This is a genomic window from Neoroseomonas oryzicola (genome assembly GCF_012163135.1).
GTDB lineage: Bacteria > Pseudomonadota > Alphaproteobacteria > Acetobacterales > Acetobacteraceae > Neoroseomonas > Neoroseomonas oryzicola.
On sequence record NZ_JAAVUP010000002.1, the window covers coordinates 940,390 to 993,789 of the forward strand.

At 71.6% G+C, this 53,400-nt stretch carries 56 protein-coding genes (2 of these 56 cut by a window edge); 24 read left to right on the forward strand and 32 right to left on the reverse strand.

The genetic code is table 11. The features are described from left to right. Positions 1 to 195: the end of a BTAD domain-containing putative transcriptional regulator gene (locus GWK15_RS11020; protein ID WP_168041325.1), read on the forward strand. The gene continues 1,713 nt to the left of window position 1, outside the view; 195 of the gene's 1,908 nt are visible here — the last part of the coding sequence; the start codon falls outside the window, past its left edge; the stop codon is at positions 193 to 195. A gap of 2 nt (positions 196 to 197) precedes the next feature. On the opposite strand, the gene GWK15_RS11025 is transcribed toward GWK15_RS11020, so the two are convergent. The 5 genes from GWK15_RS11025 to GWK15_RS11045 form a co-directional block, all read right to left on the reverse strand. Next, a complete protein-coding gene (locus GWK15_RS11025; protein ID WP_168041326.1) occupies positions 198 to 671 on the reverse strand; it encodes an MOSC domain-containing protein in 474 nt (157 codons plus the stop codon). Then, a complete protein-coding gene (locus tag GWK15_RS11030; protein ID WP_168041327.1) occupies positions 668 to 1,507 on the reverse strand; it encodes an alpha/beta hydrolase in 840 nt (279 codons plus the stop codon). The genes GWK15_RS11025 and GWK15_RS11030 overlap by 4 nt, the downstream gene beginning before the upstream one ends. Beyond that, positions 1,504 to 2,475 (reverse strand): D-2-hydroxyacid dehydrogenase family protein, encoded by a 972-nt coding sequence (locus GWK15_RS11035; RefSeq protein ID WP_168041328.1) that lies wholly within the window; start codon positions 2,473 to 2,475, stop codon positions 1,504 to 1,506. The genes GWK15_RS11030 and GWK15_RS11035 overlap by 4 nt, the downstream gene beginning before the upstream one ends. Before the next feature lie 66 nt (positions 2,476 to 2,541). Then, on the reverse strand, positions 2,542 to 2,988 hold the full coding sequence (locus tag GWK15_RS11040; RefSeq protein WP_168041329.1) for an acyl-CoA thioesterase: 447 nt from the start codon (positions 2,986 to 2,988) through the stop codon (positions 2,542 to 2,544). Between the two features lie 2 nt (positions 2,989 to 2,990). Continuing rightward, positions 2,991 to 3,896 (reverse strand): ABC transporter substrate-binding protein, encoded by a 906-nt coding sequence (locus GWK15_RS11045; RefSeq protein ID WP_168041330.1) that lies wholly within the window; start codon positions 3,894 to 3,896, stop codon positions 2,991 to 2,993. 235 nt (positions 3,897 to 4,131) lie between these two features. On the opposite strand from GWK15_RS11045, the gene minC reads away from it, so the two are divergent. The 3 genes from minC to minE are packed head-to-tail and all read left to right on the forward strand — an operon-like array spanning position 4,132 to position 6,047. Then, positions 4,132 to 4,905, forward strand: coding sequence for a septum site-determining protein MinC (gene minC, locus GWK15_RS11050; RefSeq protein ID WP_168041331.1), 774 nt, complete (start codon positions 4,132 to 4,134; stop codon positions 4,903 to 4,905). Positions 4,906 to 4,941: 36 nt separating this feature from the next. Continuing rightward, on the forward strand, positions 4,942 to 5,760 hold the full coding sequence (minD, locus tag GWK15_RS11055) for a septum site-determining protein MinD (protein WP_168041332.1): 819 nt from the start codon (positions 4,942 to 4,944) through the stop codon (positions 5,758 to 5,760). After that, a complete protein-coding gene (gene minE / locus GWK15_RS11060) occupies positions 5,760 to 6,047 on the forward strand; it encodes a cell division topological specificity factor MinE (RefSeq protein WP_168041333.1) in 288 nt (95 codons plus the stop codon). Before minD ends, minE begins: the two co-directional genes overlap by 1 nt. A 16-nt stretch (positions 6,048 to 6,063) precedes the next feature. Here the strand turns inward: minE and GWK15_RS11065 are convergent, their stop codons facing one another. Continuing rightward, positions 6,064 to 7,464 carry a phospholipase D-like domain-containing protein gene (locus GWK15_RS11065; protein ID WP_168041334.1) on the reverse strand — a complete coding sequence of 467 codons (1,401 nt, stop codon included), beginning with the start codon at positions 7,462 to 7,464 and terminating at the stop codon, positions 6,064 to 6,066. Between the two features lie 13 nt (positions 7,465 to 7,477). Next, positions 7,478 to 8,320, reverse strand: a complete 843-nt coding sequence (locus GWK15_RS11070) for an endonuclease/exonuclease/phosphatase family protein (RefSeq protein WP_168041335.1) — start codon at positions 8,318 to 8,320, stop codon at positions 7,478 to 7,480. Between the two features lie 148 nt (positions 8,321 to 8,468). Here GWK15_RS11070 and ggt point away from each other — a divergent pair, with 148 nt between their 5' ends. From ggt to GWK15_RS11095, 5 genes are read left to right on the forward strand one after another with little or no spacing between them, the layout of a single operon-like run. After that, on the forward strand, positions 8,469 to 10,037 hold the full coding sequence (gene ggt / locus GWK15_RS11075) for a gamma-glutamyltransferase (protein WP_168041336.1): 1,569 nt from the start codon (positions 8,469 to 8,471) through the stop codon (positions 10,035 to 10,037). Between the two features lie 47 nt (positions 10,038 to 10,084). Continuing rightward, positions 10,085 to 11,002, forward strand: a complete 918-nt coding sequence (locus tag GWK15_RS11080) for an ABC transporter permease (RefSeq protein WP_168041337.1) — start codon at positions 10,085 to 10,087, stop codon at positions 11,000 to 11,002. After that, the gene (locus GWK15_RS11085; protein ID WP_168041338.1) at positions 10,999 to 11,865 is read left to right on the forward strand and encodes an ABC transporter permease; all 867 of its coding nucleotides are present in this window, start codon (positions 10,999 to 11,001) and stop codon (positions 11,863 to 11,865) included. Before GWK15_RS11080 ends, GWK15_RS11085 begins: the two co-directional genes overlap by 4 nt. Continuing rightward, the gene (locus GWK15_RS11090) at positions 11,862 to 12,839 is read left to right on the forward strand and encodes an ABC transporter ATP-binding protein (RefSeq protein WP_168041339.1); all 978 of its coding nucleotides are present in this window, start codon (positions 11,862 to 11,864) and stop codon (positions 12,837 to 12,839) included. Before GWK15_RS11085 ends, GWK15_RS11090 begins: the two co-directional genes overlap by 4 nt. Further along, positions 12,836 to 13,786, forward strand: coding sequence for an ABC transporter ATP-binding protein (locus GWK15_RS11095; RefSeq protein ID WP_168041340.1), 951 nt, complete (start codon positions 12,836 to 12,838; stop codon positions 13,784 to 13,786). Before GWK15_RS11090 ends, GWK15_RS11095 begins: the two co-directional genes overlap by 4 nt. A gap of 4 nt (positions 13,787 to 13,790) precedes the next feature. On the opposite strand, the gene GWK15_RS11100 is transcribed toward GWK15_RS11095, so the two are convergent. Continuing rightward, complete coding sequence (locus GWK15_RS11100; protein WP_168041341.1) at positions 13,791 to 15,338, reverse strand: ABC transporter substrate-binding protein; 1,548 nt, start codon at positions 15,336 to 15,338, stop codon at positions 13,791 to 13,793. A gap of 120 nt (positions 15,339 to 15,458) precedes the next feature. Between GWK15_RS11100 and pobA the strand changes: the two genes are divergently transcribed. Beyond that, entirely contained in the window at positions 15,459 to 16,634 is a 1,176-nt protein-coding gene (gene pobA / locus GWK15_RS11105; protein WP_168041342.1) for a 4-hydroxybenzoate 3-monooxygenase, read from the forward strand. On the opposite strand, the gene GWK15_RS11110 is transcribed toward pobA, so the two are convergent. Then, positions 16,622 to 17,599 carry a Gfo/Idh/MocA family oxidoreductase gene (locus GWK15_RS11110; RefSeq protein WP_168041343.1) on the reverse strand — a complete coding sequence of 326 codons (978 nt, stop codon included), beginning with the start codon at positions 17,597 to 17,599 and terminating at the stop codon, positions 16,622 to 16,624. The genes pobA and GWK15_RS11110 overlap by 13 nt on opposite strands. Positions 17,600 to 17,665: 66 nt before the next feature. After that, positions 17,666 to 18,880, reverse strand: coding sequence for an MFS transporter (locus GWK15_RS11115; protein ID WP_168041344.1), 1,215 nt, complete (start codon positions 18,878 to 18,880; stop codon positions 17,666 to 17,668). A gap of 122 nt (positions 18,881 to 19,002) precedes the next feature. On the opposite strand from GWK15_RS11115, the gene GWK15_RS11120 reads away from it, so the two are divergent. Together GWK15_RS11120 and GWK15_RS11125 are read left to right on the forward strand one after the other, a co-directional pair. After that, positions 19,003 to 19,905 carry an NAD(P)-dependent oxidoreductase gene (locus tag GWK15_RS11120; RefSeq protein WP_168041345.1) on the forward strand — a complete coding sequence of 301 codons (903 nt, stop codon included), beginning with the start codon at positions 19,003 to 19,005 and terminating at the stop codon, positions 19,903 to 19,905. Positions 19,906 to 19,915: 10 nt separating this feature from the next. After that, complete coding sequence (locus tag GWK15_RS11125; RefSeq protein ID WP_168041346.1) at positions 19,916 to 20,881, forward strand: Bug family tripartite tricarboxylate transporter substrate binding protein; 966 nt, start codon at positions 19,916 to 19,918, stop codon at positions 20,879 to 20,881. Positions 20,882 to 20,884: 3 nt separating this feature from the next. Here GWK15_RS11125 and GWK15_RS11130 read toward each other — a convergent pair whose 3' ends face one another. Genes GWK15_RS11130 through GWK15_RS11140 form a run of 3 tightly spaced genes read right to left on the reverse strand, consistent with a single transcriptional unit; the run spans position 20,885 to position 24,257 of the window. Then, positions 20,885 to 22,393, reverse strand: a complete 1,509-nt coding sequence (locus tag GWK15_RS11130) for an amidohydrolase family protein (protein WP_168041347.1) — start codon at positions 22,391 to 22,393, stop codon at positions 20,885 to 20,887. Positions 22,394 to 22,403: 10 nt separating this feature from the next. Next, entirely contained in the window at positions 22,404 to 23,480 is a 1,077-nt protein-coding gene (locus tag GWK15_RS11135) for a tartrate dehydrogenase (RefSeq protein WP_168041348.1), read from the reverse strand. A gap of 57 nt (positions 23,481 to 23,537) precedes the next feature. Then, complete coding sequence (locus GWK15_RS11140; RefSeq protein ID WP_168041349.1) at positions 23,538 to 24,257, reverse strand: DUF1028 domain-containing protein; 720 nt, start codon at positions 24,255 to 24,257, stop codon at positions 23,538 to 23,540. A gap of 104 nt (positions 24,258 to 24,361) precedes the next feature. Between GWK15_RS11140 and GWK15_RS11145 the strand changes: the two genes are divergently transcribed. Next, entirely contained in the window at positions 24,362 to 25,345 is a 984-nt protein-coding gene (locus GWK15_RS11145) for a Bug family tripartite tricarboxylate transporter substrate binding protein (protein ID WP_168041350.1), read from the forward strand. Here GWK15_RS11145 and GWK15_RS11150 read toward each other — a convergent pair whose 3' ends face one another. The 3 genes from GWK15_RS11150 to GWK15_RS11160 are packed head-to-tail and all read right to left on the reverse strand — an operon-like array spanning position 25,346 to position 27,928. After that, entirely contained in the window at positions 25,346 to 26,071 is a 726-nt protein-coding gene (locus GWK15_RS11150; protein ID WP_168041351.1) for a haloacid dehalogenase type II, read from the reverse strand. It abuts the gene before it with no gap. Next, positions 26,068 to 26,946: an isocitrate lyase/PEP mutase family protein gene (locus tag GWK15_RS11155; RefSeq protein ID WP_168041352.1), complete on the reverse strand. Its 879-nt coding sequence runs from the start codon at positions 26,944 to 26,946 to the stop codon at positions 26,068 to 26,070. Before GWK15_RS11155 ends, GWK15_RS11150 begins: the two co-directional genes overlap by 4 nt. A gap of 10 nt (positions 26,947 to 26,956) precedes the next feature. Beyond that, positions 26,957 to 27,928 carry a Bug family tripartite tricarboxylate transporter substrate binding protein gene (locus GWK15_RS11160; protein ID WP_168041353.1) on the reverse strand — a complete coding sequence of 324 codons (972 nt, stop codon included), beginning with the start codon at positions 27,926 to 27,928 and terminating at the stop codon, positions 26,957 to 26,959. A 107-nt stretch (positions 27,929 to 28,035) separates the two neighbouring features. On the opposite strand from GWK15_RS11160, the gene GWK15_RS11165 reads away from it, so the two are divergent. Next, positions 28,036 to 28,413, forward strand: a complete 378-nt coding sequence (locus GWK15_RS11165) for a nuclear transport factor 2 family protein (RefSeq protein WP_168041354.1) — start codon at positions 28,036 to 28,038, stop codon at positions 28,411 to 28,413. Between the two features lie 22 nt (positions 28,414 to 28,435). Here the strand turns inward: GWK15_RS11165 and GWK15_RS11170 are convergent, their stop codons facing one another. From GWK15_RS11170 to GWK15_RS11185, 4 genes are all read right to left on the reverse strand, one after another. Continuing rightward, on the reverse strand, positions 28,436 to 28,849 hold the full coding sequence (locus tag GWK15_RS11170) for a nuclear transport factor 2 family protein (protein WP_168041355.1): 414 nt from the start codon (positions 28,847 to 28,849) through the stop codon (positions 28,436 to 28,438). A gap of 79 nt (positions 28,850 to 28,928) precedes the next feature. Beyond that, the gene (locus GWK15_RS11175) at positions 28,929 to 29,915 is read right to left on the reverse strand and encodes a Bug family tripartite tricarboxylate transporter substrate binding protein (RefSeq protein ID WP_168041356.1); all 987 of its coding nucleotides are present in this window, start codon (positions 29,913 to 29,915) and stop codon (positions 28,929 to 28,931) included. Positions 29,916 to 29,936: 21 nt separating this feature from the next. Continuing rightward, entirely contained in the window at positions 29,937 to 30,845 is a 909-nt protein-coding gene (locus GWK15_RS11180; RefSeq protein WP_209442113.1) for a fumarylacetoacetate hydrolase family protein, read from the reverse strand. Next, a complete protein-coding gene (locus GWK15_RS11185; protein ID WP_168041357.1) occupies positions 30,842 to 31,723 on the reverse strand; it encodes a TauD/TfdA dioxygenase family protein in 882 nt (293 codons plus the stop codon). The genes GWK15_RS11180 and GWK15_RS11185 overlap by 4 nt, the downstream gene beginning before the upstream one ends. A gap of 106 nt (positions 31,724 to 31,829) precedes the next feature. On the opposite strand from GWK15_RS11185, the gene GWK15_RS11190 reads away from it, so the two are divergent. Continuing rightward, positions 31,830 to 33,083 carry an NAD(P)/FAD-dependent oxidoreductase gene (locus GWK15_RS11190; protein WP_168041358.1) on the forward strand — a complete coding sequence of 418 codons (1,254 nt, stop codon included), beginning with the start codon at positions 31,830 to 31,832 and terminating at the stop codon, positions 33,081 to 33,083. Here the strand turns inward: GWK15_RS11190 and GWK15_RS11195 are convergent. The 7 genes from GWK15_RS11195 to GWK15_RS11225 all read right to left on the reverse strand — a co-directional run bounded on the left by GWK15_RS11195 (position 33,080) and on the right by GWK15_RS11225 (position 40,608). After that, entirely contained in the window at positions 33,080 to 33,955 is an 876-nt protein-coding gene (locus GWK15_RS11195; protein ID WP_168041359.1) for a hypothetical protein, read from the reverse strand. The two genes, GWK15_RS11190 and GWK15_RS11195, sit on opposite strands and share 4 nt — an antisense overlap. A gap of 4 nt (positions 33,956 to 33,959) precedes the next feature. Beyond that, positions 33,960 to 35,108, reverse strand: a complete 1,149-nt coding sequence (locus GWK15_RS11200) for an iron-containing alcohol dehydrogenase (RefSeq protein WP_168041360.1) — start codon at positions 35,106 to 35,108, stop codon at positions 33,960 to 33,962. 58 nt (positions 35,109 to 35,166) lie between these two features. Continuing rightward, a complete protein-coding gene (locus tag GWK15_RS11205; protein WP_168041361.1) occupies positions 35,167 to 36,279 on the reverse strand; it encodes an LLM class flavin-dependent oxidoreductase in 1,113 nt (370 codons plus the stop codon). Between the two features lie 164 nt (positions 36,280 to 36,443). After that, positions 36,444 to 37,469, reverse strand: coding sequence for an amino acid ABC transporter substrate-binding protein (locus tag GWK15_RS11210; RefSeq protein WP_209442114.1), 1,026 nt, complete (start codon positions 37,467 to 37,469; stop codon positions 36,444 to 36,446). Between the two features lie 50 nt (positions 37,470 to 37,519). Beyond that, entirely contained in the window at positions 37,520 to 38,392 is an 873-nt protein-coding gene (locus GWK15_RS11215; RefSeq protein WP_168041362.1) for an SDR family oxidoreductase, read from the reverse strand. 5 nt (positions 38,393 to 38,397) lie between these two features. After that, complete coding sequence (locus GWK15_RS11220) at positions 38,398 to 39,180, reverse strand: enoyl-CoA hydratase (protein ID WP_168041363.1); 783 nt, start codon at positions 39,178 to 39,180, stop codon at positions 38,398 to 38,400. 18 nt (positions 39,181 to 39,198) lie between these two features. Then, positions 39,199 to 40,608 carry an amidase gene (locus GWK15_RS11225; protein ID WP_168041364.1) on the reverse strand — a complete coding sequence of 470 codons (1,410 nt, stop codon included), beginning with the start codon at positions 40,606 to 40,608 and terminating at the stop codon, positions 39,199 to 39,201. A gap of 116 nt (positions 40,609 to 40,724) precedes the next feature. Here GWK15_RS11225 and GWK15_RS11230 point away from each other — a divergent pair, with 116 nt between their 5' ends. Beyond that, positions 40,725 to 41,474, forward strand: coding sequence for an SDR family oxidoreductase (locus GWK15_RS11230; RefSeq protein WP_168041365.1), 750 nt, complete (start codon positions 40,725 to 40,727; stop codon positions 41,472 to 41,474). Here the strand turns inward: GWK15_RS11230 and GWK15_RS11235 are convergent, their stop codons facing one another. Next, complete coding sequence (locus GWK15_RS11235; protein WP_168041366.1) at positions 41,475 to 42,812, reverse strand: aspartate aminotransferase family protein; 1,338 nt, start codon at positions 42,810 to 42,812, stop codon at positions 41,475 to 41,477. Positions 42,813 to 42,861: 49 nt separating this feature from the next. Further along, positions 42,862 to 43,518, reverse strand: a complete 657-nt coding sequence (locus GWK15_RS11240; RefSeq protein WP_168041367.1) for a DUF1194 domain-containing protein — start codon at positions 43,516 to 43,518, stop codon at positions 42,862 to 42,864. Between the two features lie 92 nt (positions 43,519 to 43,610). Here GWK15_RS11240 and GWK15_RS11245 point away from each other — a divergent pair, with 92 nt between their 5' ends. The 5 genes from GWK15_RS11245 to GWK15_RS11265 are packed head-to-tail and all read left to right on the forward strand — an operon-like array spanning position 43,611 to position 48,645. Continuing rightward, positions 43,611 to 44,792, forward strand: a complete 1,182-nt coding sequence (locus GWK15_RS11245) for an NAD(P)/FAD-dependent oxidoreductase (RefSeq protein WP_245211521.1) — start codon at positions 43,611 to 43,613, stop codon at positions 44,790 to 44,792. Beyond that, positions 44,773 to 45,069: a (2Fe-2S)-binding protein gene (locus tag GWK15_RS11250; RefSeq protein WP_209442115.1), complete on the forward strand. Its 297-nt coding sequence runs from the start codon at positions 44,773 to 44,775 to the stop codon at positions 45,067 to 45,069. The genes GWK15_RS11245 and GWK15_RS11250 overlap by 20 nt, the downstream gene beginning before the upstream one ends. Beyond that, positions 45,066 to 46,445, forward strand: a complete 1,380-nt coding sequence (locus GWK15_RS11255) for an FAD/NAD(P)-dependent oxidoreductase (protein WP_338147234.1) — start codon at positions 45,066 to 45,068, stop codon at positions 46,443 to 46,445. Before GWK15_RS11250 ends, GWK15_RS11255 begins: the two co-directional genes overlap by 4 nt. Before the next feature lie 58 nt (positions 46,446 to 46,503). After that, positions 46,504 to 48,060 carry a L,D-transpeptidase family protein gene (locus GWK15_RS11260; RefSeq protein WP_168041369.1) on the forward strand — a complete coding sequence of 519 codons (1,557 nt, stop codon included), beginning with the start codon at positions 46,504 to 46,506 and terminating at the stop codon, positions 48,058 to 48,060. A 3-nt stretch (positions 48,061 to 48,063) separates the two neighbouring features. Further along, a complete protein-coding gene (locus GWK15_RS11265) occupies positions 48,064 to 48,645 on the forward strand; it encodes a DUF882 domain-containing protein (RefSeq protein WP_168041370.1) in 582 nt (193 codons plus the stop codon). 4 nt (positions 48,646 to 48,649) lie between these two features. On the opposite strand, the gene mepA is transcribed toward GWK15_RS11265, so the two are convergent. Next, on the reverse strand, positions 48,650 to 49,489 hold the full coding sequence (gene mepA, locus GWK15_RS11270; RefSeq protein ID WP_168041371.1) for a penicillin-insensitive murein endopeptidase: 840 nt from the start codon (positions 49,487 to 49,489) through the stop codon (positions 48,650 to 48,652). Positions 49,490 to 49,561: 72 nt separating this feature from the next. Here mepA and galE point away from each other — a divergent pair, with 72 nt between their 5' ends. Next, complete coding sequence (galE, locus tag GWK15_RS11275) at positions 49,562 to 50,557, forward strand: UDP-glucose 4-epimerase GalE (protein WP_168041372.1); 996 nt, start codon at positions 49,562 to 49,564, stop codon at positions 50,555 to 50,557. Here the strand turns inward: galE and GWK15_RS11280 are convergent. Beyond that, positions 50,539 to 51,180 carry a DapH/DapD/GlmU-related protein gene (locus GWK15_RS11280; protein WP_168041373.1) on the reverse strand — a complete coding sequence of 214 codons (642 nt, stop codon included), beginning with the start codon at positions 51,178 to 51,180 and terminating at the stop codon, positions 50,539 to 50,541. The two genes, galE and GWK15_RS11280, sit on opposite strands and share 19 nt — an antisense overlap. A 154-nt stretch (positions 51,181 to 51,334) precedes the next feature. Between GWK15_RS11280 and GWK15_RS11285 the strand changes: the two genes are divergently transcribed. Then, positions 51,335 to 52,042: a glutathione S-transferase N-terminal domain-containing protein gene (locus tag GWK15_RS11285; protein WP_168041374.1), complete on the forward strand. Its 708-nt coding sequence runs from the start codon at positions 51,335 to 51,337 to the stop codon at positions 52,040 to 52,042. A 35-nt stretch (positions 52,043 to 52,077) separates the two neighbouring features. Continuing rightward, the gene (locus GWK15_RS11290; RefSeq protein ID WP_168041375.1) at positions 52,078 to 52,719 is read left to right on the forward strand and encodes a VOC family protein; all 642 of its coding nucleotides are present in this window, start codon (positions 52,078 to 52,080) and stop codon (positions 52,717 to 52,719) included. A gap of 105 nt (positions 52,720 to 52,824) precedes the next feature. Here the strand turns inward: GWK15_RS11290 and GWK15_RS11295 are convergent, their stop codons facing one another. Beyond that, a protein-coding gene (locus GWK15_RS11295; protein ID WP_168041376.1) for a class I SAM-dependent methyltransferase crosses the window boundary here: on the reverse strand, positions 52,825 to 53,400 show its 3' portion. 24 nt of this gene lie beyond the right edge of the window; 576 of the gene's 600 nt are visible here — the last part of the coding sequence; its start codon lies beyond the right edge, outside the window — the gene reads right to left on this strand; the stop codon is at positions 52,825 to 52,827.

Below are 53,400 nucleotides of genomic sequence, written 5' to 3' on the forward strand. Positions count from 1 at the left end.
TGGCTTTCCGCGCTCGGACACATGGGGCGCATGGAGGACGCGGCGAAGGTCCGCGGCAAGCTGCTCGCGATGGAGCCCGACTTCACCCTGGCCAAGGCGCGCGAGCGCGCCCCGTTCAACACCGTCCCCAAGGATGGCCGGCCGGCCGACATCGAGCACTACATCGCCGGGCTGCGGAAGGCCGGCCTGGCCTGAGGTCACGCCGGCCGGATGGTATCCCCCGGCCGGATCGTCCCGCCCCTGCGGATGATGCAGTTCAGGCCGCTGCGGTTGATCAGCGGCTTGAACACCTTCTTGCCGAGCAGGTCCTCGAGATACTGGCAGGGCACGTTCAGCCGCCCGCCATAGAGCACGACCTCGCCCACCTGGAACTCGCGCCCGACCAGGTGGTTCAGCGGCACGCCCGCGGTGGTCAGGTTGCGCCGCGTCTCGTGCAACGGCAGGTCGATGCCGTGGTCGCGGGCGAGCGCGTCGAGGGTCTCCATCTCGATCAGCGTCACCTGGCGATCGGCCGCGGGCTTGTGGCTGTAGGTGCCCTTGGCCGTGGCGTAGCGGTCGCCCTCGATGCCGACGCCCTCGACGAGGCGCGCGGCATCGAGCTCGACCATCGGCGCGGAGGCCTCCGGCGCGATGTGGATGGCGAGCAGGACGCCGGTGAAGTCGTGGCTCATCGCAGCAGCTCCGCCGCGGCGCGGGTCAGCGCGCCGTCGATGTTCCAGAGGGATTCCAGCACACGGAAATGGTCCGCGCCCGGGATCGGGATCAGCGGCCCCGGCGCCTGCGCCTCGGCGCGGATGCGGTGGAAGACCCGGGACTGGCGGCGGAGTTCCGGCAGTTCGGATCCGCCATAGACGACGGCGATCGGCTTCTGCACCACCGGGCGGCGGATGGGGGAGAGGTCGGCGACCTCCTGCTCGGTCAGCCGCAGCTTCTCGTCGAGGTAGGTGTCGCGGATCGGGCCGAGTTCGTAGATGCCCGACATGGCGACGGCCGCCGTCACAGCCGGATGCTCGGCGGCGAGCGCTGCGAGATGCCCGCCCGCCGACCAGCCCGAGACGACGATCGGCCCCGCGATGCCATGCGCCGGCCCGTTCGTGGCCAGCCAGTCGAGCGCGCGGCTGACCTGCCAGGTGATGGTGGTCAGCGAGGCATCCGGCGCGAGAGTGTAGCCCGGCAGCGCCGCCGACCAGCCCATCGCGAGCGCCCCCTGCGCGAGGATCGCGAAATCCTCCCGCCGGTTCCGCTGCCAGTAGCCGCCATGGATGAAGACCAGGCAGGGCGCGGCGGGATCGGCGCCGGGATAGAGGTCCCACTTCTCCCGTTCCGCCTCGCCATAGGGCAGGTCGAGGTGGCCGGCATGGGCGGCACGGAATTCCGCCGACAGGGCGGTGCGCGCGGCGATCTGCTGCGCGCTGTCGGGCACCATGTCGGTGTTGTTGTAGGCGTCGTCCCGTTCCTTCTGGGCCCAGTAGCGCCAGCCCTCGGCGAAGGCGTAGGGGGTGCTCATGGCGCGATCACCCGCACGGGCGCGCCGGCGTTGAAGGCCTCGATCGCCTCGACGGCGCCCTGGTAGTAGGCGCGGTAGTTCTGCTGCGTGACGTAGCCGAGATGCGGCGTGAGGAAGGTGTTGGGCGCGGCGAGGATCGGGTGGTCCGGCGGCAGCGGCTCGCTGTCGTAGACGTCGAGGCCGGCGCCGGCGATGCGCCCTTCCTTCAGCGCGGCGATCAGCGCGTCCTGGTCGATCAGCGGCCCGCGCGAGGTGTTCACGATGTAGGCCGAGCGCTTCATTCGGCCGAGATCCTCCGCACCCACGATGCCGCGGGAACGGTCCGAGAGGATCAGGTGCAGGGTGACGACGTCGGCCTCGGCAAACAGCGTCGCCTTGTCCACGCGCGTCGCGCCGATCTCGGCGGCGCGTTCCTCGGTCAGGTTCTGGCTCCACGCGATGACCTTCATGCCGAAGGCCTGGCCGACCTTGGCCACCCGCGCGCCGAGCTTGCCGAGGCCGACCACGCCGAGCGTCCGCCCCTCGAGCCCCCAGCCCACCGAGGTCTGCCACTGCCCCGCGCGCAGCGCTTCCTGCTGGCGCGGCAGATCGCGCATCAGCCCGGTGATCAGGCCCCAGGTGATGTCGACCGTCGGATCGCCGAAGGAGGGCGTGCCGCAGAAGACGATGCCCTTCTCGGCGCAGGCGGTGGCGTCGATGGAACGGTTGCGCGCGGCGGTGGTGATGAGCAGGCGCAGGTTCGGCAGGCGCTCGATCAGGGCGCGCGGGAAGGGGGTGCGCTCGCGCATCGCAAGGATCGCGTCGAAGGGGGCCAGGCGCTGCACCAGGGCCTCGCGGTCGGTGATGGTGTCGCGGAAGACGGTGACCTCGACACCCTTCAGCCGGTCCCACGGCCCGAGCGACAGCGCGACGCCCTGGTAGTCGTCGAGGATGGCGAGGCGCTTCAGCGGCGCGGTGGCCTGGCTCATGGGGATGCTCTCCTGGATCGTCCTGGCGGCTAGATCGCGCCGGGCCGCGGGTTCCGCAAGCCGGTCTCAGCCGGCGGTGGGAAGGGTGATGCCGGCCAGCGCTTCCCGCAGCACCGGTGGCAGCGGCGTCGGCTGCTTCTGCGTCGCGCGATCGACATAGACATGGACGAAATGGCCTTCCGCGGCGGCGACGTCCTCGTCGTTGCGGAAGATCGCGATCTCGTAGCGAACGGAGGTGTTGCCGGCGCGGCCGCAGCGCAGCGCGGCGGTGATCTCGTCGGGGAAGGCGATGGGGGCGAAGTAGCGGCACTGGGTCTCGACCACCAGGCCGATCACCGGCGCGGTCGGGATGTGCAGGAAACCGCTGTCGATCAGGAAGCGCGCCACCACCGTGTCGAACCACGAATAGTAGGTGACGTTGTTCACGTGCCCGTAGACGTCGTTGTCCATCCAGCGCGTCGGGATGGGCAGGAAGAAGCGGTAGTCGGCGCGCGTGCCGCGGGTCTTGGACATGCTCAGGCTCCGAGGGCGCGGGCGACGATGGCTTCGTCGACGCAGACGTCGAATTCGGGCGATCCCCGCAGGATGCCGGCTGTCTGCATCGCGCCGCGCAACTGCTCGAAGGCCGCGCGCGGGAAATGCGGCGTGGGGGACCAGAGTGCGAGGCCCTGGTAGCGGGCGAGGGCGGTGGTCAGCGCGGGCAGCGGCACCTCGGGGAAGAGGGGGGCGACGGTCGTCGCGATCTCCTCCGGCGGCGCGGCGGCGATCCAGGCGAGCGCCGCGGCCATGGCACGAATCATCGCCTCGAACTCGGCGGAGCGTTCGGCGATGCGCTGCTCGGTCGCGTAGAAGGCGGTGTAGGCGGACGGGCCGCGATCGGCGGCGCGGTGCCAGACGGCGGCGCCCTGCGCCTCGGCCAGCGCGGCGTGCGGTTCGAAGACCTGCGCGACGTCGAGATCCCCGGCCAGCACTGCGGCGGCGTTCTCCGCCATCGAGCGATCCGTCACGCGGTTCAGCGTCGCGGGATCGATCCCCTCCCGCCGCAGATCGTCCTGCAGGCACCACCAGGGCGTCGGCACCTCGCTGACCGTCCCGAAGCGCAGCCGCGGCAGGTCGGCCAGCCGGAAGCCGGGGTTCGGGCCGCGGCCCACCAGCAGGAAGGGGTCCTTCATCACCACCGCGCAGAAGGACCGCAGCGGGCAGGACGGGTCCCGGTCCCGCAGCATCATCGGCCGCATCGGGCCGGACCAGGCGATGTCGGCGCGGCCGGCGATCAGGTTCTCCGCCGCCTTGGTCGGGTCGCCGGCGGTCATCCGACGCACCTCCACGCCCTGGGCGGCAAAGAGGCCGCGGGCCTCGGCCACGTAGAAGGGCGCGTAGAAGACCGCGCGGAACGGTTCATTGAGGATGATGGGCTGCACGAAGGTCCCCCCGTCAGGCGCGGCATCCTGCGCAACGCATGGCGGACGCACCAGCCCCGCCGATTCGCCGCTGGCGTGGTCTGCGAACTTCGCGGCATAACCCCCTGCCCGGAAAGGACCCCGCCTCGGCGGCCTTCGCTGGGACTCGGCATAACGCTATATCTGGTGTGCGTCGGCGCCTTGGGCCACAATCCCTATGGTTCCGGCCCCTTCAGATCGACCCTTCGGGAGCCCCATGTCCGCCGCGCCTCGGCCCGAATCCTCTCCCCGTCTGGAGCCGTTCCGCCTGCGCGGCGCGAACTTCAACCTGCTCGTCCTGCGGCTCCTTGACCCGCGGCCCGAGGTGGTGGTCCCCGCGATCGGCGACCAGTTCCGCCGCGCCCCCGGCTTCCTGCGCTTCGCCCCGGTCGTGCTCGGCCTCGGCGACCTCGACGTGCCGGCCAATGCGGTGGATTTCGAAGGGCTGGTGAAGGGGCTGCGGGAGCTGACCATCGTGCCGATCGGCACGACCGGCGGCACGCCGGAACTGCGCAACGCCGCCATGGCCTTCGGCCTGCCGCCCATCCGCGGCGCGGGCGGGCGGGAGAGCGACGAGCCGCTGCCCGAGGCCGCGCCGGCCCCGGCCGCCGTCGCGCCTGCCGAACCCGCCGCCCCGCCCCCGCCGCCGCCGGGCATGCAGCGCCCGACCATGATCATCGAGCAGCCGGTCCGCGCCGGGCAGCGCATCTGGGCGCAGGGCGGCGACCTGATCGTGACCTCGACCGTGAATGCGGGCGCCGAGGTGATCGCGGACGGCAACATCCACGTCTACGGCGCGCTGCGCGGCCGCGCGATCGCGGGCGGCGGCAACAACACCGAGGCGCGGGTCTTCGCACAGAACTTCGACCCCGAGCTCATCTCCATCGCGGGCTACTACGCGGTGCGGGAAGGGCTCACGGGGGCGCCGATCGGCAAGGCGGTGCAGGTGCGGCTGACGGGCGAGCGCATGCGCTTCGACCCGATCGGCTGAACGCATCGCGCAGGGGATTACGAGGAGGCAGGGGACATGGCACAGGTCGTCGTCGTCACTTCGGGCAAGGGGGGCGTGGGCAAGACCACGTCGTCCGCCGCCTTCGCCACGGGCCTCGCGCAGCGGGGCAAGAAGACCGTCGTCATCGACTTCGACGTCGGTCTGCGCAACCTCGACCTCATCATGGGCGTCGAGCGGCGCGTGGTGTTCGACATCGTCAACGTCATCAGCGGCGAGGCGCGGCTCAACCAGGCGCTGATCCGCGACAAGCGCGTCGACACCCTCTCGATCCTCCCCGCCTCCCAGACGCGCGACAAGGACGCGCTGACCAAGGAAGGCGTGCAGAAGATCATCGAGGAGCTGTCGGCCGAGTTCGACTACATCCTCTGCGACAGCCCCGCCGGCATCGAGAAGGGCGCGCTGCTCGCGCTCTATTTCGCCGACCAGGCGATCGTGGTGACGAACCCGGAAGTGTCCTCGGTCCGTGACTCCGACCGCATCCTGGGCGTGCTGCAGTCGCGCTCAAAGCGTGCCGAGGAGAAGAAGGACCCGGTGAAGGAGCACCTGCTCGTCACCCGCTTCGATCCCGCCCGCGTCGAGCGCGGCGAGATGCTGAAGCTCGAGGACATCCAGGAGATCCTCTCGATCCCGCTGCTCGGCGTGATCCCGGAAAGCGAGAGCGTGCTCAAGGCGTCCAACACCGGCACGCCGGTGATCATGGATTCCGAGAGCGCCGCGGGGCAGGCCTATGCCGATGCCGTCGCGCGCTTCCTCGGCGAGGAGAAGCCGCACCGCTTCCTCGAACCCGAGAAGAAGGGCCTGTTCAAGCGCCTGTTCGGCGGGAGGGCCGCGTGATGTCCTGGATCGACTTCTTCCGCGGCAAGCGCAAGGAGGAGAGCAGCGCCTCCGCCGCCAAGGAACGCCTGCAGATCGTCCTCGCTCATGAGCGCATCGGCCGCACGCGGGAGGATTTCCTGCCCAAGCTGCAGCAGGAACTCGTCGCCGTCGTCGCGCGCTACGTCGCGATCGACCCGGGCAAGGTGAACGTGAACCTCGACCGCGGCGGGGACATGTCCACGCTCGCGATCGAGATCGAGCTGCCTGCGCCTGCGGCCATGCGCATGGCGGCGAACGCGCGCTGAGGCGCCAGGCTGCCGGTCAGAGCTTCGATTCGATCGGCAGCCAGCGCAGCAGGCGGGCGAGGGCGCGCAGCCCAGCCGGAGCGAGCGGCTCGCGTCGCAGCGCGACCCCGCCCTCATCCGTCCATTGCAGCCCGCCGCCGGGCGCGAGGCCGACGCGCCAGCTGCAGGACGGGCTCGTCAGCCGGTCATGCTCGTCGCGGATATGCCCCGCGACGCGGGCATCCTCGATGAAGGTGCCCATCTCGGTGTTCAGGGCGATGGATCGCTGGTCGAGGTTGAAGGACCCGACGAAGCAGGTCCGTCCGTCCACCACGAAAGCCTTGGTGTGCAGGCTCGCCCCGCGGGAGCCGAAGACGCTGATGCCCTCCTCCTCCCCGCCCGGCTTCAGTTCGTGCAATTCGACCCCCGCGGCGAGCAGGCGTTCGCGGTAGCGCGCATAGCCGCCATGGACCGCGACGACATCCGTCGCGGCGAGAGAATTGGTCACGACCGAGACGCGCACGCCGCGCCGCGCCATGGCCTCGATCTGGGCCGCGCCCTCGGCGCCCGGGACGAAGTAGGGGGAGATGATCAGCGCCTCCCGCGCCGCGCCGTGCAGGGCGCCATGCACCGCGCGGGCGAGGCAGTCTTCCACCGGGGCGGCGCCGACCGCCTTGCCCGGCGGGTCGGCGGCGACGCGGATCGCCGCGGGCGGCAGGGGCAGGAAGCCGCCGTCCTCGGACCCTTCGACGAGGCGCGTGACCAGCGGCGCGCCGGCGAGCCGGTCGAAATAGGGCCGTGCCTCGGGCGAGATCCAGGCCCGTTCCAGCCGGCGCGAGAGCTTGCGCAGCGCCCGCCGGCGATAGGCCGCGCGGCTGATCCGCCGCAGCGGCTGCGACAGGCGGTGTGACCAATAGGCCTCGAAGACCTCCCGCATCGCCTGCACCGGCGGGCCGCGCAGGGCGAGGTCGAGGTCACGGAAGTTGAACTGGCCGGAGGCGTCGAAATACGGGTCGCCGATATTCCGCCCTCCGGCGATGGCGCAGTCCCCGTCCACGATCCACGCCTTGTTGTGCATCCGCCGGTCGAGGTGCCAGCCGCCGAACAGCATCTCGAGGATCAGGCCGGGCGGGCCGAAGCGCCGCCAGGAGGTCGCGTTGAACAGCCGCACCTGGATGCGCGGATGGGAGTCCATGGCGGCGAGCACGCGCTCGGCGCCGATCGCGTACATGTCGTCGAGCAGCAGCCGCACCGTGACGCCGCGATCGGCGGCCTGGACGACCTCGCGCGCCAGCAGCGTGCCGGTCAGGTCGCCGTGCCAGACATAGTATTGCAGGTCGGCGGTCTTCGTGGCGGCGCGCAGCGCTGCGACGCGTGCCGCGAAAGCGGTCAGCCCGTCGGCGACGAGCGCGACACCGGCCTGCGACGGATCCGACACGGCACGGCCCGGCTCAGGCCGCCGCGGCCATGGCCGAGGCGGCGCGGCCTGACAGGTCGAGCCGCGCCGTCAGCGGCAGGTGGTCCGACGCGATCCGCGCGAGCGGCGAGGCATGCGCGACGAGCCCGCTCAGCAACCCGTGCGGGCGGCAGAGGATGCGGTCGAGGCTGAGGATCGGCAGCCGCGCGGGGAAGGTGGCCGGCGTCACGTCCACCGGGCCGAAATCCCGATCCAGCGCCCGCAGCGAGGACCGCGGCCCGGGCCGCCATTCGTTCAGGTCGCCGAGCAGCAGCGTCGGCATCTCGTCGACCTCCGCCAGGCGTTCGAGCAGGGCGGCGACCTGCTGCGCCCGGTGCCGGCGCAGCAGCCCCAGATGGGCGTTCACCACGCGCAGCCGGCCGTCGGGCAACTGGAGGTCGACCATCGCCGCGCCGCGGGGCTCCCCGCCGGGCAGGCGGAGGCGATGCGCCTCGATCATGCGGCCGTTGCGGACGAGCAGGGCATTGCCGTGCCAGCCATGGCCGCCGGCCGCCATGCCGAGCGGCACCAGCCGCAGCCCGGTCTCCCGTTCCAGCCCGATCAGGTCGAGCAGACCTTCGCGCCGGCCGAAGCGGCGGTCGGCCTCCTGCAGGGCGAGGACGTCGGCGTCGAGCTCGCGGATCACCGCGGCAATGCGGCCGGGGTCGAAACGGCCATCCGTGCCGACGCACTTATGAATGTTGTAGGTCGCGATCCGCAGGGCGCCGGGGGGCGGTTCGGCCGGCGGCACGGGCCCGGCGGGCATGCGCATCAGGCGCGCGGCGAGCAGGTCCGTGAAGGATCGGGCGCGGTCCAGGGCAATCTGCCGGCGGGTCATGCGAATCGACCAGGGTTGGCGCCGGCGGAACGCACGGCATTATGCCTCTACATGGGGGCTGCGCGGCCCGTGGTCCAGCAATTCCCGCGCATGAGGGAAGGAGCGACCTTTGGCATATGACGGCATCCGGGCCCATCGCCCGCTGATCATGGGCCGCCGTGGTGCGGTCGCGACCAACCATCCGGTGGCCACGGCCGCGGGGCTCGACGTGCTGCGGGCCGGCGGGACGGCGGCCGATGCCGCGGTCGCGGTCTCCCTCGCGCTCGGCGTGGTGGAACCGCACATGAGCGGCCTCGGCGGGGATGGCTTCTACCATCACTGGTCGGCTTCGACCGGGCGGGCCGAGACCTATGCCGGCACCGGCCAGGCGCCCCGCGCCGCCACCGTCGATCGCTACCGCGCCGAAGGGGGCGTGCCGAACCGCGGCCCGCTGTCGGTCCAGACGCCGGGCAAGGTCGCCGGGCTCGCCGCGCTGCACGCCGCCCATGGCGGCCGCCCCTGGGGCAGCCTGTTAGGTGCGGCCATCGAGGCCGCGAGCGAGGGCTTCGCCGCGACCCACGCGCTGCGCCATTTCGTGGGCGAGAACCGCGCGCACCTCGCCGCCGACCCCACCAGCCGGGCCATCTGGCTGCCGGGCGGGCAGCCGCCCGCGGTCGGGGACCTCGTGGTGCAGCCGGCGCTGGCGGCGACGCTGCGGCGCCTCGCCGCCGCGGGGCCGGAGGAGATCTTCGCCGGCGCCGTCGCGCGCGACCTCGCCGCCGACCTGAGCGATGTCGGGTCGATCGTGGCCGGAGAGGACCTCGCCGCCGTCGAGGCGCGCATCGCCCCGCCGATCGGCATCGCCTGGCGGGGCTTCGAGGTCCGGCAGACGCCGCAGCCCTCGATGGGCTTCGCCATGCTGCAGATGCTGCGGATCATCGAGGGCTTCGACCTCGCCGCGCTCGGCTGGGGCAGCGCCGCGCTGGTGCATCTGATGGTGGAAGCGAAGAAGCGCGCCTTCCTCGACCGGGAGGCCGAGGCCGGGCGCGACCAGCCGGACTTCGCCGCGCTGCTGTCCGATGCCCGCGCCAAGGCCCATGCCGCGGCGATCGGCGATCGCGCCGCGCACCTGCCCGTCCGCGCCATGGCCGAGGCCGACACGACGTATTTCTGCGTCGTCGATGCCGAGGGCAATGCCGTCTCGGCCATCCAGTCGATCAACGGGGCCTTCGGGTCGGGCGTGACGGCGCCGCGCACCGGCATCCTGCTCAACAACCGCATGTCCTACTGGCATCTCGAGGAGGGGCACGCGAACCGCCTCGCCCCCGGCCGGCGGGTGCGCCACACCATGAACGCGCCGATGGTGATGAAGGACGGCAAGCCCTGGATGGTCTTCGGCACGCCCGGTGCGGACAACCAGGTGCAGGTGAACTTCCAGGTGCTCGTCGCCGCGGCCGTCTTCGGGATGGACCCGCAGCAGGCGCTCGAGGCACCGCGCTGGACCTCCTCCCAGCCCGGCCAGGAATCCAACTACCCGCATGGTGGCGGCGAGGTGCTGACCATCGAGCGCGGCGCGGGCGAGGGCACCATCGCCGGGCTGCGCGAACGCGGCCATGAGGTGAAGGTCGTTCCGGACCTCGAGGGCGCCTGCAGCGTCGAGGCGATCCGCGTGCTGGACAACGGCGTGCGCATGGCCGGGTCGGATCCGCGGCGGGACGGCTGGGCGGCGGCGTATTGAGGCGGGGCTTGCGGGGCGTGCGACGGCCTGCCTAGGCTGACCGCGGGATGCTTCGCTTCTTTCTCCGCCGCTTCGCGGTTGCGGTGCTCGTCGCGCTGACGGTGCTGACGCTCGCCTTCCTGCTGACGCGGGTGTCGGGCGACCTTGCGATCTCGATCGCGGGGCCGAACGCGACGCAGGCGGATGTCGATGCGATCCGCGAGGCCTATGGCCTCAACCGGCCGCTCGTGGTGCAGTATTTCGACTGGCTCGGCCGCGCGGTGCAGGGCGATTTCGGGCAGAGCTACTTCTTCCGCGACCGCGTCGCCAACCTTATCGCCGCGCGCATGCCGGTGACGGTGACGCTGGGGCTGGTCGGGCTCGCCATCGCGCTGGTGGTGTCGCTGCCGCTCGGCATCCTCGCCGCGGTGCGGGAAGGGACCTGGGTCGATCGGCTGGTCGGGCTGGTGGCGATGATCGGGCAGGCCATGCCGTCCTTCTGGCTCGGCCTGGTGCTCATGATCGTCTTCGGGCTGCAGCTCGGCTGGGTGCCGATCTCGGGTGTCGAGACCTGGGACGGCTACATCCTGCCCGGCATCGTGCTTGCCTTCTCGGCCATCCCGTCGCTGACGCGGCTGACGCGGTCGGGGATGATCGAGGCGCTGGCCTCGGACTACATCCGCACCGCGCGGGCGAAGGGGCTGACGCGCCTGTCCATCCTGGTGAAGCACGGCTTCCGCAACGCGGCGATCCCGGTCGTGTCCATCGCGGCGGTGCAACTCGGCTTCATGCTCGGCGGGTCGATCGTCATCGAGACGGTCTTCGCCCTGCACGGCGTCGGCTTCCTCGCCTGGGAGAGCATCAGCAAGAACGATTTCCCGGTGGTGCAGGCGGTCGTGCTGGTCTTGGCACTGATCTACATCGCGCTGACGCTGCTGGCGGACCTGCTGAACGCCGTGCTCGACCCGCGGCTGAGGACCGCATGAGCGCTGCCGTGATGCCCGCCGGGCGCGGCGCACGGCTGCTGCGCAATCCCGGCTTCGTGGTGGGGGCGGCGATCGTCGGGCTCTGCGCCGTCATCGCGATCCTCGCCCCCTGGATCGTGCCCTACGATCCCTTCGCCATCGACCTCGATCGGCGACTGGTCCCGCCCTCCTTCATGGAAGGGGGCGATCCGCGGAACTTCCTCGGCACCGACCAGCTGGGGCGGGACTATTTCTCGCGGCTGATCTACGGCGCGCGCATCTCGATGGTGATCGGGGTGCTGACGGTGATCACCTCCGGACTGATCGGTATCACCATGGGGGTGCTGGGCGGCTTCTATGGCGGCAAGATCGACGACGCGGTCGTCTTCGCCATCACCACGCGGCTGTCGATCCCGGCGGTGCTGGTGGCCCTCGCGGTCGCGGCGCTGCGCGGCAGTTCCTTCATCCTGGTGGTGCTGGTGCTCGGGCTGCTGCTGTGGGACCGCTTCGCGGTGGTGGCGCGGTCGACCACGATGCAGATCCGCAACCTCGACTACGTCTCGGCCGCCTGGTGCGCCGGCGCGTCGCGCTGGTGGGTGCTGACGCGGGAAGTGCTGCCGAACATCGCGACGCACCTCGCCGTGGTCGCGACGCTGGAGATGGCGCTCGCCATTCTGCTCGAGGCCGCGCTGTCCTTCCTCGGCCTGGGCGTGCCGGCCCCGCTGCCCTCCTGGGGGCTGATGATCAGCGAGGCCAAGGAATACATGTTCTTCAGCCCCTGGGTGATCATGATCCCCGGCGCTGCGCTGTTCGTCCTGGTGATGGGCGTGAACCTGCTGGGCGATGCGCTGCGCGACATGATGGGCACGGACCTGTCGCGATGAGCGCGCTGCTCGAGGTTGCGGACCTGCGCGTGACGATCGGCAGCACCGCCGCGGTGCGCGGCGCCTCGCTGACCGTCAACAAGGGCGAGACGCATTGCCTGGTGGGCGAGAGCGGCTGCGGCAAGTCGATCACCGCGCTGTCGGTGATGGGCCTGCTGCCGCGCGGCGCGGTGCGGGAGACGACGGCGCTGCGCTTCGCCGGCGAGGAGATCGGCCGCTACGGCGAACGCCAGATGGAACGCCTGCGCGGCGACCGCATGGCGATGATCTTCCAGGAACCGATGACCAGCCTGAATCCGGCCTATACGGTCGGGTCCCAGATGACGGAGGTGCTGCGCCGGCACCGCGGCACGCCGCGCGCCCAGGCGGTGGACCGGGCGGCGGAACTGCTCGCGCGCGTCGGCATCACCGCGCCGGGGCTGCGGCTGGGGCAGTATCCGCACCAGCTCTCGGGCGGCCTGCGACAGCGCGTGATGATCGCCATGGCGCTGATGTGCGACCCGGAACTGCTGATCGCGGACGAGCCGACCACCGCGCTCGACGTCACCGTGCAGGCGCAGATCCTGCGGCTGCTGGCGGGGCTGCAGAAGGATCTCGGCCTCGGCATCCTGCTCATCACCCATGACCTCGGCATCGTCGCGCGCGTCGCGGACCGCGTCTCGGTCATGTATGCGGGGGAGGTGGTCGAGAGCGCGCCGACCGCCGCGCTGTTCGCCGCCCCCGAGCATCCCTACACGCGTGGGCTGCTGACCTGCGTCCCGGTGCCCGGCAAGGCGAAGCGCGACGAGCCGCTCGGCAGCATTCCCGGCGTCGTCCCGCGCATCCAGCCGGGCTTCGCGGGCTGCGGCTTCCGCGACCGCTGCGCCCAGGCGAGCGCGGCCTGCGCGGGGACCATCCCGCGGCGGGAGGCCAGCGTGGGCCACGAGGTGCTCTGCACGCTGCCGCCGCGTTGGGGCGGGGCGGCGGCGGCATGAGCGCACCGGCGATCGAGGTCCGCGGCCTGCGGCGCGTCTTCCGCGTGCGGCAAGGCCTGTTCGCGCCGCCGCGCGAGGTCGTCGCGGTGGACGACGTCTCCTTTTCCGTGCCCGCGGGCAGCGTGCTCGGTGTGGTGGGGGAAAGCGGCTGCGGCAAGTCCACCCTGGCGCGGCTGATCCTCGGCCTGCTCGAACCCAGCGCCGGCGACGTGCTGGTGGACGGGCAGCGCCTGGGTGGGATGGACCGCCGCGCGCGGGCCAGGCTGATCCAGCCGGTCTTCCAGGACCCCTTCGCCTCGCTGAACCCCAAGCGGCGCATCCGCGACATCGTCGCCATGCCCCTGGTCGCCCAGGGCGACGTGTCGCGGGCGGAGGTCGAACGCCGCGTGGCCGAGGCGCTCGACCGCGTCGGCCTGTCGCGCGAGCAGGGCACGCGCTTCCCGGCGCAACTGTCGGGCGGGCAGCGGCAACGCGTCGCGATCGCCCGCGCGCTGGTGCTGCGCCCGCGCATCGTGGTGTGTGACGAACCGACCAGCGCGCTCGATGTCTCGGTGCAGGCGCAGATCCTGAACCTGCTCGCGGAACTGCGGCGCGACCTTGGGCTCACTTACCTGTTCATCAGTCACAACCTCGCGGTGGTCGAGCACATCGCGAGCGAGGTGGCGGTGATGTATCTCGGCCGCATCGTGGAGCGGTCGGAGAGCGAGCGGCTGTTTGCCGCGCCGCGGCATCCCTATACCCGCGCGCTGCTGGCCTCGGTGCTGACGCCCGAACCGGGGCTCGGCGTGCCGGATGTCGGGCTGGGGGATACCATGCCGGACCCGGCGAACATCCCGCCGGGCTGCCGCTTCCATCCGCGCTGCCCGGTCGCGATCACGAAATGCTCGACGGAAGCGCCGAGGCCCACGGCGGATGCCGCGGGCCTCGTCGAATGTCACCTCGCCTGACGGATCACTTCCACTTGGCGAGGTAGAAGCGCGGCAGCTCGTCCGGGAAGGTCGGGAATTCCAGTTCCTTCCGGAAGCCGAAGACCGAGACGTAGGTGTGCAGCGGCAGCCAGTAGGCCTGTTCGGTGGCGCGGCGGATCGCCGCGTCATAGGCGCGCTTGCGCACCGCCTCGTCGGCCGTCGAGCCGCCTTCCTCGAGGAGGCGGATCATCTCGGGATCGCGGGCATAGTCCTGCGCCCCGCCCGAGAAATAGTTGGGCAGGATCGCCGAGACGTCGTTGATCGAGTAGGAGCCCCAGGACCCCATTTCCATCGCGAGCTCGCCGCGCATCGACCGCTGGATCTGCGCGGCCACCTGCATGAGGTTGAGGTTGGCGCGGATGCCGACGGCGCGCAGGTAGTTCTGCACGGCCTCCGACCATTGCCGCGGCTGGACATAGGAGGTCAGCTCGATGTCGAAGCCGTTGGCGAAGCCGGCCTCGGCGAGCAGCGCGCGCGCCTTGGCCGGGTCGTAGTCGTACTTCACCGCGGCATCGGCGTTGCAGCCGAACTGGGAGGGGAAGCAGGGCGCGTCCGGCACGCGCGACCCGCCACCGACCAGGCGCTCGGCGATCGACTTGCGGTCGATGGCATGCCAGACGGCCTGGCGCACCTTGAGGTTCGTCATCGGGTTGCCCGCCCCGCTGCGACCCGACGCATCGAGGTTGAGGTAGCCGACGCGCATCGATTCCTGCCGCGTCGACTGCAGGTAGGGCATGCGGTTCACGTTGGCGACCTGGTCCGGGTTCATGTTCCAGATCCAGTCGACGCGCTGGCCGAGCAACTCGGTCAGTTCCGTCGCCGCATCGCCGATGTAGCGCGCCGTCAGCTTCTGGATGGCCGGCCGTCCCTTGGGACCGCCCTGGTAGTAGCCGTCGAAGCGCTCCCACTCGACCCCGGTGGCGACGTCGACCTTGGTGAAGCGGTAGGGCCCGGTGCCGATCGGGGCGCGGGAGAAACCGTCGGGTCCGACGCGCTCGCGATAGGCCTTGGGCCAGATCGGCATGACCAGCGCGGCGTATTCCAGCGCCGCGGGCGTCGGCCGCTTCATGTGCAGCCGCACGGTCCAGTCGCCGGTCTTCTCCGCGCCCTGGATCCAGGCGTAGTTGGACGGCGTCGCGACGCGCGTGTTCGGGTCGGCGATGGTGTTGATGGTGTAGACGACGTCGTCCGGGCCGAAATCGCTGCCGTCGTGGAACTTCACGCCCTGGCGCAGCGTGAAGTCGAGCGTCTTGGTGTCCACCCAGCGCCATTCGGTCGCGAGTGCGGGGACGATGCGGAAGGTCTCCGGGTCGCGATGGACGAGGCCGTCCATCGCCTGGTGCGCGATGATCAGCCCCGTGCGCTGGCTGTTGAAGTAGGGATCGACGTTGGGCACTGCGTCGCGGAAGGCGATCCGCAGCGTGTTGGCGCTGCGCTGTGCCGCGGCCGGCTGCACCAGGATGGTGGGAAGGGCGAGGGCCCCGGCCGCGCCGGCAATGCCCTGACCCAGAAGGCGACGCCCGATCGTCATTGTCCGGTCTCCCTGCTGGTTGGGAGGAGCCTAGGGACAGGCAGGGGGACCCGGCAAGCCTGCGTGCTTGCGCCCCGCGCGGCTTCGCCCGCATATCGGCGGCAGGGGGAGGATACGGCCATGCGGACACAGGTCGGCATCATCGGGGCCGGGCCGGCCGGGCTGCTGCTGGCGCAGATGCTGCACCAGCGCGGCATCGACAGCGTGGTTCTCGAAGCCCGCTCCCGCGACTACGTCGAAGGCCGCATCCGGGCCGGGCTGCTCGAACAGGGCGCGGTCGACACGCTGACCGAGGCCGGCGTCGCCGATCGCCTGCACCGCGAAGGCCTGGTCCATCACGGCCTCGCCCTGCGCTTCGCTGGGCGGGAGGAGCGCATCGACCTCACCGGCCTGACCGGCGGCAAGGTGGTGACGATCTACGGCCAGCAGGAAGCGGTGAAGGACATGATCGCGCGGCGTCTGGCCGACGGCCTACCGCTGCATTTCGAGGCCGCGGACGTCGCCGTGCACGACATCGCCTCGCACCGCCCGCGCATCACCTGGCGGCAGGACGGGCGGGAGCATGCGCTCGACTGCGACGTGATCGCCGGCTGCGACGGCTTCCACGGCATCTGCCGCGAAGCCATCCCGCCGGCCGACCTGACGATCTACGACCGCATCTACCCCTTCGCCTGGCTTGGCATCCTGTCGCGCTCGCGGCCGATGTCGGAGGAACTGATCTACGCCCGCCACGCGCGCGGCTTCGCCCTCGCGACCATGCGCAGCACGACCGTCAGCCGGCTCTATCTGCAATGCGCGCCGGAGGAGGACCTGTCGCAATGGTCCGACGAGCGCATCTGGGTCGAACTCGCCACGCGCCTCGGCGCGCGGGACGGGGAGCTCGAGGTCGGGCCGATCCTGCAGAAGGGGGTGACCGCCATGCGCTCCTTCGTCGCGGAGCCGATGCGCCACGGGCGGCTGTTCCTCGCCGGCGATGCCGCGCACATCGTGCCGCCGACAGGGGCGAAGGGGATGAACCTCGCCATCGCGGATGTGCGCGTGCTGGTCCGCGCGCTGGAAGCCTTCTTCGCCGGGCGCGGGGAGGCGCTGATGGATGCCTACTCCGCGACCTGCCTCGACCGCGTGTGGAAGGTGCAGCGCTTCTCCTGGTGGATGACGCAGTTGCTGCACCGCTACGATGGCGAGGACGCCTTCGAGGAACGCGTCCGCATGGCGGAGCTCGACTACCTCGCCGGCTCCGTCGCCGCGCGGACCACGCTCGCCGAGAACTACGTCGGACTGCCCTACATGGACTGAGCGAGGATCGCCTCGACGACCTCCTGCACCTCGAGCGCCTCGCGCAGCGTGGCCAGGTGATGCGTCTCCCCGCGCGTCATCGCGGCGACGCCGTCGAGCTGCTTCTTCAGCACCATCGGGCGCATGCGCTCATTCGGCAGGGCGTCGGGGGCGGCCGACCAGATGCCGTCGGCGCCGCGGCGTTCGGCGAAGGACCAGTCGCGCAGGCGGATCGCGCCGGCAGGGCCTTCCAGCACCCAGGCGTTATGGTCGTCGGCGAGGGTGGTGCCGACGCCGCCCGAGAGCGCGACCGGCACGCCGCCCGCGGTCAGCCGCGCCGCGATTGCGGTTTCCGAGCGGCCCGGCGCGGCGAAGGTCGCGCGCGCCGCCTCGAGCACGATCGGGCCGAGTTGCCGGCGGGTGAGGAAGAGGAAGTGGGAGACGACCTCCCGCGTGAAGCCGCCCTGCTGCGGCTTGTCGAGCCATGTCACCGCATCGCGCTGCCAGGACCGCGGCCAGGCGGCGAAGGCGGTGGTGATGGACAGTTCGCGCGGCGCGCCGACCGCGCCCTCGGCCCGCCAGGCGTTCAGCTGCGCGACGGCGGGGGAGGAGGCCATCGGGAAGTTCACCGCGCCGCGCGCGCCGGAAGCCTCGGCGGCCGCGACGAAGGCGCGCGCTTCCTCGGTGCTGACCGAAAGCGGCTTCTCCAGGAAGGCCGCCTTGCCGGCCGCGAAGGCCGCCTTGGCATGGGCCAGGTGGAAGGCGGGCGGGGAGGCGACGTAGAGGCAGTCGCAGGCCGCGATCACCGCCTCGGCCGAGGCGAGCATGGGCACGCCCGGCACCGCCGCCGCGAGCCGCGCCGCGGCCTCGGGCGCCGGATCCCACACGCCGACGATGCGGACCTGTTCATGCCCCGCGGCGAAGCGCGCGAGGCGTTCGCCCATGATGCCGAAGCCGACGATGCCGAGGCCGATACGTTCCGCCATCTTCCCGATCCTTCCGCGCTGCGCGGCGCCTGTATCGCCGCCCGCGCGCCCGCGGTCCATCCTCCGTCAGCGGCGCAGCGATACGCCCACCAGTGCGGCCACGACCGCCAGCAGCAGCGCGACCAGCACCATCGGCAGCGACCAGGATCCGCTGAGCGTGACCAGCGCCGAGAAGGCCGAGGGCCCCGCGACGTAGCCGAGGAAGACGAAGAGCGTCGTCCCCGAGGTCACGTCGCTGACCCGGTCGGGCGGCGCGACGCGCGCCACCTCGGCGAGCGAGATCCCGTTCCAGGAGGCACCCACGAAGCCCGCCAGCGCGCAAACCGCCCCCAGCAGCCAGCCCGGCGCCCCCGCCGGCAGCAGCGCCAGCGCGATGACGGACCCCGCCGCGACGAAGGCCTGCACCACCAGGTTGCGCGTCGCCCGGCCCGTCCGGTCGGCGAGCCAGCCGAGCAGGATGCGCGCCACCACCCCCGCGACCTGCATCGCCGCGAAGGTGCCGCCGGCTTCCACCAGGGACATGCCGCGCGTCTCGACCAGCCAGGTGACAGTGAAGGAGAACAGGCAGCCCTGGCAGATCGCGAAGGCGACCGACAGCGCGGTCAGCCGCGGCAGCAGCGGATCGATCCGAAGTGCCGCCACCGGCGCGGCGATGGTGTGCGGGGAGAGCACGTCCCGCAGCCCGATGCGGCGGGCGGGATCGCGCTCGACGTCGAGCCCCGCGCGCAGCGGCTGGATGGCGGCCGCGGCGACGACCGCGGTCGCGACCGCGACCAGCAGCGCGGCGCCCCAACCTGCATAGGCCGCCACGGGTGCTGCGATCAGCCCTGCCAGCGCCCCGCCCAGCGGCGCGCCGGCCTGCTTGACCGAGAAGATCAGCGTTCGGTGGTCCTTCGGCGCCGTCGCCGCGAGGATGCGGCTGCCCGCCGGAGGCGTCGGTCCGTAGCCGATGCCCAGCATCAGCGAGGCCAGCATCAGCGCCGGCAGCGCGCCCATCGCGGCGACCAGCAGCGCCGCCGCGGCGATCCCGGTGCCGAGCTGCAGCGTCCGCACCGGGCCGAGCCGCGCGAGGAACGGCCCGCCGAGCAGCAGGAACAGCACCGTCCCGAAGGCGACCAGGGAGGAAAGGTTGCCGATGCGCTCCGGCGCGAGCCCCGCGCTCGCCATGATCAGCGGTGCGACGACCGGCAGCGTCTGGGTCAGGAAGGAGGCGACCGACTGCATCAGCAGCGTCGCGCCGAGGGCGGCGACCCAGGATGCAGTGGCGGCGGGATTCGGCATGCGGCTCTCCGTCCGCCAGCATGACGCAGGCGCCGGTGGCATGGGAGATGCGATCCGGCGCGTCTTGCCATCCCCCGCGCCGCGACCGAGCATCGCGCCGTCATTGAAGGGGGAAACGCCCGATGTCCCAGGGTGGAACGCAGGTCGGCTTCATCGGCCTCGGCATGATGGGCCTGCCCATGGCCCGCAGCATGATCGAGCGCGGCTTCCGCGTGCTCGGCTGCGATACGTCCGAGGCCGCGCGCGCTGCCCTGGCCGAGGTCATGCCGGCCGGTGCTGTGGCCTTCGCGCCGGACCCGGCCGCGGTCGCAGCGGCGACCGACATCGTGGTGCTGATGCTGCCCAACAGCCGCATCGTCGCGCAGGTGATGGAAGGCCCGAACGGCCTGCTGCCCGCGCTGCGCCCGGGGATGCTGGTGATCGACATGAGCTCCTCCGAGCCCGGCGAGACGCGTCGGCTCGCGGCGCTTGTCGCCGAGCGCGGCGCGATGATGGTCGATGCGCCGGTCTCGGGCAGCGTGGCCAAGGCCAAGACCGGCACGCTCGCGATCATGGTCGGCGGCGACGACGCCGCCTTCGCCAAGGCCGAGCCGGTGCTGAAGGGCATGGGCGAGGCGATCATCCGCACCGGCGCGGTCGGCTCCGCCCATGCGATGAAGGCGCTGAACAACTTCGTCTACGCGGCGGGCCTGCTCGCGACCGCCGAGGCGCTGCGGATGGGCGAGGCGCTTGGCCTCGACCTCGGCATCCTGACCGACGTGATGAACGCCTCCTCCGGCCGCAACATCGCGACCGAGACCAAGTCGAAGCAGGAGATCATCACCGGCCGCTATGCCGGCGGCTTCATGCTCGGGCTGATGCGCAAGGACCTCGACACGGCGGGCAGCATCTCGGAAGCGACGGGCGTCGCCTCGCCGTCGCTGCAGCTCTGCCGGCAGCTGTGGGCGGAGGCCGTGCAGATGCTCGGCCCCAACGTCGACAACACGCAGATCCACCTCTTCCTGAACCGCTGGGCACCGCGCTGAGGACATGCCGATGACCACGATCCATCGCCGCGCCCTGATCGCCGGGGGCAGCGCGCTCCTCGCCGCCCCGGCCTTCGCCCAGGGCGCCTGGCCCGACCGGCCGATCCGCCTCGTCGTAGCCTTTCCGGCCGGCAGCGTGACGGACACGCTGATGCGCCATCTCTCGGAGCCGCTGTCGCGCGAGCTCGGCCAGCCGGTGATCGTCGACAACCGCCCCGGCGGCAGCGGCGTGGTCGGCACCGAGAGCGCGGCGCGCTCGGCACCCGACGGGCACACTTGGTGCGTGCTGTCGGTGACCAACGGGGCGCTCAACACCTACACGATCCGGCGCCTGTCCTACGATCCGATCCGCGACTTCGCGCCGATCGGCTTCGTGGCGGAGACGGCCTATATCCTGGTCGTGCCGGCGTCCTCCCCGGCGCGGGACCTGCGCGGCTTCATCGAACACGCCAAGGCCGCGCGTACGCCGCTGACCTTCAGCCATGGCAATTCCTCGGCGCTGATCGCCTCGGCGACGCTGGCGCGGCTGGCGGGCGTCGAGATGACCGCGGTGCCCTATCGCGGCGGTCCGGAGGCGCTGACGGACGTCATCGCCGGGCGCATCGACAGCACCTTCACCGACTTCGCCGCGGGCATGCCGCAGATCCGCGAGGGCAAGATCCGCGCGCTGGCGGTGACGCTGCCGCAGCCCTTCTCGCTGGCGCCGGAGATCCCGACCGTCGCTTCGGTGCTGCCGGACTTCGCCTTCGATGTCTGGTTCGGCATCTCAGTGCCGGCGGCCACGCCCGCGCCGATCATCGCGCGCGCCAATGCGGCGCTGAACAAGGTGTTGGGGGATGCGGAGCTCAAGGAACGCCTCGCGCGGCTCGGCTACGCGCCGCGCGGCAGCAGCCCGCAGGAATTCCAGGACTTCCTGCGCAACCAGATCACCGTGCTGACCCAGCGCGCGCGGGAAGCGGGCCTCGAGCAGCAGTAGCGATCAGTCCGGCGCGTCGCAGAGATAGCGCCGGACGTGATAGCGCTGCGCGGCGAAGGCCGGGCAGAAGGAGGCGACGACGGGCGCGAGGCGCTCGAAGAGGCCCTTCCGCTCGGCGTTCAGCGCCTCGAGCCGCTCGACGGCGGCCTCGGCCTCCAGCGCCAGTTTCGCGAGGTCGATGGTCAGCAGCCGGCGGTCCTTCACCACGAAGCGGCCGCCGATCATGACGTGGCGCAGGCTGCTGCCGTCCTCGACATGCACCATCTGGTTCACCGACCAATGGTGCGGGATCCAGTTGATGGAGCCGAGGTCGAGGAAGACGATGTCCGCCTTCATCCCCGGCGCGATGGCGCCGATGTCCTTGAAGCCGAGCGCCCTGGCGGACCCTCGCGTCGCGGCGGCGTAGACCTCCTCGACCGAGGCCCAGGCGCGCGGGTCGGGCGTGCGGACCTTCGACATCACGGAAGCGGCGCGCATCGCCTCGTACATGTTCTGGTGGTCCGAGGATGACGCGCCATCCGTCCCGATGCCGACCGTCACGCCGAGGTCGAGCGCCCGGCGCAGCGGGAACATCCCGTTGCCGAGCTTCATGTTGCTGCCCGGATTGTGCGCCACCGCGCCGCCGGCATCGCGCAGGCGCTTGAGGTCGTCGTCGTCCAGCCAGATGCCGTGCGCCGCCGTGAACTCCGCCCCCACCAGGCCGAGCGCATCCATGTGCGCGAGCAGCGTCTTGCCGTAGCGGCGGATGCCTGTCAGCGCCTGCACCTTGCTCTCGCCGACATGGGAATGCAGCCCGACGCCGAAGTCGCGCGCGAGATCGCGACAGCCGCAGAGGAAGGCGTCCGAGCAATGGTGCGGGATGGTCGGCGCCACCGCGGCGCGGATGTCCTTCGACGCCCAGCGCCAGCTCGCCAGCGCGCCGCGCATGGCATCGAGCGTCTTCTGGTAGTGCGGCAGCCGCATCCCGTCGACCGTGGCGCGCAGGTCTTCCGGCAGCGCGTCACGCAGGCCGGGGATGGCATCGTAGACGGTTGTGTCGGCGACCATCGGGGCGATGACCGCGCGCATGCCGATGCCGGCATAGGCCTCGGCCACCGCGTCGAGGCCCTCGGCGGTCGGCAGCGGCACTTCGGCATAGAGGTCATAGGCCGCGGTGCAGCCCTTCATCAGCATCTCGGCGGCGTTGATCTGCGCCGAAAGCTTCTTGTCCTGCAGCGCCCGTCCGCCGCCGATCCAGGGCGCCGCGGCGAGGAGCAATTCCAGGGTCCAGCGGTCACCCATCCCGCGCGCGAGCGCGCCATGGCCATGGGTGTGGGCATTGACCAGGCCGGGGTGCAGCAGGAAGCCACCGGCATCCACGATGCGCGCGCCCTCCGGCGCGGCGAGGCCGGCGCCGACCGCGCGGATGACGCCGTCCTCGATGAGGATGTCGGTCGGTTCGGCACGGCGCTTGGCCGGATCGGCCAGGCGCCCGCCGCGGATCAGGGTGACGCCAGGCTCGATCTCGGCCATGCCGGTCTCCTCAGATGTTCGCGCCCTTGAGCGCGGCGATCACCGCATCCGTCACCTGGGCCGTCGTCGCCGTGCCGCCAAGGTCGGGTGTCAGCACGTCGCCGCGCGCGGTCACGGCTTCCACCGCGCGCATCAGGCGCTGGGCGGCGGGGGCTTCGCCGAGGTGCTCGAGCATCATCGACGCCGTCCAGAAGGACCCCAGCGGATTGGCGATACCCTTGCCGGTGATGTCGAAGGCCGAGCCGTGGATTGGCTCGAACATCGACGGCCGGCGCCGCTGCGGGTCGATGTTGCCGGTCGCGCCGATGCCGAGCGAACCCGCGAGCGCCGAGGCGAGGTCCGACAGGATGTCGGCATGCAGGTTGGTCGCGACGATGGTGTCGACCGTGCCGGGCTTCATCACCATGCGCGCGGTCATGGCGTCGACCAGCATCTTCTCGACCGTCAGGGCGGGGTATTGCGCGGTGACCTCGGCGCAGACCTCGTCCCACATCACCATGCCATGGCGCTGGGCATTGGACTTCGTCACCACCGTGAGATGCTTGCGCGGGCGGGACATCGCGATCTCGCAGGCATGGCGGCAGATGCGCGCCACGCCGTCGCGGGTGAAGACGGCGACGTCCATCGCGACCTCGAGCGGCAGGCCGCGATGGGCGCGGCCGCCGACGCCGGCATATTCGCCTTCCGAGTTCTCGCGCACGATCACCCAGTCGATCTGCTTGCCAAGATCCTCGCGCAGCGGGCCGCGCACGCCGGGCAGAAGGCGGGTCGGGCGGACATTCGCGTACTGGTCGAAGCCCTGGCAGATGGCCAGGCGCAGTTCCCACAGGGTGATGTGGTCGGGGATATCCGGCGCGCCGACGGCACCGAAGAAGATCGCGTCGAAGCCCTCGAGCTGCTTCAGGCCATCATCCGGCATCATCTTGCCGGTGCTGCGGTACATCGCGCTGCCCCAGTCGAAGGTCTGGAACGCGAAGGAGAAGCCGCCCTGGGCCTCGGCCACGGCTTCCAGCACGCGGCAGCCCGCGGCGATGACCTCGGGCCCGATCCCGTCGCCCCCGATGGCGGCGATCCTGTGCTGGCGCATGGCGTATCCTCCTGTGCTCGCGCCTGACTGCCGCCGCGGCGGCGCCGGCGCAAGCCCTCAGCGGCGGAAGCGGATGTCGAGCCCTCGGGCCCGCCAGCCGGCCTCGATCGCGTCCATGTCGGTCAGCCCCGCCGGATTGGCCTTGGACGGGCGGGTGTGCTGGCTGGGCTCGGCCTGGACGCGCCACAGCGCCAGCAGGCGGGAGAGCTCCGTCAGGGGCTCGGCGTGGTCGTCTACGCGCAGGTTGATATCGGGGAAGTCCTCGGTCGTGGTGATCACCAGCGCGGCGGATTGCTTGCCACGGCGGTCGCCGCCCTCGGCCTGGCCGGCATGGAGCGCGGTCATCAGGCGTTCGGGAAGCGGCAGGTCGCCGCGCCGCGCGAAGACCTCGGCGGTCGCCGCGATGACGGCCTCGCCCGCCAGCATGTTGCCCGCGACGCTGAAGCCGTCGCCTGCGACGCTGCCGCACCAGTCGACGCAATTCGCCCCGGTATGCGCGGCGGTGCGGCCGAAGCGGTCGACCACATGGATCTGCCGCAGCCCGCGCCCCTCGTCGCCGGCCAGCGCGCTGTCCAGCGCCAGCTGCGGCGTCAGCCCCCGCGCCAGCCCGTCCAGCACCACCGGGCCGAGGTAGCGGTTGCTCATCGACTGGGTCGAGACCGCGCCCAGGCCCGAGCGGAGGAAGGGGCAGGCGGCGCCCACCGCGAGGTTGCAGGTGGTGACCGCGACGGCGAAGGCGCCGCTGGCGGCGTCATGGGCGACGATGGACCAGGTCATGGGGGCTCCGGCTTCGTGTGCCCCGCATCCTGCACCAGCGCGACGTGGTTGACAGCCGGGGCCTGCCGCGCAGATGTGGGGCAAAGCCACGGGAGGACCTCACCATGACCATTCAGCTCCACCGCCGCGCGCTCGGCGGCCTCGCCCTCGCCGCCGGCCTGCCGGCCATGGCACGCGCGCAGGGCGCCTGGCCGAATGCGCCGGTCCGGATCGTGGTGCCGTTCGGCGCCGGCGGCGCGGTGGACACGCTGTCCCGCGCAGTGGCGAACGGCTTCGGCCCGCGCGCCAACGGCCAGGCCATCGTGGTGGAGAACCGGTCCGGCGCGGGCGGCACGATCGCCGGGCAGTTCGTCGCTCAGTCGCGTCCCGATGGGGCGACGATCATGATGGCCGACCTCGGGGCCAATGCCATCGGCAAGATCCTGCAGCCGAGCCTCGCCTATGATCCTGCGACGGCCTTCGCGCCGATCATCCACCTGGTGAACCTGCCGATCGTCGTCATCGTGCGCACGGAGTCCTCTGTCCGCACGCTGGACGACCTGGTGGCCGCCGCCCGCGGCAAGCCGGATGGCCTCACCTATGCTTCCCCGGGCGTCGGGCATGTCTCGCACCTCGCGGCCGAACTTCTCGCACGCCGCGCCGGCGTGCGCTTCACGGCGGTGCACTACCGCAGCGGCGCGGATGTGCTGCGCAGCCTGCTTGCTGGCGAGACCGACTTCACCTTCCCCTCGGTTTCCACCGCGCTGCCCTTCATCCGCGAAGGCAAGGCGCGCGCCATCGCGATCGGCACGCCGCGGCCCGTGCCGGCGCTGCCGGGGGTGCCCGCGGTTGCGGCGACGTATGCTGGCTTCGAGGCGATGACCTGGCACGGCATCGTCGGCCCGGCGGGGATGGACCCGGCGCTGGCGCAGCAGATCAACGGCGTCTTCCGCGCCATCATCACCAGCCCCGACGTGAAGACCTTCGTCGAGGAGCGGCAGGCGGCGGAGGTGGTGGCCGGCACCCCCGCCGAGTTCGCCGCGCTGATCGCCGGCGACATCCAGAAATGGACGCCGGTGATCCGCGAAGGGAATATCCGCGCCGAGTGATCAGCAGCCGAGGCGGTCGGCGAGGTCCTCGAAGGAGTTCGCCACCACTTCCCATTCCTGCTCGGCACGGGTGTCGGTCGCCTGATGGGGGCCGTGCTCGGTCGGGCGCAGCACGAAGGCGGTCTTGAGCCCGGTCCTGCGCGCCGCCGCGAGGTCGCCGTTATGCGCGGCCACCAGCGCGACCTGCTCCGGCTTCAGGCCGAGGATCTCGGCCGTCCGGAGATAGGCCTCGGGCTGCGGCTTGTAGGCCTGGGCGGCCTCGGCCCCGAGCACGGCATCCCAGGGCAGGCCCGCGCGCTTGGCCATGTTGGCCAGCAGCAGGATGTTCCCGTTCGACAGCGGCGCGAGGAAGTGGCGCGCCTTCAGCCGGATCAGGCCCGGGATGGTGTCGGGCCAGGGATCGAGGCGGTGCCAGGCGCGGTTGAGCCAGTCGAGCTCCTCCGCCGCGATGCCCGCCGGGTCGATGCCGTGGTCGCGCAGCACGCCGTCCAGGTTCTCCCGGTGCAGCACGTCGAGCCTGGTGAAGGGACGGCGGCCCGAGCGGACCTCCTCCATCGCCGGCTGGTAGCGCTTGCGCCAGGCATCGGCGAAGGCGTGCGGGTCCGCATCCGCCTTGCCGTGGCGCGCGAGGAAGGTCCTCGCGTCGCGTGCGATGCCGCTGCGCCAGTCGACGACCGTCCCGAAGACGTCGAAGACCAGCGCCTTCACGCCCGGAAGCGCGCTCATTCCGCGGCCTTCGGGGGCTGCTGGGCCCAGCGCGTCTCGAAGTCCCACACCTCGGGGAAGCCCATCAGTTCGGTCATGCGCTTGAAGCCGTAGGATTCGCCGATGGCGAGGCTGTCGCCGGTCTGCTTCAGGTGCCCATAGGCGCGCTCCAGCGCCGCGGCGACGGCGAGGAAGCCGATCGCGGGGTAGATCGCGATGGCGTAGCCGATCTCCTTCAGCCGCTCTGCCGGCAGGATCGGCGTGCGCCCGCCTTCCACCATGTTCGCGAGCAGCGGCTTGTCGATCGCCTTGCCGATCGCGCGCATCTCCTCCTCGCTCTCGGGGCTTTCGATGAAGACGATGTCGGCGCCGGCCTCGCCCATCATCCGCCCGCGGCGGATCGCTTCCTCGAGCCCGAGGGTGGTGCGGGCATCGGTGCGGGCGACGATCAGGAAGTCGGGGCTCTTGCGGGCCTCCGCAGCGACCTTGATCTTTAGCACCATCTCCTCGGCGGGGATGACGCGGCGGCCGGGCGTGTGGCCGCACTTCTTCGGCATCTCCTGGTCCTCGAGCTGGATGCCCGAGATGCCGGCGGCCTCGTAGCCCATCACGGTGTGACGGACATTGAGCAGCCCGCCATAGCCGGTATCGGCATCGGCGATCATCGGCGTCTTCACGCCGCGGGCCATCTGGCCCATGCGGGTGACCATGTCGGTGTAGGTCGCGATGCCGGCATCGGCGACGCCGAGATGCGAGGCGACCGTGCCGAAGCCGGTGCCGTAGAGGCAGTCGAAGCCCATGCCGTCGGCCACCTTGGCCGAGATCATGTCGAAGATGCCGGGTGCGACGATGAACTTCTTCTGCGCGAAGGCCTGTCGAAGGGCGGGGTTTGCCATGGTCGGGATCCTATTGCTGCGGACGGATGTGGCCGGCCTGCGCGGCGGCGGCCCAGATGCGGTCATCGCGCTGCATCGCTTCGAGCAGCGCGGGGCCGGGGCGGAAATCACGCTCGACGCCCATGCCGACCAGGCGCTGGCGGAAGGCGGCGTCGTCGAAGACGCGCTGCATCGTCTCGGTGATGCGGGCGGCGAGCGCGGGGTCCATGCGCGGCGGGGCGAGCATCGCGACCCAGCCCGACAGGTCGAAATTGGCGATGCCCTGTTCCTGCGTGGTCGGTGCATCCGGGAAGGCGGCGGTGCGTTCGGCCGTCGAGACGGCGAGAATGCGGACCTTGCCGGTCTGCATGTGCGGCGCGGCGCTGACCGTGCTGGTCCAGCCGGTCGGCAGGTGGCCCGCCACGATGTCGTTCATCAGCTGCCCGCCGGAGCGGTAGGCGACGTCGGGCATCTCCACCCCCGCGCGGCGGGCGAGTTCCTGGCCGATGAAGGAGGACAGCGCTTCGGTGCTGCCGGTGCCGACGCGGCCCGGATTGCGCTTCGCGTGCTCGATCATGCCGCGCAGGCTGTCGAAGGGCTGGTTGGTGCCGGAGACCAGCACCATGGTGTTGCGCGACAGCATGGCGATCGGCGTGAAGTCGCGGATCGGGTCATAGGGCAGGGAGGGCAGGTGGTAGCGGTTCATCACATGGGTCGAGACCACCACCAGCAGCGTGTAGCCGTCCGGTTCCGCCCGCGCGACCACCTCGGACCCGACGACGCCGGCGGCACCGGCGCGGTTCTCCACCACGAAGGGCTGCGGGAATACCGGGCGCAGCGCCTCGGCGATGGCGCGCGAGAGCAGGTCCGTCCCGCCGGCGGCGGCATAGGGGACGATCACGCGCACCGGGCGCGACGGCCAGGCCGCGGTCTGCGCCGACACCGTGGCCGGCGCCGCCAGCGCGGCGGCGGTAAGCAGGAGCGGTCGGCGTCCGAGCATCATGGCGTTTCGTCCCTTCGTTGTGCCGTTCACATGCCCCGCCACGCCGGCTCTGTAAACCGGCGCCGCGGCGCGCAATGATCGGTCGGACGACCACCCGGGAGGATCCCATGCCAGCCAGCGACATCGCCGCCATCGAAGCGGTGCTCCAGACCTATTTCGACGGATTGCATGAAGGCGACACCGCCAAGCTCGACGCCGCCTTCCATCCCTGCGCGCATCTCTATTCCGACAAGGACGGCGTGGTGCAGGACCTGCCGCGCGAACAGTGGTTCGAATGGGTAAAGAGCCGCCCGAACCCCAAGGCCAAGGGCCTGGCGCGGGAGGACCGCATCCTGATGCTCGACCAGTCGGGGCCGGAGACGGCGCTGGCCAAGGTCGCGTGCCAGATCCCGCCGCGCTACTTCACGGACTACCTGGTCTTCCTCAAGACGCAGCAGGGCTGGAAGATCGTCAGCAAGGTATTCCGCACCGACGTGCGGGAGTAGGCGCGGCCGCGGCTCAGGCGGCTCAGGCGGCGCAGGCGGCCGCGATGGCCGTGGTGTCGTAGAACTCGCGGAACTCCACCACCTGGCCGTCGCGCAGGCGCAACACGTCGACCTTGTCGACCTGCTGCTCCTCGCCGGTCTGGTGGAACCGCGCGCGCACCGTCGCGGTGACGGCGACCCAGTCGCCGTCCGCGATGATGCGCCCGACGCGGTAGTCCACGATGCGGCAGGCGGCGGCGAGGGCGGCGAAGTAGGCTTCGACGCCCGCGCGGCCGAGGCGTTCGCCGCACCACGGTGCGCCGGAGGTCGCCTCGCCGGACACCCAGCGGACGTCGGGGGCCATGGCATCCAGCACCGCGGGCAGGTCGCCCGCGAGATAGGCGGCGTAGATCGCCTCGACCCGCGCGCGGTTCCGCGCCGTCGCATCCTCGGCCATCGCATGAACCTCCCGTCGTTCTGGCGCCGGAAGGTCGCGCGCGGCAGTGGCCGGGATCAAGGGAATTCGGGGGACGGGATCAGTCCACCCGCGCCCCGGTCGCGCGGACCACGGGCACCCATTTCTCGATCTCGGAGGCGATGAAGGCGCGGGTCGCATCCGGCGTCATGCCCTCGGGGATGGTGTTCCCGAGGGCGATCAGGCGGTCGCGGACGTCGGGCTGCTTCAGCACCTCGGCGATCTGTTCATAGAGGAACTGGCGGATGACCATCGGCGTGCCGAGCGTGGTCGACCAGGGCGTCCAGGTCGTCGCCTGGAAGGCGGGCAGCCCGGCCTCGGCGGCGGTCGGCACGTCGGGGATCATCGGGGACCGTTCGGGCGTCGCGATCACCAGGCCGCGTACCTGGCCGGTGCGGATCGGTTCCGTGACGAAGGAGATCGTGTCCGCCTGGAACGCGGTGCGCCCGGCGAGCAGGTCCTGGAAGGCGGCGGCCGAACCGCGATAGGGCACGTGCTGCGCCTGCACGCCCATCAGGTGCAGCATCAGCGCCGCCGCGATGTGCCCCGTGGTGCCGTTGCCCGAGGAGCCATAGTCGAAGCGGCCCGGATTGGCCGCGACCTGCTGGCGGAACTCGGCCAGGGTGCGCGCCGGGAAGTTGTTGTTCACCACCAGCACGATCGCCGAATGGCTGCTGATCGTGATGTGGTCGACGCCGGTCAGCGGATGCACCCGCAGACGGTCGCCGTAGAGCCCGACATTCAGCGTGTGCGACCCCAGCGCGCCGACCAGCAGCGTGTAGCCGTCGGGCGGCGTCTGCGCGACCGTCTCGAAGGCGACGGTGCCGCCGCCGGAGGGACGGTTCTCGACAACGAATTGCTGGCCGAGCCGCTGCGACAGCGCGGTCGCGACCAGGCGCGCATTGATGTCGGCGTTGCCGCCGGGGGCAAGTGCGACGACGATGCGGACCGGCCGGTTCGGGTAGTCGGTGCCCGGCGCGCGCGGCTGGGCGAGGGCGGGCAGTGCCGCCAGCGCCAGGGCGGCGCCGAGGATCATCCTCCGGATCATGACGAATTCCTCCCGTGGTTCTTATGCGATCGAGTGTTCGAGGATGCCGACGCGCTCGACTTCCATCCGCAGCCGGTCGCCCGGCTTCAGGTAGCGCGGCGGATCGCGGAAATGCCCCACGCCGGAGGGCGTGCCGGTCGCGATCACGTCGCCGGGCTCGAGCGTCATGTAGCGGCTGAGGAAGGCGATCAGCGCGGGCACCGGGAAGATCAGGTCACGGGTATTGCCGTGCTGCACTTCCTCCCCGTTCAGCCAGCAGCGCAGGTCGAGCGCCCAGGGCTCCCCTACCTCGTCCGCCGTCGCGATGCAGGGGCCGATGGGGCAGAAGCCGTCCATGCCCTTGGCGAAGGATGTCATGGCGAGCGGCACGTCGAACTGGAATTCCCGCGCGCTGACGTCGTCGAGCACCGTGTAGCCGGCGACGTAGTCGAGCGCGGTGCCCTCGCTGACGTCCTTCGCAGTCCGGCCGATGACGACGCCGAGCTCGATCTCCCAGTCCGGCTTCTTCACCGATGGCGGGATGCGCACGGCGGCACCGGGCCCGACCACCGAGGAGGCCGGCTTCATGAAGATGCGCGGCAGTTCCAGCTTCGGCCCGCCGACCTCCTTCGCATGGTCGCCGTAGTTGCGCCCGATGCCGAGGATCTTGCCTGGCCGCAGCGGCGCCAGCAGCCGCACGGACCCGACCGGGCGGCGCAGCGACGCGTTCTCCGCCCGCGCGGCGAAGGCGAGCGCACGGCCGGCGGCGACCATTGCGGCCTCGTCGGCGATCAGCGCGACCATCTCGGCGGGGATCGCGGCCGCGGCGGTATCGGCCTCTCCCGCCGCGCGCATCGCCGCGGCGAGCGCCGGGCGCAGTTCCACCACGCTATCGCCGATCATTCCGCCGAGCACCGGGCCGGCGGGGCCCTCGAAAGTGACGAGCCTCATGCCGCCAGCGCCGCGTAGTCGAGGTTCGCCATGACCTGCACCCGCAGGATGAAGCGGTGCTCGTCCGGGCCGTAATCCGCGACGGCGTTGTGGGTGGTGCCGATGTTGTCCCACATCAGCACGTCGCCCTCGTCCCACTCATGCGTGTAGAGGTATTTCTCCTGCGCCTGGTGGCGGAACAGGTAGTCGAGCAGCGCGTCGCTTTCCGCGCGCTCCATCCCCTCCACGTACATGGCGTAGCCGGAATTGGCGTAGAGCACGCGCCGCCCGGTGATCGGGTGGATGCGCACCATCGGCTGGGAGACCGGCGGCTTCTTCGCCCGCTGTTCCGGCGTCAGCGGCCCGCGGATCGACCCCGGGCGGATGCGCATCATGTCCCAGAACTTCTGGAAGTCGTGGATCGCGGTGCGGCCCTCGATGCGCGCCTTCACCTCGGCCGGCAGGTCGTCATAGGCGGCGTGGACGTTGCGGAACTGCGTGCAGCCCAGGACGCGGCCGTCGCGGCGCGGCACGCGCTTGGCGTGCAGCACGTTCGCGAGCGCGATCTCCTTCGAATAGGACATGTCCGTGTGCCAGCCCTGCCCGGCGTCGGACAGGCCGATCGGCTTGCCGTCCGCGTCCTTCATGTTGGACAGGTGCATCACCTCGGGATGCCCCGCGGCGTGGAACAGGTTGGCGACGTTCACCTCGAGCTCGCCGAAGCGACTGCCGAAGGCCGACAGCGCCGGCGCATCGAGGTCCTGCTTCGGGAAGCACACCACGCCATACTGGCCGAGCGCGCGCAGCACCGTCTTGAAGTCGGCGGGCGAGAGGGATTGCGAGAGGTCGATGCCCTCCACGCGCGCGCCCAGCCCGGCATTGTTCGGGGTGATCCGCATCGGACGTTCCTCGTCTTGGTTGCAGGAAGGGTGCGCTGGCCCCGGCGGGCCGTCAACGCGCCGCCCGGTCTTCCGCGGCGCCGCGTGCTGCGCCAGCATGGCGGCCATGGACAGCACTCCGGAACAGCCGCGGATCATCGTCATCGGCGGCGGCATCGTCGGCCTCTGCGTCGCCTGGCACCTGGCCCGGCGCGGCCTCGCCCCGCTTGTGATCGAGGCCCGCAAGGCCAATGCCGCCTATACCGGCAATGCCGGGGCGATCAGCCACGGCTCGGTGGCGCCGCTCGCCATGCCGGGCGTGCTGCGCCAGGTGCCGAAGATGCTGACCGATCCGGCCGGGGCGTTGCACATCCCGCTGCGCTACTGGCTGAAGGCGGCGCCATGGCTGGCGCGCTTCGTCGCCTCGGCCCGCGCGCCGAAGGTCGAGGCCTCGGCGAGCGCGCTCGCCTCCCTGCTGTTCAGCGCGCCGGAACGCCACCAGGAGATCCTCGCCGCGGAGGGTGCGCTCGACCTCATCCGCCAGGAAGGCCAGATGTACCTCTACCGGGACGAGGCGCAGATGGCGAAGGACGCCGCCGGGCTGGAACTGCGGCGGCGCCACGGCCTGCGGATGGAGGTGCTGGACCGCGCCGCGCTCGCCGCGCTGGAGCCCGAGATCTCCCCCGCCTACACCCGCGCGGTCTTCCTGCCGGACCACGGATCCTGCGTGAACCCGGCGCGCATGGCCTCGGTCATCGCCAGCGGCATCCGCCGCATGGGCGGCGAGATCCGCGAGGCCGAGGTGCGCGCGATCAAGCTCGAAGGCCGCCGTGCCGCCGGCGTCGTGACCGATGCCGGGCTGGTGCCGGCGTCCCAGGTGGTGCTCTCGGCGGGCGCCTGGTCGGCGCGGCTGCTCGCGCCGCTCGGCATCAAGGTGCCGCTCGAGACGCAGCGCGGCTACCACGTCATGTTGCCGGATGCGGGCGTGCGGCCGGGCCGCATCCTCTCGCCCGCCGACCGCAAGGTCTTCATCACGCCGATGGAAGACGGCCTGCGCGTTGCCGGGTCGGTGGAGTTCGGCGGGCTCGAGGCGCCGCCGACCGAGGCGCGGGCGCGGCTGCTGCTCGGCGACCTGCGCGCTGTCTTCCCGAACGTCCGCACCGAGGGTGCCACGACCTGGATGGGCCATCGCCCCTGCCTGCCGGACAGCGTGCCGGTGATGGGGCCGCTCAAGACCTGGGACGGCATCTGGTGCGCCTTCGGCCATGGCCATTTGGGCCTGACCGGCTCGGCGCCGACCGGCGCGGTGGTGGCGGCGGCGGTCGCGGGCGAGAAGCCGAACTTCGACTTCGCGCCCTTCAGCGCGGAGCGCTTCGCCTAGAACATCGCCTTCCCGGCAATCGACCAGGCCTGGATCGCCGCGTCCTCGGCCGACGTCCCCTGCGCGGTCGGGAAGGACGCCGGTTCGGCGAGCAGGATGGCGCGGATCAGGAAGACCAGGATCCGGCGGTCCTGCGCGTCATCGTTCTGTTTGTACTGCTCCGGATCGCGGTTGACGGTGACCTCGCCGAGCGTCAGTCGCTCGCCCTGCCAGCGCGCCGCGACGTCGTAGATCAGGTTGCCCGTCCAGGACCGGCGGAACAGCAGGCGGTCGCCGTCCAGATGGATGAACCACTTCTCCTCCATCTCCGTGGGGCGGAAGCCGCGCGCGATCAGCCAGGATTCGAAGGGCGCGAAAGTGACGTCGAGACGGAACGCCGATGTCCGATCCGGCATGGGATGGACATGGCCGCCGAGATGGCCCGCATGCGCGCCCCGCAGCGCCGTCTCCTCGTCGCGGCCGAGCACGGCGGCGAGATGCGCCTGGGGGGAGGGGCCGGGCAGCGGTTTGCCGTCGATGAGAAGGCTCGGCATCGTGGGCGGGCGCCGCTTCCAGAACGCCGGACAGAAGGCAGCAAGCCAGCCGTAATCCGCCACCGCGATCACCGCGCTGCGGATCGTGCCGTCCGCCGCGCGCAGCGTTCCCGCGAGATGCGTCGGCCCGCGATGCGTCACCCGCAGCACGACGCTGCGCCGCGCCGCGGCGACCGGATGCAGCGCCTGGATGAAATCGAGCCGAAGGTCGCCGCGCCCGTTGCCGAGGGGCTGGATGCCGGTCAGCAGGACCGGGCTCGCGCCCCAGCCGGCCTGGCGGGGCGGCACCTCCAGCCAGCCCCACCAGGCACCGGGCGCGAGGGTCAGCGCGCCGGCCATCCCGTCAGGCCGCCAGGCGCAGGATCGCCTCGAGATCCGCGGGCCCACGGATGGGTCGAGGATTGGTCGCGATCGGCGCGTCGCCCTTCCAGCGCGCCGCGAGGCCCGGGATCTCCTCCGCCGCGATGCCCTGCTCGGACAGCCGCGTCGGCAGGCCGAGGCTGCGCACGAAGGCTTCGATGGCCGGCCCGGCCTCCTCGCCGCCGAAGATGTGCGCGACGTCGCGCTGGCGGTGTTCGTTGACCGGTGCGTTCCAGCGCATCACCGCATGCAGCATGAGGCAGGAGGTGATGCCGTGCGGCACGCCCCGCGCGGCGCCGAGGATGTAGCCGAGGCCATGGCTCGCCCCGACCGGCACGCCGGACCACCCGCCCATCACCGACAGCCAGGCCGCTTCCTGGCAGGCCGCGCGGGCCGCGAGATCCCCCGGGTTGCGGCGCACGCGCGGCAGGTTCTCCGCCAGTATGAGCATCGCCTGGCGCGAGACCGCATCCGAATAGGCCTGCGGCGCCGTCGAACACCAACGCTCCGCCGCGTGGTCGAGTGCGCGGATGCCCGAGGACAGCAACAGTTCCGCCGGCGTCTCGAGCGTCGCTGCCGGGTCGAGGATGACCGCGCGCGGCACCATCCAGGGATCGAGCGCGCGATACTTCGTCCCTGCGGCGATGTCGGTGTAGCCGGCATGCGGCGCGAACTCGGCGGCCGAGAGCGTCGTCGGGATGGCGACGATGCGCGGCGCCGGCGCCGATCCGTCCCAGTTCCCCGGGGCCGCACCGCGCGATGCCGCCGCCCCGATCAGCGATCCCGCATCGCCGATGCCGCGCCAGGTGGCGAGGCAGGCGACCTTGGATCCGTCGATGACCGACCCGCCGCCGAGCGCGACGATGAGATCCGCCTCCTGGTCCCGCACAAGCGCGGCCAGCGCGACCACGTCCTCGACCGGGCTGTGGGCGCGCATCGCCGCGAAGGTGCCGGCGAGGCGGTCGCCGATCGCCGCCTTCGCGGACTGCACCAGCGCACCGCCGGCGAGCGAGCGTGTCGTCACCAGCACCACGCGCGACGCCTCGCTCACCTCGCGTGGCAGCGCCTCGGCCAGCGCGGCGCCGAGATGCACGCGGCCCTGGGCCGGCCATTGATGCAGATGCGCGGCCATCCGTCCCTCCTCGATCCCTTGGGGGCGAGGATGGGACGGCGGCCGGCGCCGGACAAGGCTACTGCGCGGCGGCGAGCGAGGCCTGGCGCGGCGGCACCAGGTGCTTCACCTTCGGCAGCACTTCGGTCTGCAGCAGGCCGAGCGAGGTCTTCCACGCCTCCGGGTTCTCGACGTAGTCGAAGCCGAAGACGAGGAGCTGACCGAAGCCGCCGACCTCGTGGTAGATGCGCTCGATCTTCTCGGCGACCGTCTTCGGGCTGCCGACGATCCAGTTGTGATGCGCGCAGTATTCCGCGGTGACGTCGGAATCCGCGACGTCGGGGCTGTGCTTCAGGTAGTCCTTGAAGCCGAACTGCGCGAGCAGCTGCAGGAAGTACTCGTTCATCATCCGGCCCATCATGGAGCCGACCGACAGCCGCCAAGCTTCCTCGTCGGTCTCGGCGACGAAGACCTCGCGCACCAGGCGCCAGTCGCCGCGCCAGGGGGTGCGGCCCACCTTGCGCGCCCCGGCCTCGACGCTGTCCCAGTGCGAGGAGACATAGGCCGGGTTGAGGTTGAGCGAGAGCGGCAGGAAGCCCTTCTCGCCGGCGAGTTTCAGCGTGTCGGAATTCTTCGACAGCCCCGCGACGCCGATCGGCGGATGCGGCGTCTGCAGCGGCTTGATGTGCGGCTTGAGGAACCCGAACATCAGCTCGGGCTTGTCGACCTTCCAGTACTTGCCCTCGTAGTGCCAGGGCCCGTCGTCGGACCACATCTTGAGGATGATCTCGAGCGCCTCGCGCGTCATGTCGCGGTTCTGGCCGGACATGCCGTCGACGTTGAACATCGCCCAGTCCGACGGCAGGCCCGAGGCTGCCACGCCGAACATCAGCCGCCCTTCCGACAGGTGGTCGAGCATGGCGACACGGTGCGCGAGCTCGGCGGGGTGGTGATAGGGCAGCAGGAAGCCGCCGGGGCCAATGCGCAGCCGCTTGGTCTGCAGCAGCGCCTGCGCGATCAGCAGGTCGGGGGAGGGATGGGGCTCCCAGGGGGCGGTATAGTGCTCGCCGATCCAGGCTTCGGAGAAGCCCATCTCGTCGAGCCAGCGGAGCACTTGCAGGTCCCAGTCATGACCTGCCTTCAGGCCGCGCTCGGGCGGATGGGACGGCATGGTGAAATAGCCGAATTCCATCGGATGCTTCCTCCTCGTCTCCGGTTCCTGCCGGTTGGAGGGGATCATCCGCCGTGCGTGCCGCGGCATGCAACCGCAAAGGAATGGACGGCGCTTCACCTGTCCGGGATAGGCGCCGCCCGGCCCCCGCCGGGCGGCGGGGGCGAGTCACGTCGATGCGCGGTTCAGCGCATCGGCCAGGAATACATCAGCCCGCCATTCGTCCACAGCCGGTTCAGCCCACGTTCCAGGCCGATCGGGGTGCTCGGGCCGATGGTGCGATCGAATAGCTCGCCATAATTCCCCACCGCGCGGATCGCGTTGTAGGCCCAGGCCGCGTCGAGCTTGAGCGCGTTGCCCAGCAGCGGATCGGCGCCGAGCAGGCGGCGGATCTCGGGATTGGTGCTGGTGCGGCGCAGTTCCTCGGCATTCTGGCTGGTGACGCCGAGTTCCTCCGCGTTGATCAGCGCGGAAATCGTCCAGCGGATCACGTCGAACCATTCCTGGTCGTCGCGCCGCACCACGGGGCCGTAGGGCTCCTTCGAGAAACGCTCGGGCAGGATCACGTAGTCATTGGGATTGGTGAACTGGCTGCGCAGGGCTGCGAGCTGCGTCGCATCGGTGCCGATCGCATCGCACCGCCCGGCCTGCAGCGAGGCCGCATTGTCCTGCATGCGTTCCTGCAGCACCGGGGTGAAGCGCAGGTTGTTCGCACGGAACCAGTCCGTCGTGACGAGTTCGTTCGTCGTGCCGGGCGAGAGGCAGATGGTCATGCCATCCATCTCGCGCGGGTTGGTGATGTTGGCGTCGCGCCGCACCATGAAGCCGTGGCCGTCATAGAGGTTCGCGATGGTCAGCCGCAGGCCGAGCGTGGTGTCGCGCGTCATCGACAGCGTGGTCTGGCGGATCAGCACGTCGATCTCGCCCGATTGCAGGGCGGTGAAGCGCTGCACCGCGGTCAGCGGCACGAAGCGGACCTTGTTCGGGTCGCCCAGCACCGCGGCCGCGACGGCGCGGCAGAGATCGGCATCCATGCCGCGCCAGACGCCCTGGCTGTCCGGCAGCGAGAAGCCGGCGACGCCGACATTGACGCCGCAGGCGAGGACGCCGCGGCTCTTGACGCCATCGAGGGTAGCGCCGGCGAAGGCGGGCCCGGCCAAGCCGAGCCCCAGTCCGGCGGCAAGGGCCGCCATCCAGCGTGTGATCTTCATGCTCGCTCCTCCATCCGCCGGCGGGATGCACCTGCCGGACCGGTTGATGTCTATCCGCGCTTCGCCTTGTCGGCCTCGTTGCGCGCCCTGATGCGGGCGCGCGCCTCGTCCCATTCCGCGTCGCCCCAGGAGAGGTAGTCGTGGAAGCCGCCGCCCGCCGTCAGCCAGTTGCCGCCGTCAAGGGCGATGGTCTCCCCGTTGATCCAGATCGGCGCCAGCAGGAAGGCGGCCATGTCGCCGATGTCCTGCGGCGTGCCGACGCGGCGCATCGGGTTCTTCGCTGCCGCGCGCTCGGCCGGGTTGTTCTCGCCGGGGCGCAGGCGGGCGAACATCCCCTCGGTCGGGATGGTGCCCGGCGCGATGGCGTTGAGCCGGATGCCGTAGCCCCCCCATTCCACCGCGAGCGACTTGGTCATCGCGTCGATGCCCGCCTTGGACATGGCCGAGGGCACCACGAAGGGCGCACCGGTGCGCACCCAGGTCACGATGATCGAGACGACGGCGCCGCCGGTGCCGTCCTTGATCCAGCGCTTCCCCACCGCCTGCGTCACCTGGAAGGTGCCGTGGAAGACGATGTCGGCGATGGCGTGGAAGGCGCGGTGGGACAGGTCCTCCGTGCGGCTGACGAAATTCCCGGCGGCGTTGTTGATCAGGTGCGTCGCCGGCCGGCCTTCGGCCCACATGGCGGCGACCGCGGCCTCGACCGCCTCGGGGTCCTTGATGTCGACGGCGCGCGCGCTCGCCTTGCCGGGATGCTTCGCGTTCATCTCGGCGGCGGTGGCCTGCACCACCTCGCCGCGCCGCCCCCAGATCTCGACCGCGGCGCCGAGGTCGAGCAGCCGCTCGGCCATCATGCGCCCAAGGCCGGTGCCGCCGCCGGTGACCAGCACGCGGCTGCCGGCGAAGAGCCCGTCGCGGAACATGCGCGCTATTCCGCCGCGAGGAAGCGGGAGAAGTCCGGCTTGCGCTTCTCCTGGAAGGCGGCGACGGCCTCCGCGGCCTCGGGGCCCCGCAGCAGGGCGCCGAACTTCGCGAATTCCTCGGTCATGTGGGCGGTCAGGCGGGATTCCTCGGCCTGGCGCAGCAGGCGCTTGGTCGTCGCCATGGCGGTGGGCGGCTTGGCGGCCAGCTTGCGCGCGACGGCGCCCGCGGTGTGGAACAGGTCGGGCAACGGCACCACCGCGTTCACGATGCCGGCGCGCAGCGCGGTCTCTGGCGTGAAGGCCTCGCCCAGCATGAGCAATTCGTTCGCGAGCAGCTGCCCCGCGCGCTGCGGCACCACCAGCGACGACCCGCCTTCCGGGCATAGCCCGAGATCCACGAAGGGCATGCGGAACACCGCGGTATCCGCGGCATAGACGAAGTCGCAATGCAGCAGCAGCGTGGTGCCGATGCCGATGGCGTAGCCCGCCACCGCGGCGACGACGGGCTTCGGGCATTCGCGCAGCGCGGCGAGGAACTCCCGCGCCGGGGAGGGCACGTCCGCCGCCTGGTCCCCGCGCGCCTTGAAGTCGCCGACATCGTTGCCCGAGGTGAAGCAGGCCGATCCGCCGGTGATGAGCACGACGCGCACGGCGGGCGACGTCGCGGCCTCCCGCAGCGCCTCCCCCATCGCGGCGTACATGGCGCGCGTCAGGGCGTTCTTCTTGTCGGGGCGGTTGATGTGGATGGTCCGCAGCCCGGCATCGTCGGTGACGTCGATCTCGCTCATGGTTTCCTCCGCACGCGTTCAGGCGATGATCGGCGGAATGGCGTCCGCGATCCAGCGCGCAATCGCCGTGGCCCTTTCGTCCTGGTGCGGCTGGGCCGTGACGGCGAGGCCGAGCGGCATGCCCTCGACCGCCATCCGCGGCACCGTGACCACCGGGCAGCCTAGGCCGGAGGAGGCCGTGTTCATGATCGGATTGCCCGTGGTGTGCAGGATACGGTTGGTCGAACCGCCGGTGTCGCCGGGAAGCGGCGCCGGGCCGCAGGCGGGCAGGCCGATGAAGGCGTCGACCTCGCCGGCCAGCGCGGCCTGGGCGCGGCGCATCTCCTCCCGCTGCAACAGCCGCGCGCGGTATTGCGCGAGCGTGACGGAGCAGCCGAGCTCGAAGCGTGCCTTCAGGCTGGCGCTCAGCGCGTCCGGGTTCTTCGCCATCATGTTCGCGACCGACCAGGCGCTCTCATAGGCGCAGACATCGGTGGCGAGCGCCATCGCGCCTATGACGCGCTGTTCCAGCATCTCGAGCAGCGGATGGTCGCCGCGGCGGATGACCTCGACGCCCTGGGCGCGCAGCGCGTCGAGCGCCCGTTCGAAGGCCGCGGCGGCGGCGGGTTCGACGACGGCCCAGCCCTCGGTCTCCAGCACCGCTAGACGGCGGGGCCTTAACGCGGGCGGCGGCGCTTCCCCGGTGAAATACATGCCCGGCGCGCCGGGATCGCCGCCGACGCGCTTCACGATCTCGACGGCGATCTGCCACATGTCTTCGGCCGAGCCGGCATGGATGCCGACGGTCGACTGGCTGAAGCCCTGGCGTTCCCCGCGGTTGATCCCGCCCTGCGTCGGCTTGAGCGCCCAATTGGCGTTGAACGATGCCGGGCGGATGACGCTGCCGAGGACCTGCGTGCCGATCGCCGCCGGCAGCATCCGCGCGCTGATGACCGCACCTGAACCGGAGGATGATCCGCCCGGGGTCCGCCGCAGGTCGAAGGGATGCCGCGTCGGCCCCGGATGCGACATGCCGAGCTCGGTCGTGACGGTCTTGCCGACGATGACCGCGCCGGCCTGGCGCAGCGCCTGCACGAGCGCGGAATCGCGGCCCGGCCGGTTCCCCTTGTAGAAGGCGCTGCCCATCTCGGTCGGCAGGTCGCGCGTCTCGAGCAGGTCCTTGATGCCGATCGGCAGCCCGTCGATGGGCGAGAGCGGCGCGCCGGCACGATATCGCGCCGTCGAGGCGTCCGCCGCCTCGCGCGCCCCGGCCTCGTTCAGGCTGACGAAGGCCATCACCTGCGGCTCGAGCGCGGCGATGGTCTCGAGGCATCGTTCCAGATAGGCGCGCGGCGTGTCCGACCCGTCGCGGAAGCGTGGCACCGCATCGTGGAAGGTGAGCGGTCGGAAGGACTCGGGCGAATAGGATTGCGGGGCGGGCAGGTCCATCGGGCGTCTCCTCGGCGGCGCATGCTTGCCCGCGCGCGACGCCCCGGCAAGCCACGCGGGCTGACAGCGCGCGCCGCTTCCGCAAAGATGCGCGCAAGATCGGGATGGAGGGACGCATGACGCGGCGCGTGATGATGGTGACGGGCGGTTCGCGCGGGATTGGCGCGGCAACAGCGGTCCTGGCCGCGCAGCGCGGCTACGACCTGCTGCTGACCTATCGCAGCGAGGTCGCGCGCGCCGAGGCGACCGCGCGGGCCTGCGAGGCGGCGGGCGCGCGCGTCATCCTCATGCAGGGCGATGCGGGATCGGAAAGCGACATTCTCGCCGCCTTCAACCGGATCGACGAGGCCTTCGGCCGCATCGACGTGCTGGTGAACAATGCCGGCATCACCGGCCCGCGCCGGCTGCTGGCGGACAGCACGCTCGAGGACTGGGTCTCCGTCTTCACGCCCAATGTCGTCGGCGTGGCGCTGCATTGCCGGGAGGCGGTGCGGCGGATGTCGATCAAGCGCGGCGGAAAGGGCGGCGCGATCGTCAATGTCTCCTCCCGCGCGGCCGAGATCGGCGGCGGCGGCGAATGGGTCCATTACGGCGCGAGCAAGGGCGCGGTGGATACGTTGACGGTCGGCTTGGCGCGCGAGGTCGCAGCCGAGGGCATCCGCGTCAACGCCGTCGATCCCGGGCTGATCGACACCGAGATCCACGCCGCGGCCGGGGCGCCGGATCGCGTCGCCCGGCTGTCGGCCGGCGTGCCGATGGGGCGCGGCGGCACGGCGCAGGAAGTGGCGGAATGCATCCTCTTCCTCGCCTCGGACGCCGCGTCCTATGTCGCGGCGGCCTGCCTGCCCGTGGGCGGGGGGCGGTAGCTAGGCTGCCGTGAGCACCGGCTTCCGCGCGGCGCAGAATTCTTCCACCGCGGCGACGAAGCGGTCGCAATCGGCGTCGGTCGTCGGCAGCATCAGCGCCGCCATGCCGCGGCGGGCGAGGTAGATCCCCGCCGCGAGCATGTCGAAGAAGAACAGCTCGCGCATCTGCTCCTCGGCCGGCGCGGCCTTGTAGGGCGCGGTGACCGGCCCGGTGCGGAAATGCGGATTCAGCATCGACCCCGCGCCGGTGAAATGCATCGCGAGGCCATGCTTCGCGCAGACCGCGTTCAGCGCCGCGCGCAGCCGCTCGCCGCGCGCGAAATGCGCCTCGGCCGCCGCCTCGTCGAAGATCTCGCCCATCGCGACGCAGCCCGCGGCCATGGACAGCACGTTGTTGTTGAAGGTGCCGGCATGGGGCAGGGCGCCGGGCTTGTGGCCGTCGAACACAGCCATCACGTCGCGCCGCCCGCCGAAAGCGCCGAAGGACATCCCGCCCGCCATATACTTCCCGAAGGTCGTCATGTCGGGCGTGATGCCCATGCGCTGCTGCAGCCCGCCATAGCCGTGGCGGCTGGTCATCACCTCGTCGAAGATCAGCAGCGCGCCGGTCTCCCTCGTCGCGTCGCGCAGGGCCTGGAGGAATTCCCGCGTCGCGGGGATGCAGCCGCCCGATCCCTGCATCGGCTCGACGATCACCGCGGCCAGCTTGTCGCCGGCCTCACGGATCGCCGCCGCGGCGCCCGCCGGGTCGTTGTAGTCGGCGAAGCGCATCGGGATCGGCAGGTTCACCGCCGAGACCGGCACGCCGACCGGGAAGGTGAAGACGCCGCCATGGTAGCCGCCGCGGAAGGCCATCACCTCGGTGCGCCCGGTGAAGCCACGCGCGCCGGCCAGCGCCATGATGTTCGCCTCGGTCCCCGAATTGGTGAAGCGCACCTGCTCGACCGAGGGGAAGCGCCCGCAGATCAGTGCGGCGAGCATCCCTTCCTTCTCGCCCACCGCGGCGAGGTTGATGCCACGATCCATCGCCGCCTTCACGGCATCGAGGATGCGCTTCTCGGAATGGCCGAACAGCCCCGCGGAATACTCGCCGCAGAGGTCCAGGTATGCGTGCCCGTCCGCGTCCCAGACGGTGGTGCCCTCGCCGCGCACCATGGCGGTGGGGAAGGGCGTGTAGAACAGCACCGTGCGGGTGTTGCCGCCGGGCATGACCTCGCGCGCCTTGGCGTGGATCGCGGCACTCTTCGGACGGGCGGCGACATAGGCCTCGCGCGCCTCGGCCAGCGCGGCCTCGAGGTCGCTGTTGCGCGGGTCGCGCGGGGCGTCGAGCGGGCTCATGGCGTCCTCCGGCAGGGGCGAAGGAGGCTCGCGCCGCGGCCCGGCGGCGTCAACCGCCGGGAAGCCCCGGGATCCGGAGCGCGATTTCGGTCGTCAGCTTGGCCCGGAAGGCGTCGGCGTAGGCGCCGGGCGCTGTGGAGGAACGCAGGAACCCGCTGACCACATGCTCGCGCAGCCAGTCCTCGATCCCCGCGAGCGTGGCCGGGTCCTCCGGCGCCGTCTCGGGGTCGTCGATGGAACTGAAGGCGATGGCATTGATCGTGACGCCCTGCGCGGCGAGGACGGCCCGGGCCTGCGCCGCCGCGACATGCCCGGCCGTCTCGTAGCCATCGGTCGAGATGTCGATGACGCTGCGTTCGGGCTCGCAGGGCGCCTCGCGCAACGCCGCGCCGGCATGCAGCAACGCATCGCCGATCGCGGTGGACAGCGGATGACCCAGCCGGCCCGTCGCGCGCAGCGCCTCGGCGAAGCGGCGGCCTTCCTCGGCGGTGCGGACCATGGTCCAGGGCAGGCGCGTGGTCGGCACCTGCGCGAAATCCACCACCATCACGGCGATGCCGTCCGAGGCCTCGAGCCCCGCGACGACGTCGCTGTGCTCGAAGGCCGCGGCGGTGCCCTCGCGCTGGGCGCGGAAATGGGCCTCGGAGACCGAACCCGAACTGTCCATCAGCAGGACCAGAGCGGCGAGGCAGGCGGGAAGGGGCATGGCACGCATCTCCCTCGGGACCGCGTGCAGCGTCGCGCCGGACCTGCCGGAAGGTCCCGAAGGGCGGCCGAAATTGGGCCGAAGACCTGCCAATGGAACGTCGGGCATGGGCCCTGGTTGACGGCCCGGCCATGGCGCCGTCCCATGCGGGCATGCAGACGCGCGGCAGCGACGTGATCGTGGTGGGTGGCGGCCTCGTCGGCGCGGCCATCGCGCACGGCCTGCGCGGCGAAGGGCTCGACACCGTGCTGCTGGACGAAGGCGACATTGCCTTCCGCGCCAGCCGCGGCAATTTCGGCCTGGTCTGGGTGCAGTCGAAGGGGTTCGGCGCGCCCTGGTACCAGCGCTGGACGCGCGGTTCGGCCGGGGAATGGCCGGGGCTGGCCGCCGACCTCGCCGCGCGCACCGGCATCGACACCGCGCTGCAGCAGCCCGGTGGTGTGCATCTCTGCCTCAGCGAGCAGGAATTCGAGGATCGCGGCCGCCGCATGGCGCAGATGCAGGTCGAGGCCGGGAATTTCGGCCTCGAGTACCGCATGATCCGCCGCGACGAACTGGCGGAGATGCTGCCGGGCCTCGGCCCTTCCGTCGTCGGCGCCTCCTGGTCGCCCTATGACGGGCATGCGAGCCCGCTCGCGCTGCTGCAGGCGCTGCACCGCGCCTTCACCGAGGCCGGCGGCGCCTACGTTCCCAATGCCAAGGTCACCGGCGGCACCGCCGCGCCGAAGGATTTCCGCGTCGAGACCGCGGCCGGCACCTTCGCCGCGCCACGCATCGTCCTCGCCGCGGGCCTCGGCAATGCCGACCTCGCGCCGGTCTTCGGGCTGAACACGCCGGTGCGCCCGCAGCGCGGCCAGGTCCTGGTAACCGAGCGCGCCCGCACCGTCCTGCCCATGCCCTGCACCACCATCCGCCAGACGGGGGAGGGCACCATCATGCTCGGCGACAGCATGGAGGAGGTCGGCTTCGACACGCGCCAGTCGCCGCCGGTGATGGCGCAGATCGCGCAGCGCGCGGCGCTGTCCTTCCCCTGGATCGCCGAACTCAACATCGTCCGCGCCTGGTCGGCTCTGCGCGTCATGGCCCCGGACGGCCTGCCCATCTACGACCAGTCGGAGCGCTTCCCCGGTGCCTTCACGGCCAATTGCCATTCCGGCGTCACGCTGGCCGGCGCCCATGCGCGGCTGCTCGCGCCGATGATCGCGCGTGGCGCGCTCGATCCCGCCCTCGACCCCTTCTCGGCGAAGCGCTTCGATGTTCCGCGCGCGGCCTGAGGTCCGGCCCGCGACCGTGGAGGTGCTGGTCGAAGGCACCCCGGTGCTGGTGCCCGAGGGTGCGACGGCCGCCGCGGCGGTGCTGCTCGCCGGCCTGCCCGCGATCCGCGAGACGCCGGTCACCGGCAGCCCGCGCCTGCCGCTGTGCCAGATGGGCGTCTGCTTCGACTGCCTGGCCGAGATCGACGGCATCCCGAACCGCCAGGCTTGCATGGTGACGGTCGTCCCCGGCATGCGCATCGCGCGCCAGCACGGCGCGCGGGAGGCGCTGCGGTGAGCGATTTCGACCTCGCCGTCATCGGCGCCGGGCCTGCGGGCATGGCCGCGGCGGTCGAGGCACGGCTCCAAGGCCTCATCGTCCTCGTCGTCGACGAGAACGCCGCCCCCGGCGGCCAGGTCTTCCGCGCCGCCGAGGCCTGCGCGCCCGACCCAGCGGTCGGACCCGACATCATGCCCGGCCTGCCGCTGATCGCCGCCTTCCGGGGCTGCGGCGCCGACTACCGTGCCGCGACGACGCTGTGGCACCTCGACCCGGAGGAGGGCGTGCTGTCGCTCGCCGCCGCCGGCACGACGGAGACGGTCACCGCGCGGCGCGTCCTGCTCGCGACCGGCGCGCAGGAACGCCCGGTGCCGATCCCGGGCTGGACGCTGCCGGGCGTGATGGGCGCGGGGGCGGCGCAGATCCTGCTCAAGACCGCCGGGGCGGTGCCGGTGGGGCCGACCGTGCTCGCGGGGCAGGGGCCGCTGGTCTGGTTGCTCGCGGTTCAGCTCGCCCGCGCCGGTGTGGCCCCGCTGGTGCTCGAGACGCGGACGGTGTCTATCGCCGCCGCGTTGGCCAAGGCCGGCGGCGGCCTGGTGGCCGGGCGCGGGCTGCTGGCCAAGGGGCTCTCCCTGATGGCCGAGGCGCGGCGGCGCGGCGTGCGCGTGATCCGCGGCGTGCGGGGCCTGCGCGCCGAGGGCGCCAACCGCGTCGAAAGGGTTGCCTGGGAGGGCGGCTCCGCCCCCTGCGACACGCTGCTGCTGCATGAGGGGGTGATCCCCTCGACCCATGTCTCGCGCGCCATCGGCCTCGACCACGCCTGGGACGCGGACCAGGCCTGCTGGCGGCCGGTGGCGGACGATTTCGGCGCGACGTCGTCCGCGCGCGTCGCGGTGGCCGGGGACGGGGCGGGCATCGGCGGCTGGCAGGCCGCCGCCGCGGCGGGCCGCCTGGCTGCCCTCGATGCCGCCCGGCGGCTCGGCGCGCTGTCCGAGGACAGCTTCGCGCGGGAGATTGCCGCGCCGCTCGCCGCCCGGCGGGCCGCGCTGGCCCTGCGGCCCTTCCTGGACGCCCTCTACGCCCCGCCGAATGCGGTCCTGACCCCGCCCGACGAGACGATCGCCTGCCGCTGCGAGGAGGTGACGGCCGGTGCCATCCGCCGCGCCGCCGCCCTTGGCGCGACCGGGCCGAACCAGCTCAAGGCCTATCTCCGCTGCGGTATGGGGCCCTGCCAGGGGCGGGTTTGCGCCCCCACCGTCGCCGCCCTGATCGCCGAGGTTCGCGGTCTCGCCCCCCAGGAGGTTCCGCCGCTGCGCCCGCGGGCGCCCTACAAGCCCGTCACGGTCGGGATGTTGGCGGCGAGTGCGGAATCCTTGCAACAGAGTGCGCCATAACACTCCGCGGGCGCATCGTATTCTTGGCTTTTCAACGTCCGCGCCTTACGAAATCCGCATGCGCGCTGTCCTTGCCCTGTCGATACTGTCCGCCACGACCTTCGCCGTCCTGCCCGCGCAGGCCCAGGCGATCGGGGGCGATGCCGCCGTCCTTGCGACCGAGGCGGTCTCCCCCGCCGCCGTCGCCCGCCTGGCCGAGCGCCTGGCGCGGCTCGAGGAGGATGGTCTCGACCCGCGCTGGTACAACATCCCGGCCGCCGACCTCGCCGCCAGCGATCCCGCGCGCTACCGCGCCGAGACGATGCGCGCCGCGCAGGCCGCGATGCAGGACCTGCTGCTCGGCCGCGTCGCGCAGATCCGCGGCCGCGTGGACCTGCGCCGCGACCCGGCCTCGGTGCGCCTGTCTTCCTGGGTGAACGACCTCGCCACGGCGCGGGAGCCGGCCGAGGTCATCGACCGCGCTTCCGTGCTGCCCGCCGATGCCCGGGCGCTGAAGGCGGAACTGGCGCGCTACCGGGCGCTCGCCGCCGCCGGCGGCTGGCCGCGTATCACCGGGGACCGCACCCGGACGCTCGAACCCGGCGCGACTGACCCGGTGCGCGTGCCGCAGCTGCGCGCGCGCCTCGCCTTCGTCGATCCGGCGGTGATGCAGGGGGCCTCGGCGACCAGCCCGGTCTACGACGCGCAGCTCCAGGCGGCCGCGCGCGCCTTCCAGGAACAGGAAGGGCTCGAGGCCGACGGCCGCATCGGTGCCATCACCTGGACGGCGCTGAACCAGTCCGTCGACGAGAAGATCGCCCAGCTGCGCGTCGCGCTCGACATGCGTCGCGGCACGCCGGCGCCCGCCACGGAACGGCGCATCGAGGTGAACATCCCGCATTTCCGGCTGCACCTTCTGGAAGGCGACCGGGTGGTGCGCGACATGGCGGTGATCGTCGGCCGGCGGGACCGCCAGACGCCGATGCTCAACGTCCGCATGACCTCGGTGCAGTTCAACCCGCAATGGGGCGTGCCGGAGCGCAACGCGCGCGAGGACCTGCTGCCGCGCCTGCAGCGCAATCCCGCCGCCGTGCAATCCGCGGGCTTCCGGCTGTATCAGCGCGTCGACGGAGAGGTGGTCGAGGTCGATCCCTCGACGGTCGACTTCAGCGCCTACACCCGGACCAACTTCCCCTACTACATCCGCCAGGATGCGGGGGATCGTAACGCCCTCGGCCGCATCAAGTTCGTGATGCCGAACGGCGACGACATCTACATGCATGACACGCCCGACCGGCACCTGTTCACGCGGGGCCAGCGGGCCTTCTCCTCGGGCTGCATCCGGCTCGAACGGCCCATGGAGTTGCTTTCCGAGGCGCTCTCGGGCACCACGGGGTGGGACAGGACCCGGGTCGACCAGGTCCTGGCCAGCCGCCGTACCGCGAGCACGCCGATCGCGCGCTCGATCCCCGTGCGGCTGCACTACACGACCACCATCGTGGAAGGGGGCCGAGTGATCATGCGCCAGGACATCTATGGCCTCGATGCCGACTACGCCCGCGCGATGGAACGCGCGCCGGCGCAGCGGCTCGCGGCCGCCGAAGGGGGCGCGCAGCGCGGAACCGCGCTCCGCTGACCCATGGCGAGGCTGTTTCATCCGTTCGCGTGCCCGTGCTGTGCGCCGGGCGCGCCGAACCGGCGTGAGGTCATCAAGGCGGCGCTGGGCGGGCTTGCCGCCCTGGCCGTGACCCCCGCCGCGGTGCAGGCCCAGATGGGCGGCACCCGTGTCGTCCGCATCAAGCGGGTGCAGACCGGCGAATCCTTCGAAGGCGTCTATTGGCGCGACGGCCGTTACGACCGCGATGCGCTGCGGCGCCTCGACGTCGTGTTGCGCGACCCGTCCATGGACGAGACGACGCCGATGGATCCCCGCCTGTTCGACGTGCTGAACGTCGTCGCGACGCGCCTCGATTCCGACGAATCCTTCGAGGTGATCAGCGGCTACCGGGCGCCCGAGACGAATGCCGCCCGGGCGCGGCAGTCGCGGCGCGTCTCCCGCGTGTCGCTGCACATGTCGGGCATGGCCGCCGATGTGCGGCTGCCCGGGCGCCAGGCGATCGCCATCGCGCGGCTCGCGGCGGACATGCAGATCGGGGGCGTCGGGCTCTATCGCCGCGACGGTTTCGTCCACCTCGATTGCGGGCCGGCGCGGCGTTGGTAGGCGCCTAGCGCGCGTTCAGCACCCCTGCGCAGGCAGCGGGCAGTTGCGGCGCCGGGCCCTGGCGCCGCGGGCGCGGGGCGCGTGCCTCGGCCGAGAACCACCAGTCGAGGCTCGCATCGCAGCCGTCGCCCGGCGGCGGGGGCGGCGGCGCGCCGGTGCATTCCGCCTGGCCGGCGGGGCAGGGCAGGCGGATATGCATGTGGGCATCGTGGCCCCACCAGGGCCGGACGCGCCGCAGCCAGGGCTCGCCCGCGTGGCGGCGGCACAGTTCCCGCTTGATCGCGGCATTGACCAGCAGGCGGTCGATCCCGGGCTGTTCGGCGGCCAGCCGGATCAGCGCCGCATGGCGTTCGGTGAAGCGCCGCGGATCGACCCCAGACCCGTCCGGCAGCACCAGGGAGGCAGGCTGGATACCTTCCCGCTGCGCCGTCGGCAGCAGCGGCTTCACCGACAGGTCCAGCCAGATGTCGGCATCGATGCCGATCTGGTGGCTGGCATGGCCGAAGCTCATCGGCCCGCCGCGCGGCTGGGAAATGTCCCCCATCCAAAGGTCCGGGAACCCCGCCGCGCGCGCCCGCTGCGCGAAGGTGGTCAGCCAGGCGACCATCGCCGGATGGCCCCAGTGCCGGTTGCGGCCTGTGTTCACCGCCTGCCAGCCTGGCCCGTGGTCGGGCAGTTGCACCGCGCCGGCGATGCAGCCGAGCCCCGCGCTGCCGACGATCCGCGCCGGTCCCGGCGCCGGCGCCGTCACCGCGCCCCAGAGTTCCGCCCGCGTGATCCCCTGCGCCGCCGCGGCGCCGGAGAGGATCAACGTAAGAATTGCGCCCAGCGCTGCCTTGCCCATGCCCGATTGCTAGAGCAGATGGCGGCGGGGCGGAAATGCCCGTCATCGTGATCGCGGTCCCGGAGGATCGGTTTGGCCCGTTATCTTGTCACCGGCGGCGCCGGCTTCGTCGGCAGCCACGCGGTGCTGGCACTTCTCGACCGCGGGCACGAAGTCGTCGTGTTCGACAATCTCACCCAGGGCCATCGCGCGGCCGTGCCGTCGGCCGCGACGCTGGTCGAGGCCGAACTGGCCGATACGAAGCGCGTCGCGGAGGTCTTCGCCACCTGGCGCTTCGATGCGGTGCTGCATTTCGCCGCCCTGTCCATCGTCGGCGCGAGCATGCGCGAGCCGCTGCACTACATCGCCGAGAACGTCGGGCATTCGCTGCGCCTGGCGGATGCCGCGATCAAGGCCGGCTGCCTGCGCTTCGTGTTGTCGTCCACGGCCGCGCTGTTCGGCGACCCCGATCGCGTGCCGATCGACGAGGACTGTCGCATCGCCCCGTCGAATCCCTATGGCGACAGCAAGCGGATGGTCGAGGAAGGCCTCGCCTGGGCCGGGCGCATCCACGGCCTGCGATTCGCCACGCTGCGCTACTTCAACGCCGCGGGCTCCGATCCCGCCGGCCGGGCGGGCGAGGACCACGACCCCGAGACGCATCTGGTGCCGCTCGCGATCGATGCCGCGCTCGGTCGCCGCCCGGCGCTGACCATCTTCGGCGACGACTACGCGACGCCGGATGGCACCTGCATCCGCGACTACGTCCACGTCACCGACCTCGCCGAGGCGCACATCGCCGCCCTCGCGCGGCTCGAGACGCATGGCTCCTGCCGCTACAATGTCGGCAGCGGCATTGGCGCGTCGGTGAAGGAGGTGATCGCCGCGTTGGAGCGCGTCGGCGGCCGCCCGGTGCCGCATTCCATGGGCCCGCGCCGCGCGGGCGATCCCGCGATCCTCGTCGCCGCATCGGACCGGTTGCGCGCCGAGACCGGCTGGACGCCGAAGCATGGTTCGCTGGACGAGATCGTCCGCACCGCCTGGGCGTGGCGCGAGGCGCACCCCAAGGGCTACGGCGACCGCGGCTGATCCCAGCGGTCGCAGAAGGCCGCGACATCGCCTGACTGGAATTCCCCGAGGCGCTCCATGATCGCCTCGAAGGGCCAGTCCCACCAGGCGATGCGCTGCAGCCGCGTGGCGATCTCCGCGGGGAAGCGCGCGCGGATCACGCGCGCCGGCACGCCGCCGACGATGGCATAGGGCGGCACGTCCTTCGCGACCACCGCGCCGGCGGCGAGCACCGCGCCGTCGCCCACGGTGACGCCGGCGAGCACCGTCACGCCGTGCCCGATCCAGACATCGTTGCCGATGCGCGTGCGGGCCGCGCGCCGGGCCGCGAAGAAGGCAGCGTCGCGCTGCTTCGTCGCGTCGTAGTATTCGGGGCAGTAGGTGAAGCGGTGCTGCGATGGCCGGTCCATCGGATGGTTCGGCGGCCCGATGCGCACCTGCGCGGCGATGGCGCAGAACTTGCCGATCTCGGCATCCGCGACCTGGCAGTCATGGCCGAGATAGGAGTAGTCGCCGAGCGTCGCGTAGGAGACCGCGCAGCGTTCGAGGATCTCGCAGCACGCGCCGATCGTGGCCTCGCGCAGCTTCGCGCTCGGGTGGATGAAGGTCTCGGCGAGCTTCGGGCGCGGGGCGGGCTGGTCCATGGGCCGGGACTGGGCGCCCGCCGCGGTCCCGGGTCAATGCGGAGGACCCGCGCCGGCATCCGCTGGCGGGCGGGTTTCATCCCATCGTCACGGGCCGCCTTGCGCCCCCGCCGGGGCGTGCCCATCGTGGGTTGAACGACCTGAGGAGACTTCCATGCCCGCCCCCATCGAGGTCTGGACCTGGCCGACGCCCAACGGCCACAAGGTCCACATCATGCTCGAGGAACTCGGCCTGGCCTACACGGTGGTCCCGGTCGCGATCGGCAAGGGCGAGCAGTTCCGCCCCGAATTCCTTGCCATCACGCCGAACCACCGCATCCCCGCCATCGTCGACCCGGAAGGCCCGGGCGGGGAGCGCTTCAGCCTGTTCGAGAGCGGCGCGATCCTGATCTACCTGGCCGAGAAGGCCGGATCGGACCTGCTGCCGAAGGACCCCGCCACCCGCTACCGCTGCCTGCAATGGGTGATGTTCCAGATGGGCGGCGTCGGGCCGATGTTCGGCCAGTACAACCACTTCGCGAACTACGCGGCGGAAAAGCTGCCCTACGCCATCGAGCGCTACACCAACGAGGTCGCGCGCCTGCACCGCGTGCTCGACAAGCGCCTGGCCGAAAGCGTCTACCTCGCGGGCCCGGACTACTCGATCGCCGACATCGCGACCTTTCCCTGGATCCGGAACCCCGACCGGCGCAACGTTGATCTCGGTCAATATCCCAACGTGAAGCGCTGGCACGATGCCATCGCCGCCCGCCCCGCCGTGCAGCGCGGCGTCGCGGTCCTGGCGGAGAACCAGCGCCGGGGCACCATGACCGACGCCGAGCGGGAGATCATGTTCGGCAAGACCCAGTTCGCGGTACGCTGACCCGTCCCCGGACCAACACGGACGCCAGGAACCACATGGCCGAGATCGACCATATCGTCATCGGTGCGCGCACGCTCGACGAAGGTGCGCGCTACATCGAGGAGCTGCTGGGCGTGAAGCCCACCAAGGGCGGCGCGCATCCGGGCGTCGGCACGCACAACATGCTGCTGGGCATGGGCGCCAACTGCTACATCGAGCTGATCGCGCCGGATCCGGCCCAGCCCGACCCGCCGCATCCCCGGCCCTTCGACCTCGACGACGCATCGCTGAAGACCGCGCTGGAGGCCGAGCCGCGGCTGATCGCCTATGTCGCCTCGACGCCGGCGCTCGATGCCGTGGTCGCGCGGCTTGGCCCGTCCCATGCGGGCGACATCCGCGCCATGACGCGCGGCAACCTGTCCTGGCGCATGGCCTTTCCGCCGCAGCGGCAGGACATGGACAACCTGATCCCGCCGCTGATCCAGTGGGATGGCGAGCGCGCGGCAAAGCACATCAAGGATTCGGGCTGGCGCCTGACGGGGCTCGAGGCCGAGCATCCCGATGCGGTGGCGGTCCGATCCTCGCTGACGGCGCGCGGCCTCGGCGACGCGGTGAAGGTGCGCCAGAGCCCGCATCCACGGCTGATCGCGCATCTGCGCGGCCGCGACGGGCGCGAGGTGACGCTGACCAGCGCGTGACCGCGCCCGGCGATCACCAACCTTTTCATGTCCTGGTGAACTTGGCTGTGTAGACTCGTGCGGCGGCGCAATGCGCCACCGCATGCGAGGAGTGGAATGGCGCCTTCAGACGGCCGGACGGTATCGCCAGACGCTGGCCGGCGGGAAGTTCAGCGGCGTCCAGGCCTCGCGACGACCCGTGAGCCCAAGCGTCTTCATCGGCAAAGGCGAGGTCACGCAATAGCTGTACAGCAGGAAGCCGCGGCCTGGTGCCACCGCCTCGACGGCGGCGACGAATCGCTGCTGCTGCTCGGTCGGCAGCAATACCAGCGGGATGCCGCAGATCGCCGTGCCGACCTTGCCGTGCAGGGCGGCGGGCAGCGTCTCGGGCAGGGCGAAGGCGTCGCCCTCGACCACGGTGACGCCGGGCAGGGTGCGCGCCAGGTGCTTCGCCATCTCGGGCACGATCTCGACCACCACCAGCCGGTCGGCCGGCACGCCGTTCGCGAGCAGGGCGCGCGAGATCGCGCCGGTGCCGGCGCCGAGTTCCACCACCACCTCGTCGCCGGCACGCTCGATGAGGGCCGCGATGCGGCGCCCGAGCGCCGGGGAGGACGGGACGACCGAACCCATCTGCAGCGGGTTCGCCAGCCAGCGGCGGAAGAAGAGCGCCGCGCCACTCGCCGCGCGACCTTCGGACCG

Excerpts from the sequence above, each read along its gene's own strand:
- GWK15_RS11025 (WP_168041326.1), bottom strand. The coding sequence starts at position 671 with ATGAGCCACGACTTCACCGGCGTCCTGCTCGCCATCCACATCGCGCCG.
- GWK15_RS11030 (WP_168041327.1), bottom strand. The coding sequence starts at position 1,507 with ATGAGCACCCCCTACGCCTTCGCCGAGGGCTGGCGCTACTGGGCCCAG.
- GWK15_RS11035 (WP_168041328.1), bottom strand. The coding sequence starts at position 2,475 with ATGAGCCAGGCCACCGCGCCGCTGAAGCGCCTCGCCATCCTCGACGAC.
- GWK15_RS11040 (WP_168041329.1), bottom strand. The coding sequence starts at position 2,988 with ATGTCCAAGACCCGCGGCACGCGCGCCGACTACCGCTTCTTCCTGCCC.
- minC (WP_168041331.1), top strand. The coding sequence starts at position 4,132 with ATGTCCGCCGCGCCTCGGCCCGAATCCTCTCCCCGTCTGGAGCCGTTC.
- minD (WP_168041332.1), top strand. The coding sequence starts at position 4,942 with ATGGCACAGGTCGTCGTCGTCACTTCGGGCAAGGGGGGCGTGGGCAAG.
- minE (WP_168041333.1), top strand. The coding sequence starts at position 5,760 with ATGTCCTGGATCGACTTCTTCCGCGGCAAGCGCAAGGAGGAGAGCAGC.
- GWK15_RS11070 (WP_168041335.1), bottom strand. The coding sequence starts at position 8,320 with ATGACCCGCCGGCAGATTGCCCTGGACCGCGCCCGATCCTTCACGGAC.
- ggt (WP_168041336.1), top strand. The coding sequence starts at position 8,469 with ATGGGCCGCCGTGGTGCGGTCGCGACCAACCATCCGGTGGCCACGGCC.
- GWK15_RS11080 (WP_168041337.1), top strand. The coding sequence starts at position 10,085 with ATGCTTCGCTTCTTTCTCCGCCGCTTCGCGGTTGCGGTGCTCGTCGCG.
- GWK15_RS11085 (WP_168041338.1), top strand. The coding sequence starts at position 10,999 with ATGAGCGCTGCCGTGATGCCCGCCGGGCGCGGCGCACGGCTGCTGCGC.
- GWK15_RS11090 (WP_168041339.1), top strand. The coding sequence starts at position 11,862 with ATGAGCGCGCTGCTCGAGGTTGCGGACCTGCGCGTGACGATCGGCAGC.
- GWK15_RS11095 (WP_168041340.1), top strand. The coding sequence starts at position 12,836 with ATGAGCGCACCGGCGATCGAGGTCCGCGGCCTGCGGCGCGTCTTCCGC.
- GWK15_RS11100 (WP_168041341.1), bottom strand. The coding sequence starts at position 15,338 with ATGACGATCGGGCGTCGCCTTCTGGGTCAGGGCATTGCCGGCGCGGCC.
- pobA (WP_168041342.1), top strand. The coding sequence starts at position 15,459 with ATGCGGACACAGGTCGGCATCATCGGGGCCGGGCCGGCCGGGCTGCTG.
- GWK15_RS11110 (WP_168041343.1), bottom strand. The coding sequence starts at position 17,599 with ATGGCGGAACGTATCGGCCTCGGCATCGTCGGCTTCGGCATCATGGGC.
- GWK15_RS11115 (WP_168041344.1), bottom strand. The coding sequence starts at position 18,880 with ATGCCGAATCCCGCCGCCACTGCATCCTGGGTCGCCGCCCTCGGCGCG.
- GWK15_RS11120 (WP_168041345.1), top strand. The coding sequence starts at position 19,003 with ATGTCCCAGGGTGGAACGCAGGTCGGCTTCATCGGCCTCGGCATGATG.
- GWK15_RS11125 (WP_168041346.1), top strand. The coding sequence starts at position 19,916 with ATGACCACGATCCATCGCCGCGCCCTGATCGCCGGGGGCAGCGCGCTC.
- GWK15_RS11130 (WP_168041347.1), bottom strand. The coding sequence starts at position 22,393 with ATGGCCGAGATCGAGCCTGGCGTCACCCTGATCCGCGGCGGGCGCCTG.
- GWK15_RS11135 (WP_168041348.1), bottom strand. The coding sequence starts at position 23,480 with ATGCGCCAGCACAGGATCGCCGCCATCGGGGGCGACGGGATCGGGCCC.
- GWK15_RS11140 (WP_168041349.1), bottom strand. The coding sequence starts at position 24,257 with ATGACCTGGTCCATCGTCGCCCATGACGCCGCCAGCGGCGCCTTCGCC.
- GWK15_RS11145 (WP_168041350.1), top strand. The coding sequence starts at position 24,362 with ATGACCATTCAGCTCCACCGCCGCGCGCTCGGCGGCCTCGCCCTCGCC.
- GWK15_RS11150 (WP_168041351.1), bottom strand. The coding sequence starts at position 26,071 with ATGAGCGCGCTTCCGGGCGTGAAGGCGCTGGTCTTCGACGTCTTCGGG.
- GWK15_RS11155 (WP_168041352.1), bottom strand. The coding sequence starts at position 26,946 with ATGGCAAACCCCGCCCTTCGACAGGCCTTCGCGCAGAAGAAGTTCATC.
- GWK15_RS11160 (WP_168041353.1), bottom strand. The coding sequence starts at position 27,928 with ATGATGCTCGGACGCCGACCGCTCCTGCTTACCGCCGCCGCGCTGGCG.
- GWK15_RS11165 (WP_168041354.1), top strand. The coding sequence starts at position 28,036 with ATGCCAGCCAGCGACATCGCCGCCATCGAAGCGGTGCTCCAGACCTAT.
- GWK15_RS11170 (WP_168041355.1), bottom strand. The coding sequence starts at position 28,849 with ATGGCCGAGGATGCGACGGCGCGGAACCGCGCGCGGGTCGAGGCGATC.
- GWK15_RS11175 (WP_168041356.1), bottom strand. The coding sequence starts at position 29,915 with ATGATCCGGAGGATGATCCTCGGCGCCGCCCTGGCGCTGGCGGCACTG.
- GWK15_RS11180 (WP_209442113.1), bottom strand. The coding sequence starts at position 30,845 with ATGAGGCTCGTCACTTTCGAGGGCCCCGCCGGCCCGGTGCTCGGCGGA.
- GWK15_RS11185 (WP_168041357.1), bottom strand. The coding sequence starts at position 31,723 with ATGCGGATCACCCCGAACAATGCCGGGCTGGGCGCGCGCGTGGAGGGC.
- GWK15_RS11190 (WP_168041358.1), top strand. The coding sequence starts at position 31,830 with ATGGACAGCACTCCGGAACAGCCGCGGATCATCGTCATCGGCGGCGGC.
- GWK15_RS11195 (WP_168041359.1), bottom strand. The coding sequence starts at position 33,955 with ATGGCCGGCGCGCTGACCCTCGCGCCCGGTGCCTGGTGGGGCTGGCTG.
- GWK15_RS11200 (WP_168041360.1), bottom strand. The coding sequence starts at position 35,108 with ATGGCCGCGCATCTGCATCAATGGCCGGCCCAGGGCCGCGTGCATCTC.
- GWK15_RS11205 (WP_168041361.1), bottom strand. The coding sequence starts at position 36,279 with ATGGAATTCGGCTATTTCACCATGCCGTCCCATCCGCCCGAGCGCGGC.
- GWK15_RS11210 (WP_209442114.1), bottom strand. The coding sequence starts at position 37,469 with ATGAAGATCACACGCTGGATGGCGGCCCTTGCCGCCGGACTGGGGCTC.
- GWK15_RS11215 (WP_168041362.1), bottom strand. The coding sequence starts at position 38,392 with ATGTTCCGCGACGGGCTCTTCGCCGGCAGCCGCGTGCTGGTCACCGGC.
- GWK15_RS11220 (WP_168041363.1), bottom strand. The coding sequence starts at position 39,180 with ATGAGCGAGATCGACGTCACCGACGATGCCGGGCTGCGGACCATCCAC.
- GWK15_RS11225 (WP_168041364.1), bottom strand. The coding sequence starts at position 40,608 with ATGGACCTGCCCGCCCCGCAATCCTATTCGCCCGAGTCCTTCCGACCG.
- GWK15_RS11230 (WP_168041365.1), top strand. The coding sequence starts at position 40,725 with ATGACGCGGCGCGTGATGATGGTGACGGGCGGTTCGCGCGGGATTGGC.
- GWK15_RS11235 (WP_168041366.1), bottom strand. The coding sequence starts at position 42,812 with ATGAGCCCGCTCGACGCCCCGCGCGACCCGCGCAACAGCGACCTCGAG.
- GWK15_RS11240 (WP_168041367.1), bottom strand. The coding sequence starts at position 43,518 with ATGCCCCTTCCCGCCTGCCTCGCCGCTCTGGTCCTGCTGATGGACAGT.
- GWK15_RS11245 (WP_245211521.1), top strand. The coding sequence starts at position 43,611 with ATGGAACGTCGGGCATGGGCCCTGGTTGACGGCCCGGCCATGGCGCCG.
- GWK15_RS11250 (WP_209442115.1), top strand. The coding sequence starts at position 44,773 with ATGTTCCGCGCGCGGCCTGAGGTCCGGCCCGCGACCGTGGAGGTGCTG.
- GWK15_RS11260 (WP_168041369.1), top strand. The coding sequence starts at position 46,504 with ATGCGCGCTGTCCTTGCCCTGTCGATACTGTCCGCCACGACCTTCGCC.
- GWK15_RS11265 (WP_168041370.1), top strand. The coding sequence starts at position 48,064 with ATGGCGAGGCTGTTTCATCCGTTCGCGTGCCCGTGCTGTGCGCCGGGC.
- mepA (WP_168041371.1), bottom strand. The coding sequence starts at position 49,489 with ATGGGCAAGGCAGCGCTGGGCGCAATTCTTACGTTGATCCTCTCCGGC.
- GWK15_RS11280 (WP_168041373.1), bottom strand. The coding sequence starts at position 51,180 with ATGGACCAGCCCGCCCCGCGCCCGAAGCTCGCCGAGACCTTCATCCAC.
- GWK15_RS11285 (WP_168041374.1), top strand. The coding sequence starts at position 51,335 with ATGCCCGCCCCCATCGAGGTCTGGACCTGGCCGACGCCCAACGGCCAC.
- GWK15_RS11290 (WP_168041375.1), top strand. The coding sequence starts at position 52,078 with ATGGCCGAGATCGACCATATCGTCATCGGTGCGCGCACGCTCGACGAA.